This window comes from Anoxybacillus sp. TBDG-1 (assembly GCF_054815885.1).
On sequence record NZ_JBTZSY010000002.1, the window covers coordinates 57,106 to 114,776 of the forward strand.

58 protein-coding genes, 1 pseudogene and 1 riboswitch (2 of these 60 only partly in view) are annotated in these 57,671 nt (G+C 40.3%); of the genes and pseudogenes, 9 read left to right on the plus strand and 50 right to left on the minus strand.

Annotated elements, in window-relative coordinates; genetic code table 11:
- From ACYQY7_RS01210 to thiM, 3 genes are all read right to left on the minus strand, one after another.
- Positions 1-540, minus strand: the 5' portion of a protein-coding gene (locus tag ACYQY7_RS01210) for an enoyl-CoA hydratase (protein ID WP_461200334.1). 222 nt of this gene lie to the left of the window's left edge; only the first 540 of its 762 coding nucleotides appear in the window; the start codon lies at positions 538-540; its stop codon lies off the left edge, out of view.
- An 86-nt stretch (positions 541-626) separates the two neighbouring features.
- Positions 627-1,280 carry a thiamine phosphate synthase gene (gene thiE, locus ACYQY7_RS01215; protein ID WP_461200335.1) on the minus strand — a complete coding sequence of 218 codons (654 nt, stop codon included), beginning with the start codon at positions 1,278-1,280 and terminating at the stop codon, positions 627-629.
- 1 nt (position 1,281) lies between these two features.
- On the minus strand, positions 1,282-2,076 hold the full coding sequence (gene thiM / locus ACYQY7_RS01220; protein ID WP_461200336.1) for a hydroxyethylthiazole kinase: 795 nt from the start codon (positions 2,074-2,076) through the stop codon (positions 1,282-1,284).
- 57 nt (positions 2,077-2,133) lie between these two features.
- Positions 2,134-2,249: riboswitch (TPP riboswitch) on the minus strand.
- A gap of 163 nt (positions 2,250-2,412) precedes the next feature.
- On the opposite strand from thiM, the gene hcp reads away from it, so the two are divergent.
- A complete protein-coding gene (gene hcp / locus ACYQY7_RS01225; protein ID WP_461200337.1) occupies positions 2,413-3,702 on the plus strand; it encodes a hydroxylamine reductase in 1,290 nt (429 codons plus the stop codon).
- A gap of 29 nt (positions 3,703-3,731) precedes the next feature.
- Here the strand turns inward: hcp and ACYQY7_RS01230 are convergent, their stop codons facing one another.
- From ACYQY7_RS01230 to ACYQY7_RS01300, 15 genes are all read right to left on the minus strand, one after another.
- Positions 3,732-4,259, minus strand: coding sequence for a thermonuclease family protein (locus tag ACYQY7_RS01230; protein WP_461200338.1), 528 nt, complete (start codon positions 4,257-4,259; stop codon positions 3,732-3,734).
- Entirely contained in the window at positions 4,256-4,882 is a 627-nt protein-coding gene (locus ACYQY7_RS01235) for a histidine phosphatase family protein (RefSeq protein WP_461200339.1), read from the minus strand. The genes ACYQY7_RS01230 and ACYQY7_RS01235 overlap by 4 nt, the downstream gene beginning before the upstream one ends.
- A 50-nt stretch (positions 4,883-4,932) precedes the next feature.
- Complete coding sequence (locus tag ACYQY7_RS01240; protein ID WP_461200340.1) at positions 4,933-5,634, minus strand: ABC transporter ATP-binding protein; 702 nt, start codon at positions 5,632-5,634, stop codon at positions 4,933-4,935.
- Positions 5,627-6,436 (minus strand): ABC transporter permease, encoded by an 810-nt coding sequence (locus ACYQY7_RS01245; protein ID WP_461200341.1) that lies wholly within the window; start codon positions 6,434-6,436, stop codon positions 5,627-5,629. The genes ACYQY7_RS01240 and ACYQY7_RS01245 overlap by 8 nt, the downstream gene beginning before the upstream one ends.
- Positions 6,433-6,882 carry a nitrous oxide reductase accessory protein NosL gene (locus tag ACYQY7_RS01250; protein ID WP_461200342.1) on the minus strand — a complete coding sequence of 150 codons (450 nt, stop codon included), beginning with the start codon at positions 6,880-6,882 and terminating at the stop codon, positions 6,433-6,435. Before ACYQY7_RS01250 ends, ACYQY7_RS01245 begins: the two co-directional genes overlap by 4 nt.
- Positions 6,866-8,197 (minus strand): right-handed parallel beta-helix repeat-containing protein, encoded by a 1,332-nt coding sequence (locus ACYQY7_RS01255; RefSeq protein WP_461200343.1) that lies wholly within the window; start codon positions 8,195-8,197, stop codon positions 6,866-6,868. Before ACYQY7_RS01255 ends, ACYQY7_RS01250 begins: the two co-directional genes overlap by 17 nt.
- A 98-nt stretch (positions 8,198-8,295) precedes the next feature.
- Positions 8,296-10,224 carry a putative bifunctional diguanylate cyclase/phosphodiesterase gene (locus ACYQY7_RS01260; RefSeq protein WP_461200344.1) on the minus strand — a complete coding sequence of 643 codons (1,929 nt, stop codon included), beginning with the start codon at positions 10,222-10,224 and terminating at the stop codon, positions 8,296-8,298.
- A gap of 108 nt (positions 10,225-10,332) precedes the next feature.
- Complete coding sequence (locus ACYQY7_RS01265; RefSeq protein ID WP_461200345.1) at positions 10,333-12,396, minus strand: heavy metal translocating P-type ATPase; 2,064 nt, start codon at positions 12,394-12,396, stop codon at positions 10,333-10,335.
- A gap of 11 nt (positions 12,397-12,407) precedes the next feature.
- Positions 12,408-12,713 carry an ArsR/SmtB family transcription factor gene (locus ACYQY7_RS01270; RefSeq protein WP_461200346.1) on the minus strand — a complete coding sequence of 102 codons (306 nt, stop codon included), beginning with the start codon at positions 12,711-12,713 and terminating at the stop codon, positions 12,408-12,410.
- An 86-nt stretch (positions 12,714-12,799) separates the two neighbouring features.
- Positions 12,800-13,519 (minus strand): exonuclease domain-containing protein, encoded by a 720-nt coding sequence (locus tag ACYQY7_RS01275; protein WP_461200347.1) that lies wholly within the window; start codon positions 13,517-13,519, stop codon positions 12,800-12,802.
- Between the two features lie 3 nt (positions 13,520-13,522).
- Positions 13,523-14,551: a DUF294 nucleotidyltransferase-like domain-containing protein gene (locus ACYQY7_RS01280; RefSeq protein WP_461200348.1), complete on the minus strand. Its 1,029-nt coding sequence runs from the start codon at positions 14,549-14,551 to the stop codon at positions 13,523-13,525.
- 13 nt (positions 14,552-14,564) lie between these two features.
- Positions 14,565-15,878 carry an ammonium transporter gene (locus tag ACYQY7_RS01285; RefSeq protein WP_461200349.1) on the minus strand — a complete coding sequence of 438 codons (1,314 nt, stop codon included), beginning with the start codon at positions 15,876-15,878 and terminating at the stop codon, positions 14,565-14,567.
- Between the two features lie 453 nt (positions 15,879-16,331).
- Positions 16,332-17,276, minus strand: a complete 945-nt coding sequence (locus tag ACYQY7_RS01290; RefSeq protein WP_461200350.1) for an endonuclease I family protein — start codon at positions 17,274-17,276, stop codon at positions 16,332-16,334.
- Between the two features lie 145 nt (positions 17,277-17,421).
- Complete coding sequence (locus tag ACYQY7_RS01295) at positions 17,422-19,677, minus strand: thiamine pyrophosphate-dependent enzyme (RefSeq protein ID WP_461200351.1); 2,256 nt, start codon at positions 19,675-19,677, stop codon at positions 17,422-17,424.
- Positions 19,678-19,693: 16 nt separating this feature from the next.
- The gene (locus ACYQY7_RS01300; RefSeq protein WP_461200352.1) at positions 19,694-20,686 is read right to left on the minus strand and encodes a 2-oxoacid:acceptor oxidoreductase family protein; all 993 of its coding nucleotides are present in this window, start codon (positions 20,684-20,686) and stop codon (positions 19,694-19,696) included.
- Between the two features lie 197 nt (positions 20,687-20,883).
- Here ACYQY7_RS01300 and ACYQY7_RS01305 point away from each other — a divergent pair, with 197 nt between their 5' ends.
- The gene (locus ACYQY7_RS01305; protein ID WP_461200354.1) at positions 20,884-21,819 is read left to right on the plus strand and encodes an MBL fold metallo-hydrolase; all 936 of its coding nucleotides are present in this window, start codon (positions 20,884-20,886) and stop codon (positions 21,817-21,819) included.
- A 29-nt stretch (positions 21,820-21,848) separates the two neighbouring features.
- On the opposite strand, the gene ACYQY7_RS01310 is transcribed toward ACYQY7_RS01305, so the two are convergent.
- Positions 21,849-23,603, minus strand: a complete 1,755-nt coding sequence (locus ACYQY7_RS01310; RefSeq protein WP_461200355.1) for an ABC transporter ATP-binding protein — start codon at positions 23,601-23,603, stop codon at positions 21,849-21,851.
- Positions 23,600-25,354: an ABC transporter transmembrane domain-containing protein gene (locus tag ACYQY7_RS01315; RefSeq protein WP_461200356.1), complete on the minus strand. Its 1,755-nt coding sequence runs from the start codon at positions 25,352-25,354 to the stop codon at positions 23,600-23,602. The genes ACYQY7_RS01310 and ACYQY7_RS01315 overlap by 4 nt, the downstream gene beginning before the upstream one ends.
- A 179-nt stretch (positions 25,355-25,533) precedes the next feature.
- On the opposite strand from ACYQY7_RS01315, the gene ACYQY7_RS01320 reads away from it, so the two are divergent.
- Positions 25,534-26,754 carry an NAD(P)/FAD-dependent oxidoreductase gene (locus ACYQY7_RS01320; RefSeq protein ID WP_461200357.1) on the plus strand — a complete coding sequence of 407 codons (1,221 nt, stop codon included), beginning with the start codon at positions 25,534-25,536 and terminating at the stop codon, positions 26,752-26,754.
- A gap of 9 nt (positions 26,755-26,763) precedes the next feature.
- Here the strand turns inward: ACYQY7_RS01320 and ACYQY7_RS01325 are convergent, their stop codons facing one another.
- The 3 genes from ACYQY7_RS01325 to ACYQY7_RS01335 form a co-directional block, all read right to left on the minus strand.
- On the minus strand, positions 26,764-28,074 hold the full coding sequence (locus ACYQY7_RS01325) for a glycosyltransferase family 4 protein (RefSeq protein ID WP_461200358.1): 1,311 nt from the start codon (positions 28,072-28,074) through the stop codon (positions 26,764-26,766).
- On the minus strand, positions 28,074-29,162 hold the full coding sequence (locus tag ACYQY7_RS01330; RefSeq protein WP_461200359.1) for a CotS family spore coat protein: 1,089 nt from the start codon (positions 29,160-29,162) through the stop codon (positions 28,074-28,076). The genes ACYQY7_RS01325 and ACYQY7_RS01330 overlap by 1 nt, the downstream gene beginning before the upstream one ends.
- A gap of 103 nt (positions 29,163-29,265) precedes the next feature.
- Positions 29,266-29,760 carry a glutathione peroxidase gene (locus ACYQY7_RS01335; protein ID WP_461200360.1) on the minus strand — a complete coding sequence of 165 codons (495 nt, stop codon included), beginning with the start codon at positions 29,758-29,760 and terminating at the stop codon, positions 29,266-29,268.
- A 129-nt stretch (positions 29,761-29,889) separates the two neighbouring features.
- On the opposite strand from ACYQY7_RS01335, the pseudogene ACYQY7_RS01340 reads away from it, so the two are divergent.
- Positions 29,890-30,012 (plus strand): annotated as a pseudogene (locus ACYQY7_RS01340) (carbon-nitrogen hydrolase family protein); the annotation flags it as partial.
- Between the two features lie 98 nt (positions 30,013-30,110).
- Entirely contained in the window at positions 30,111-30,647 is a 537-nt protein-coding gene (locus ACYQY7_RS01345; protein ID WP_461200361.1) for a hypothetical protein, read from the plus strand.
- Between the two features lie 30 nt (positions 30,648-30,677).
- On the opposite strand, the gene ACYQY7_RS01350 is transcribed toward ACYQY7_RS01345, so the two are convergent.
- A complete protein-coding gene (locus ACYQY7_RS01350; protein ID WP_461200362.1) occupies positions 30,678-31,379 on the minus strand; it encodes a BMQ_0737 family morphogenetic spore coat protein in 702 nt (233 codons plus the stop codon).
- Positions 31,380-31,742: 363 nt separating this feature from the next.
- Here ACYQY7_RS01350 and ACYQY7_RS01355 point away from each other — a divergent pair, with 363 nt between their 5' ends.
- Positions 31,743-32,078, plus strand: a complete 336-nt coding sequence (locus ACYQY7_RS01355) for a DUF3992 domain-containing protein (protein ID WP_461200363.1) — start codon at positions 31,743-31,745, stop codon at positions 32,076-32,078.
- A gap of 35 nt (positions 32,079-32,113) precedes the next feature.
- Here ACYQY7_RS01355 and ACYQY7_RS01360 read toward each other — a convergent pair whose 3' ends face one another.
- From ACYQY7_RS01360 to ACYQY7_RS01395, 8 genes are all read right to left on the minus strand, one after another.
- Positions 32,114-32,548 carry a DnaA N-terminal domain-containing protein gene (locus tag ACYQY7_RS01360; RefSeq protein WP_461200364.1) on the minus strand — a complete coding sequence of 145 codons (435 nt, stop codon included), beginning with the start codon at positions 32,546-32,548 and terminating at the stop codon, positions 32,114-32,116.
- A 52-nt stretch (positions 32,549-32,600) separates the two neighbouring features.
- A complete protein-coding gene (locus ACYQY7_RS01365; RefSeq protein ID WP_461200365.1) occupies positions 32,601-32,846 on the minus strand; it encodes a YuzB family protein in 246 nt (81 codons plus the stop codon).
- A 73-nt stretch (positions 32,847-32,919) separates the two neighbouring features.
- On the minus strand, positions 32,920-33,438 hold the full coding sequence (locus tag ACYQY7_RS01370) for a hypothetical protein (RefSeq protein ID WP_461200366.1): 519 nt from the start codon (positions 33,436-33,438) through the stop codon (positions 32,920-32,922).
- A 4-nt stretch (positions 33,439-33,442) separates the two neighbouring features.
- The gene (gene menC, locus ACYQY7_RS01375) at positions 33,443-34,564 is read right to left on the minus strand and encodes an o-succinylbenzoate synthase (protein ID WP_461200399.1); all 1,122 of its coding nucleotides are present in this window, start codon (positions 34,562-34,564) and stop codon (positions 33,443-33,445) included.
- Positions 34,565-34,661: 97 nt separating this feature from the next.
- Positions 34,662-35,831, minus strand: coding sequence for a sugar ABC transporter permease (locus tag ACYQY7_RS01380; protein WP_461200367.1), 1,170 nt, complete (start codon positions 35,829-35,831; stop codon positions 34,662-34,664).
- Between the two features lie 3 nt (positions 35,832-35,834).
- Complete coding sequence (locus ACYQY7_RS01385; RefSeq protein WP_461200368.1) at positions 35,835-37,343, minus strand: xylose ABC transporter ATP-binding protein; 1,509 nt, start codon at positions 37,341-37,343, stop codon at positions 35,835-35,837.
- A 244-nt stretch (positions 37,344-37,587) separates the two neighbouring features.
- Positions 37,588-39,270, minus strand: a complete 1,683-nt coding sequence (locus ACYQY7_RS01390) for a methyl-accepting chemotaxis protein (protein ID WP_461200370.1) — start codon at positions 39,268-39,270, stop codon at positions 37,588-37,590.
- A 74-nt stretch (positions 39,271-39,344) separates the two neighbouring features.
- Complete coding sequence (locus ACYQY7_RS01395; protein ID WP_461200371.1) at positions 39,345-40,244, minus strand: DMT family transporter; 900 nt, start codon at positions 40,242-40,244, stop codon at positions 39,345-39,347.
- A 161-nt stretch (positions 40,245-40,405) separates the two neighbouring features.
- On the opposite strand from ACYQY7_RS01395, the gene ACYQY7_RS01400 reads away from it, so the two are divergent.
- Positions 40,406-41,749, plus strand: a complete 1,344-nt coding sequence (locus ACYQY7_RS01400; protein WP_461200372.1) for a TrkH family potassium uptake protein — start codon at positions 40,406-40,408, stop codon at positions 41,747-41,749.
- A 12-nt stretch (positions 41,750-41,761) separates the two neighbouring features.
- Here ACYQY7_RS01400 and ACYQY7_RS01405 read toward each other — a convergent pair whose 3' ends face one another.
- The 6 genes from ACYQY7_RS01405 to ACYQY7_RS01430 form a co-directional block, all read right to left on the minus strand.
- Positions 41,762-41,926, minus strand: a complete 165-nt coding sequence (locus ACYQY7_RS01405) for a hypothetical protein (protein ID WP_461200373.1) — start codon at positions 41,924-41,926, stop codon at positions 41,762-41,764.
- A gap of 81 nt (positions 41,927-42,007) precedes the next feature.
- Positions 42,008-43,279: a TRAP transporter large permease gene (locus ACYQY7_RS01410; protein WP_461200374.1), complete on the minus strand. Its 1,272-nt coding sequence runs from the start codon at positions 43,277-43,279 to the stop codon at positions 42,008-42,010.
- On the minus strand, positions 43,276-43,797 hold the full coding sequence (locus ACYQY7_RS01415) for a TRAP transporter small permease (RefSeq protein ID WP_461200375.1): 522 nt from the start codon (positions 43,795-43,797) through the stop codon (positions 43,276-43,278). The genes ACYQY7_RS01410 and ACYQY7_RS01415 overlap by 4 nt, the downstream gene beginning before the upstream one ends.
- Positions 43,798-43,852: 55 nt before the next feature.
- Complete coding sequence (locus tag ACYQY7_RS01420) at positions 43,853-44,896, minus strand: TRAP transporter substrate-binding protein (protein ID WP_461200376.1); 1,044 nt, start codon at positions 44,894-44,896, stop codon at positions 43,853-43,855.
- An 80-nt stretch (positions 44,897-44,976) separates the two neighbouring features.
- A complete protein-coding gene (locus ACYQY7_RS01425; RefSeq protein WP_183248100.1) occupies positions 44,977-45,654 on the minus strand; it encodes a response regulator in 678 nt (225 codons plus the stop codon).
- A gap of 3 nt (positions 45,655-45,657) precedes the next feature.
- Complete coding sequence (locus ACYQY7_RS01430) at positions 45,658-47,244, minus strand: ATP-binding protein (RefSeq protein ID WP_461200377.1); 1,587 nt, start codon at positions 47,242-47,244, stop codon at positions 45,658-45,660.
- A 73-nt stretch (positions 47,245-47,317) separates the two neighbouring features.
- Here ACYQY7_RS01430 and ACYQY7_RS01435 point away from each other — a divergent pair, with 73 nt between their 5' ends.
- The gene (locus ACYQY7_RS01435; protein WP_461200378.1) at positions 47,318-48,373 is read left to right on the plus strand and encodes a DctP family TRAP transporter solute-binding subunit; all 1,056 of its coding nucleotides are present in this window, start codon (positions 47,318-47,320) and stop codon (positions 48,371-48,373) included.
- Positions 48,374-48,398: 25 nt separating this feature from the next.
- On the opposite strand, the gene ACYQY7_RS01440 is transcribed toward ACYQY7_RS01435, so the two are convergent.
- From ACYQY7_RS01440 to ACYQY7_RS01475, 8 genes are all read right to left on the minus strand, one after another.
- Positions 48,399-48,695, minus strand: coding sequence for a rhodanese-like domain-containing protein (locus tag ACYQY7_RS01440; protein WP_461200379.1), 297 nt, complete (start codon positions 48,693-48,695; stop codon positions 48,399-48,401).
- A gap of 11 nt (positions 48,696-48,706) precedes the next feature.
- Complete coding sequence (cdr, locus tag ACYQY7_RS01445; protein WP_461200380.1) at positions 48,707-50,347, minus strand: CoA-disulfide reductase; 1,641 nt, start codon at positions 50,345-50,347, stop codon at positions 48,707-48,709.
- Between the two features lie 72 nt (positions 50,348-50,419).
- The gene (locus ACYQY7_RS01450) at positions 50,420-50,773 is read right to left on the minus strand and encodes a sulfurtransferase (RefSeq protein ID WP_461200381.1); all 354 of its coding nucleotides are present in this window, start codon (positions 50,771-50,773) and stop codon (positions 50,420-50,422) included.
- Positions 50,774-50,839: 66 nt separating this feature from the next.
- Positions 50,840-51,991, minus strand: a complete 1,152-nt coding sequence (locus ACYQY7_RS01455; RefSeq protein ID WP_461200382.1) for a toxic anion resistance protein — start codon at positions 51,989-51,991, stop codon at positions 50,840-50,842.
- The gene (locus tag ACYQY7_RS01460) at positions 51,975-52,616 is read right to left on the minus strand and encodes a 5-bromo-4-chloroindolyl phosphate hydrolysis family protein (protein WP_461200383.1); all 642 of its coding nucleotides are present in this window, start codon (positions 52,614-52,616) and stop codon (positions 51,975-51,977) included. The genes ACYQY7_RS01455 and ACYQY7_RS01460 overlap by 17 nt, the downstream gene beginning before the upstream one ends.
- A 134-nt stretch (positions 52,617-52,750) precedes the next feature.
- On the minus strand, positions 52,751-53,380 hold the full coding sequence (locus ACYQY7_RS01465) for a PEGA domain-containing protein (protein WP_461200384.1): 630 nt from the start codon (positions 53,378-53,380) through the stop codon (positions 52,751-52,753).
- A 79-nt stretch (positions 53,381-53,459) separates the two neighbouring features.
- Entirely contained in the window at positions 53,460-53,597 is a 138-nt protein-coding gene (locus ACYQY7_RS01470) for a hypothetical protein (RefSeq protein WP_461200385.1), read from the minus strand.
- Entirely contained in the window at positions 53,594-54,835 is a 1,242-nt protein-coding gene (locus ACYQY7_RS01475) for an MDR family MFS transporter (protein WP_461200386.1), read from the minus strand. Before ACYQY7_RS01475 ends, ACYQY7_RS01470 begins: the two co-directional genes overlap by 4 nt.
- A gap of 125 nt (positions 54,836-54,960) precedes the next feature.
- On the opposite strand from ACYQY7_RS01475, the gene ACYQY7_RS01480 reads away from it, so the two are divergent.
- A complete protein-coding gene (locus ACYQY7_RS01480) occupies positions 54,961-55,089 on the plus strand; it encodes a hypothetical protein (RefSeq protein WP_006323191.1) in 129 nt (42 codons plus the stop codon).
- Between the two features lie 9 nt (positions 55,090-55,098).
- Here ACYQY7_RS01480 and ACYQY7_RS01485 read toward each other — a convergent pair whose 3' ends face one another.
- The 4 genes in view from ACYQY7_RS01485 to ACYQY7_RS01500 are tightly spaced (at most 7 nt apart) and all read right to left on the minus strand, a layout consistent with a single transcriptional unit that may run on beyond the window.
- Positions 55,099-55,968 carry a metal ABC transporter permease gene (locus ACYQY7_RS01485; RefSeq protein WP_461200387.1) on the minus strand — a complete coding sequence of 290 codons (870 nt, stop codon included), beginning with the start codon at positions 55,966-55,968 and terminating at the stop codon, positions 55,099-55,101.
- Positions 55,965-56,864, minus strand: a complete 900-nt coding sequence (locus ACYQY7_RS01490; protein ID WP_461200388.1) for a metal ABC transporter permease — start codon at positions 56,862-56,864, stop codon at positions 55,965-55,967. Before ACYQY7_RS01490 ends, ACYQY7_RS01485 begins: the two co-directional genes overlap by 4 nt.
- A 7-nt stretch (positions 56,865-56,871) precedes the next feature.
- Positions 56,872-57,612 (minus strand): metal ABC transporter ATP-binding protein, encoded by a 741-nt coding sequence (locus ACYQY7_RS01495; RefSeq protein WP_461200389.1) that lies wholly within the window; start codon positions 57,610-57,612, stop codon positions 56,872-56,874.
- A gap of 2 nt (positions 57,613-57,614) precedes the next feature.
- Positions 57,615-57,671: the 3' end of a metal ABC transporter solute-binding protein, Zn/Mn family gene (locus ACYQY7_RS01500; RefSeq protein WP_461200390.1), read on the minus strand. The gene runs 849 nt beyond the window's last position; 57 of the gene's 906 nt are visible here — the last part of the coding sequence; its start codon lies beyond the right edge, outside the window; it ends in the stop codon at positions 57,615-57,617.

Genomic DNA, 57,671 nt, shown 5'->3' on the forward strand with positions numbered 1-57,671 from the left:
ACCGATTTCATCAATAAGTCCCACTTCATATGCCTCTTGTGCACCCATTACTTTTCCTTCCCATATGATTTGCTTCGATTTGATATCACCAATTTTTCGTTTTAAAAAGAAATGCCCCCCACCATCTGGAACTAAGCCAATACCGATAAAATTCATTGCAACGCGCGCTTGTTCGTTTGCGATCACATAGTCACAAGCAAGCGCTAAACTAAATCCTAACCCTGCAGCTGCACCGTGCACGTAACTGATCGTTAGTTTCGGCAATTGATGTAACATTATTGCAATTTGTTTAATCGTTTCCATCACTTCTATGAATGAATGTTCATTCGTTGACTGCAACATCGTTTTAATGTCTCCCCCTGCACTAAATCCTTTTCCACGCCCACGAATGACGACAATATCCGCCTCGCTTTTTTCCACTTCTTTTAACGCTTGTAACAGCTCCGCTAACATTTTCTCGTTTAAAGCGTTCAGCGCATCTGGACGATTCAACTCAATTGTTGCAACTCGATCTTCATATGACAATACGATATGTTCCATCTTTCCCATCTCCTTCTTTCGTATGTTCGCTGTTTTTTTCGACATATGTGGGTAAAATCCTGCACAAAAAATAGAAAAAGACGACACTATCTGTCGCCTTTTCGTTTTGCACACATAACAATCTCATACAGTCTTTTTGTTTGTTCACGAATTTGTTCGGCACGACAAATGGCGGAAATGACGGCAATTCCGTCTGCCCCCGCTTCAATCACTTGTTTTGCTGTTTGGTGTGTAATTCCTCCAATCGCAACGAGTGGAATATGTTTTTCGTGCGCACGAATATGTTCAATCATCGTCAGTCCACATGCTTGTTTGGCATCTTCTTTTGAAACAGTTGGGAAAATGGGACCTAATCCAACATAATCGGCGTGAGCAGCAAGCGCTTTTTTTACTTCAGTCAAGTTGTGAACAGATACCCCTAAATATTTATTCCCTATGCGATTGCGAACGCGTTCAGCTGCTTCGTCCTCTTGTCCGACATGAATACCGTCTGCCTGTAAGGCAAGTGCTAAATCAACATCATCATTTACAATAAAAGGAATGTTGTGAGCACGGCATCGCTCAAGCAACTTCTCGGCTAAACGATATTTTTCAACTCCTGTCAGTGCCCCTTTTCCTTTTTCACGAAACTGAAACATCGTAATGCCGCCTTCGATCGCTTCATCCAGCACAGCAAGCGGATCTTTCGTACAATCGACGCTTCCCATCACAAAGTATAAAGATAGTTTTTGTTTCATCATTTTATTCCCCTCGAATGTGTGCGTATTCATTCACTTCTTCTGCGCTCGTTTCGTATAAAGCATTAAGAAATGCAAGCTGAAAAGAACCAGGCGCTTTGGCGTGTTTCGCTGCTTTTTCAGCCGCTACACCGTAATAAGCAAGCGCAGCGACAGATGATATGATCACATTTTCTCCTACGCCAGCAAATGCGCCTAATATTGCACTTAATAAGCAACCTGTTCCGGTTACTTTCGTCAACATCACATCACCGTTTGAGACGATCATTACTTTTTCACCATCTGTCACCACATCATCTTTCCCGGTCACAACAACTGTACAACGAAACATACGCGCTGCTTTTTTCGCTACATGCACGAGATCCCCTTGCACATCCCCTGCATCGACTCCTTTTGTGCGTGCTTGTTCTCCAGTAATGCTTGCAATTTCTGATGCATTTCCACGTAAAATCGAAATGTTCACTTCGTGTAATATACGTTTTGCTGTTTCGGTGCGATACACCGTCGCACCTGCCCCAACAGGATCGAAAATAACAGGGATGTTTGCTTCGTTTGCTGCTTTCCCGGCAACAACCATCGCTTCTACGTCTGTTTCGTTTAATGTACCGATGTTTAACACTAAAGCACGAGCTAAACGAACCATATCCGCTACTTCTTCTTTTGCATACGCCATAACAGGAGATGCACCTAGAGCAAGTAAACCATTCGCAACAAAATTGGTCACCACGACATTTGTTATATTGTGTACAAGCGGCGATTCCTCTCTCACACGTGTTAACCATTGTCCTACATTCATCATTCATTCCCCCCTTAAAAAATAAAAAACTAGTCGGACAGAATCGACTAGTTTGCATACCGAAAACATAGCCTACTTCCCTCCGCTGGTACAAACCAGATCAGGTTCAAAGGGTTGGAAAACTGATTGCGCGTTTCCCTCTCAGCCATCGCCATCCGGCACCCCTAGTAGTTTAGTTGATTCAATTTTCTTTCATTTTAATACATTCTTTCTCGTCATTCAATATGGAATATTGTCAAATGTTGTTCACATTTTTATATGAAAGTGTGATATGCATCACTTACGACGTACGTATTTTTCCCTATTGTTAAAGTGTTAATAAGAAAAGGAGGGGTTATGATGTTTTGTCACCAATGTGAACAAACACCAATAGGGGGATGTACAGTTGTCGGTGTTTGCGGCAAAGATGAAACCATTGCAAGTTTACAAGATACGATTGTGTTTGCGCTAAAAGGAATTGCAGCATATCGCACGCATGCTCATCAACTTGGATATACCGATCCATTTGTAGATACAACGACACATGAAGCGTTGTATATGACACTAACAAACTCTAACTTTAACGTGCAAGAACATATGGACATGGCGATGAAAGTCGGAAAAGCTGCTATTCGTGTCATGGAATTGCTCGACCGAGCACATACAGAGCGACTCGGCATTCCTCAACCTGTTCGCGTAACGCAAAATAAAATTGAAGGAAAATGTATTCTCGTTACAGGACATAACTTATTTGCCCTTGAACAACTACTAAAACAAACAGAAGGAAAAGGAATTAACATTTACACGCATTCTGAAATGTTGCCTGCGCACGGCTATCCACAATTAAAAAAATATAAACATTTAAAAGGGAATGTCGGAAAAGCATGGTACGACCAACGTCGTCTATTTGAAAAATTCCCTGGCGCCATTTTAGCGACAACAAACTGTGTCATGCCGATTAAAGGCTCGTATGCTGATCGCATGTTTTCATACGATGTAGCTGGATTAGAACATGTACAAAAAATCGAGAATGACGATTTCACGCCGTTAATTGAGAAAGCGTTACAACTTCCAGAAGCAAATATCGAATCAGACGAAACATTAGTTACTGGTTTCCATCACGAAACGGTCATTCAAATTGCGCCAGAAATTATTCAAGCTGTAAAGGAAGGAAAAATTGAACGCTTTTTCGTCATCGCAGGCTGTGACGCGCCTGGAAAAGGCGGCGAATATTATCGTTCATTAGCGACGTCTTTACCGAAAAACACAGTTATTTTAACGACATCTTGTGGAAAATTCCGCTTTAACGACGTAGATTATGGTGTCGTTCCTGGTACAAACATTCCGCGATATATTGATTTAGGACAATGCAACAACTCGATTTCGACAGTAAAAATTGCGATGGCGCTTGCAGAAGCGTTTGGCTGTGAAGTGAATGAACTGCCTGTCAGCATCGTCCTTTCATGGTTTGAACAAAAAGCGGTTGCCATCTTACTCGGATTGTTTAGTTTAGGCATTCAAGACATTCGAATTGGACCGAAAGCACCGCACTTTATTTCTGAAGGCGTACTACATGTACTACAAGATATGTTTGGTCTCAAACTCATCGGCGATGTGGAAGAAGATATGGAAGCGATGCTCGCACATTAAAAGGGCTGTTTCATTCAGCCCTTTTATATTCATGAAGCTTTGTCGGGCCATACGCTCATATTAAATCCTTTTTCTGTTACGTATCCATCCACACTCCAAATACGCTTTTTCGCTTTTTTTGCTTGTTCTTGCGCCTTATATAATCGCTTAGCATATTTCGTATCCGGCTCAAATACGTATGCAACACGTGCCAGCCCTTCCTGTACAATTTTTTCTTGATACAAAGTTCCATCCTCCAACCATATGTACGCAAGCAATCGACCGTAGCGATCATACGGTTGTTCTTTCGCACTTAATTCGACCGTCACTTTTTTGTGAAGAAGGACATCTTTAGCAAATTGCTTTGCTTCTTCACCATACGCCTGTTTTTCACGATACGTTTCTGGCGTGTCAATGTTTAATAGACGAACGGTTACAATCTCCCCATCTTTTTTTATTTTGATTGTATCCCCATCAACAACATATTGTACTGTCGTAACAAACGTCGTTCCTTTATTTTGCTGTACACAACCGCTAATCAAAAAGATGATTGTAAATAAAATAAGCCATTTTCTCATAAATGTGTCATCTCACTTTCAAGATGTGAAATATCTGACTCACATTCTATATTCCACTTTCCTCCTTCAAACGAAACGATGGTCACACTCGTACCGTATACACGGCTATTTTTCCATAACTGTGCGAGCGTTTGCTGTTTCCAATATACAAGAAGCGTACGAATCACCATACCGTGTGTAACGACAAGAATATGACCTTCTGAATGAGTATCGGCAATATGCTGAATGGCAGCGACAGCTCGACGTTGCACATCAAGAAACGTCTCGCCAATGATCGGCTTGTATGCATCTGGGTTATAATAAAAATGATAATGATTTTGCTCGTCTACTTGGGCAATTTCTGCAATTGTTTTTCCTTCCCAATGACCTAAGTAAATTTCACGTAGTCGTTCATCAAAATATATTGGCACATGACGTTGCCCTAACACAATTTGCGCCGTTTCTTTTGTTCGATCGCTCGGGCTACAATACAGAGCCGTAAACGGGACAGTACGTAAACGTTCCTGTAAAAGTGTCGCATGTTTTCTTCCTGTTTCAGTTAAAGATGAATCTTTCCATCCTTGCATGCGTTGTTGTGCATTCCACTCGGTTTCTGCATGGCGAATGACGTATAACTTTAACATCTCTCAATCCTCCTCGAAATGAAAAAAGCAAGCTATATTCGCTTACTTTTTCAGTATGACATATGTTGTGAAATTTGTGCAAAAAATATCGATTCTAACGACTTTCCGTCTTGACAAAGTGTAGAAACCGAATCGTATATGAGCATTTGTCCTTGATGAATAAACGCGACAGTATCTGCAATTTCTTCAACCATTGACAACATATGCGTTGAAAAAAGAATAGCTTTCCCTTTTTCTTTTTCAGAACGAATAAGCCGTTTAAATTCCCATACCCAATACGGATCTAAACCGTTTGTTGGCTCATCCAAAATAAGCAATGGGGCGTCCGCTAAAAGCGCTTGCGCAAACGCAAGCCGTTGTTGCATTCCTTTTGAATACGTCTTTACTTGTTTATGTCGATCATTTGTTAATCCGACAGCATCCAAACATTGTTTGACCCGCTCGTCTGTTGCTCCTTGCCATCGTCCGAATAAAGATAATACTTCATAACCTGTGAACAGGGGGGGGAATTGCAAATGGTCAGGCATAAACGAAAACCATTGCTTGTCGTTGTTTTGAATCGGTTGTCCGTTTACATGTATGTCCCCTTTCGTTGGGGTGAGCTGTCCGATTAACATTTTAATAATAGTGCTTTTTCCTGCGCCGTTACCACCGCATAACGCTAAACATTGTCCCTTCTGAACAGAAAAAGAAATGTTTTCGACTTTATTTTGCTCGTTATATATTTTCGTCAATTGTTTCACTTCAAGCATGTCGTTTCCCTCGTTTCAACCATACATTCACGAAAAACAATGGCACAATAACCCATATGCACGCGATCGCAAGAAATGTAAGTTGTCCACTTGCACTTTCTGCCCATTTTGACCATTCATATAGCTGCGGTCCAAATAGTGCGCTACTTTTCAAAGCGGTGACAGTCCAAACACGCATAAGTTCAACCGGATTCAATATAATGGATAAAGTAAATAAGAAAATGGTCCATTGCTTTGGAACGATTGATAACAAAAATAATACGATAAATTCATAAAATAAAACGAAAAACGCCCAAATAAATAAACTGACACCGAGAGCTTGTAAACGATTAGAGGAAACAAGTCCAACGAATAAAGCGATTGCTAAAAAAATACTCGCTAGTACAATGGTTAGTACAAACGAAAGAAAAACAAACGCCGACCACGTTCCTCCTGTTGCAAAAAGAGCGACACTTGCACTTCCATACCCGAGTGCAACTACTGTCCATAATGATATACAGCTTCCCACATATAAACCAACTGTTAAAGAACGAGTAGAGATCGGATATGTTAATATAAGCGATAAGCGACCATCTTCTTTTTCCCCTGAGATAAATAGGCTCCCTGCTAATAAGGAAACAAGTGGAACGAGTAACAGAGATAAATTTAATAAAGACGCTGTCGAACGTGTGAATACTCCTGCTGTTTCGTGTCCGCTACTGGCGATCACAGTTGATGATAGAACGGCAAACAAAACAGCAAAAGTTATGAGCCATTTGCTACGAATCATCATCATCCATTGGTACTTTATCGCTGTATTCATTGTTCAAATCCCCACCGATGTTGTTTTAGTTGCTCATATGTCCATAATTGCCCTTCCCCTTCTTGTTCCATGTACTCTTTGGCGTTTTTTTCATTTGCAAATGAAACGACTCCATAGTTCATCGGCGTCCAATAATTTGGATTGTATACGTAAACAGCTTGCTCAAACTCAATCCACTCGCCGTTTGTCACATCGCGAACGTACAACTTTGCAATGTCATCTTTGTTTTGTTTATTCGTCCACTCAATCATACAGCCTATATCATCAAATTTATGCACCGTTCCATCTTTTAAAATCGCTTCCGTTGCATACTGCTCCGCTACGATACTCATATTGCAAACAACGCACACATCAATATCTGGATTAATCTCTTCTGGCTCATACGTTTTCGTTCCACTACATGCGACAAGAAAACATGTAAATAAAACACTAACTATTTTTTTCATGTATCGCTCTCCTCCCATATCCAATCATAAACAAGCTACTCATAAATAAAGTGCTTCCAAACAACAACAGTTTCCACGATCTTTCGTTTGTTTCGTTTTTATTGCGATCGACTTCCATAAGTGGAAAGCGATCTTCCCCTTGCGCTTGTGCTTGCGTAAAAAATGATTCTGTTGTATCGAGAAGTGCTAACGCCGGACTTTGAAAATAAAATTGCACACTTGGCCATTTCCGCAACAGTCGACTATACATGGAACGAATGCGATGTGGGGTATCACCAATCCCATCGTCGTTAAAATCATAAAATTGATAAGAATCCCAATAATTCCCTTTATGTCCATCATCAAATGCAATAGGCGTACCTTGAATAATTGCGTCTTCCATATTTCCTAAAAATTTATTTTTGAAAACAATTGTGTCGGGGTTTTCATATAAACTATGCAATGCACGATAGTTACCGATAAACTCATTGCCTTTTATATGACAATGACGTGCGTTTTGTAAAGATAAAGCTGTGCTATTATAAAGTAATGTATTGTTGTGCATTACGACATGTTCGCTATCGTAAATGAGTGCTCCATATCCACGATAATCCAGCTGTTTTGTAATCGTATTATGTTCAATCGTAAACTGCTTTGACATCATCATCATCAGTCCATTAATGTTTTCTGTCAGCACATTTTCTTTTGCCACTCCACCTTCAGAGTACATAAAATGAATCGCATAGCGGGCATCTGTTACTTTATTTTTTTCCATCACGGTTTGCTTAGCCCAATCTAAATAAATGCCATCTTGCACACGTGAAATATGATTTTCCCGCACAACAGCATGGTTTGTCTTCAATAGGTGAATACCGTTTCCTCGTTGCGCAAAGTGAATATCCCGTCCACGAATTGCATTGTTTAAGAGATTGATATGTGTTCCCTTTTCTACATAAATACCGTAATGCACATCTTCTATGCTCACATGTTTTAACGTAACATGTGAACTTTCTTGAATGAGCACACCAGCCCCTTTTCCATACGCGCTGTTACGAACCGTTAACCCTTCGACATGAACCCGAGGGGCACGAATGGCAACAACATATTCGCTTCCTCCTCCATCAACTACCGCGCCAGGCTCAGCAGCAAGATGAAGCGGCTTGCGAATAATAATTGGACCTTTGTATATCCCTTTTTTCACGATTAGCACGTCGCCAGCATGCGCCTCATCAATAGCTTGTTGCAACTGTTCATGTACTTCAATCTTTTCTCCATATACTGTTTTTGTAAACAAAAGTGTAACTATGGATATGAGCAAAAAAAATAAGCTACGCATGTTCACTCAGTCCTCGTGTTTGTCTTTTATACGTCCACATTAATGTAAATTTGTGAAGAAAAAAGAAAATATATGTGAACAAAACGTGAAAAGAGACGCTAATGAAGCGCCCCTCTCGTTTCGTTATGCTGTTCGAGCCATTGCAACAACTTTTCTGCTTCTAGCGACTGACTAAAATAAAACCCTTGCGCGAAATCACAATCCATTTTTTGTAACAACAATACTTGATCGTCGCGTTCTACTCCTTCGGCGAGTACTTGTAAATCTAAACTTTTTGCTAAGTGGATAATTGTATCGACGATCGTTGCATCTTTCGAATTATCTGTGATGTCACGAATAAATGAGCGGTCGATTTTCAATAATGAAACAGGCAAATTTCGAATATATGCAAGCGATGAAAAACCAGTACCAAAATCATCAATCGCTACTTGAATGCCAAGCTGTTTTAACTCTGTTAAAATATGCTTTCCTGTTTCTATATTTTCCATTAGTCCACTTTCGGTTATCTCTAAAATTAAATAGTTCGGTGGAAACTGTGTTTCTTGCAAAATATTTTTCACATGCGTCACAAATTCTTTTCGATTGAGTAGAAATGGTGATAAGTTCACTGCGAGTTTTAGGGTCGGAAAGTGAGTTTGCCATTGTTTTACTTGTCGACACGCTTCGTTTAATACCCACGTTGTAATTTCAAAAATAAATCCATTTTTCTCTACAATCGGAATAAACTCTAATGGCGAAATCGCACCAAGCGTTGGATGCGTCCAACGCATAAGCGCCTCGACTCCCATAATAGCTTTGTTATCTAACGATACTTTCGGTTGATAACATAAATAAAACTGATTGTTCAATAACGCAAGGGGCAACTCTTGTTCAATCATCGTTTTTCGATTTTGCTGTGGATGATAAAAATGATACCCTTTCCCTCTTTCCTTCGCATAGCAAAGCGCTTGGTCAGCTTGTTTCAACAACGTATCTAAGTCTGTACCGTCTTGCGGAAAGAACGTCACTCCAATAGAAAGGGCTGATTGAATGACATGCTTTTTATATCGAAATGGCTGTACAAACGATTGAAGCAAATGCTCCATGCGCTCCACAATCATTTCTTTGTTCACGTCATGTAGCACGATGACAAACTCATCGCCACCGATGCGAGCAAAAAAGTCTTCTTGTTGCAAATGTTGCTGAATGCGGCGAACAGCTTCTTGTAAAAAAAAATCCCCTGCTTGATACGAAAAACGATCGTTAATCCACTTAATTTTGTCAAAATCAATGTAACATAAGGCAAATGGTTTTTTTTGTTGAATCATATGTTCAACATACACTTCAAAATAAAAGCGATTTGGAATGCCGGTTAACGAATCGAAATGTTTTAATTTTGCAAGTGCTTCCTCGCAACATTTCCACTTTGTAATATCTTTTGCCACAACAATGACATGTTCAATTTCGTTTTGCTCATTGAACAACGGTTGAGCATGCATGTGAATCCATATAAAATGCCCTTCGTTTGTGCGCCAACGGCATTCCACAGTTGTTTCTTTTTCTTTTGTCGCATAAATTGTATGTAATTTTTCCATTAGAAGCGGTATGTCATCATGGTGAACAAAAGAAAATAATTCTTGGCTACAAACTTCTTTTTCGTATTTCAACACATATTGGGCAGTTGGCGAAACGTACGTAATCTCTCCTTCTGCTGATAAAATAAAGGTAAATTCGGATGAAAGCGAAGCTATCGAAGAAGTAAGACGCATGTCGATAAACGGCTCGTATTGATAAGTAAGCCCCAGAGCCCGCAATGTTCCTTCTTTGTTATACAAAGCTGTTGCTTGTACATATACATCGTGTTGCTCATTTGCTTTTTTTACAATGGCATACGAAGTCATACGACCGTTTTTCGCTTCTTGAATAAACTTTCTTAATAAATCGTCATCCATAACACGATGATAAAAATGTTGAAAAAAATGTTCATCTGCTCCTAAAATTTTTCCATTTGGGGCAATGACAGCGATTGCTTGCATCATCTTATTCATCCTCTTTGTTGTTAAAGTTCTACCTTCATTTTCACTAAAAACGGTGAAAAAATCAACAACGTTTCTAATATTTCTGAACAATATCCTTTTTTAGGAAAGCGCACAACTTTAGATCGTGCGCTTTTCCCATAAAATCAATAAGCTAAGCAGACTAACAAAAATCGTTGCACCCATGTCGGATAAAATAGCAATCCATAATGTTAACCAACCTGGAATGGTTAATAGTAGCGCTGTTGCTTTTAACGAAAGAGCAATCGCGATGTTTAAACGAATGGTACGATTTACTCGCCGAGCGATCGCGATAGCCTCCGGCAATTTTCCAAGATGATCTTGCATAAGCACAATATCAGCTGTTTCAATTGCACTATCTGTCCCTTTCCCCATAGCGATGCCAAGATGCGCATGAGCAAGCGCAGGGGCATCATTCATTCCGTCTCCTACCATCGCTACCGTATCATTTTTCATTAACTCTTTTATTTTTTCTACTTTTTGTTCTGGAAGAAGTTGCGCGAATATATGTGTCACTCCAACTTGTTTAGCAACTTGTTGTGCCGTTTTTTCGTGATCTCCTGTTAACATGACCGTGCGCTGAATACCAATACGGTGTAGTTGTTGAATGACCTTTTTGCTCTCTTCACGTATTTCATCAGCGATGCCGAATAAACCAAGTATACGTTGTTCATCTGCTACAAAAACAATCGAACGTCCTTCACATTTTAACTTTTCGGCATCTTTTTGAATTTGTTCGGTGAACAGTTGGTGATCAAACATTCTTTCATTTCCGATACGATACCATTTTCCATCGACTTTCCCTTCCATACCACTCCCAGTTCGCGTTGCCATTTGCTCTGGTTGTTTATATGCTATGTGATGTTGCTTTGCTTTTTTTACAATCGCTTGCGCAAGCGGATGAGAAGAAACACTTTCTAAAGATGCAGCGATGCGAAGTAACTCATTTTCATCGATATATGCGATCACGTCTTTTACATGAGGCTTTCCTTTTGTAATCGTTCCTGTTTTATCAAAAGCAATCGTGCGTACGCGTCCAAGTGTCTCTAAGTGAACGCCACCTTTCACTAACACCCCTTTTTTCGCGTTCCGCGTCATACCTGCTAACAAAGCAATCGGTGAAGATAAAATAAGTGCACAAGGGCATCCAACAATTAACACAGCTAAACCTTGATATAATGAATCGTGCCAAGATCCCCCGAACCATAAAGGCGGAATCGTCATCACTAATAACGAAACAATCATAATGAAAGGAGTATAATATTTCGCAAAACGATGAATGAATAATTCAAGCGGTATTTTTGTCTCTTGTGCTTCTTGGACGAGATGTAAAATTTTTGACAAAGAGCTGTCTTTATATTGTTTTGTAATTTGAACATGTAACATCCCCTCATTATTCACACTTCCACCATACACACTCATTCCTTTTTCCTTTTCAATAGGCATTGCTTCGCCTGTGATCGCCGCCTCATTGACGGAGCTTTTCCCTTCAATGACAACACCATCTGATGGAATTTTTTCACCAGGGCGAACAAGCACCACATCGCCAACTTGTAACGACCCAATGGGGACGACATGCATTTGTCCGTTCGAGATAAGAAGTGCTTCTTTTGGCGCTTGTTTCAGTAGCATGTCAAGCGAGCGACGTGCTCGTTCCATACCTAGTCCTTCTAAATATTCGTTAATGCCGAATAAAATGGCAACGACAGCCGCTTCCTTCCACTCACCGATTCCAAACGCCCCGATCAAAGCAATCGTCATTAACGTATCCATATTGAAACGAAAACGAATGATATTTTTCAACCCTTTAATAAATGTTTTATATCCGCTAAGTGCTATCGCAGTCATATAAATAACAACGTTCGCACCACCCATGTCCAAACGCTCAAGCGCGAGCGCCATGAAAAAAAGAAAAATAGATGCACCTACAAAGTAGAGGAGCGGATTTTGTTTTTTTGGCGCCTCCTCATCATCTACTATATATGCTCCATCTGTCGCTAAAATCGTCCGTACTTTTTCTAAATCGATGCGTTCATGCACACGTAATTTTCCGCTATTGTAGCTTAACGTTGCTCCTTCGCCATACGGAAGTGACTGAATTTGTTCTTCTAATGCTCGTGCGCAATTTGCGCATGTCAACCCTTTCACTTGATACTCCTTCACTTGACTCCCCCCTAATGATCACGCGCATGACGTATCGTTTGTTCAAGAATGTGCAACACATGCTCATCGTCATGCGAATAATATAACGTCGTGCCCTCTCTTCGATATTTCACAAGGCGTAAATTTTTTAAAAAACGGAGCTGATGAGATACGGTCGATTGTAAAAGTGATAAACGATTCGCAATCTCTGTTACTGAAAACTCACCAGATGAAAGTAAATGTAAAATACGAATACGCGTTGGGTCGCTTAACGCTTTAAACGTTTGCGATACGATAAAAAGCGTTTCTTCATCTAACGGTTCATATTGCTGTCCCATGCAATCCCCCTCTTTCAATATATGAATATATGTTCATATAAGTTAATGAAATTGTATAATTTTTCGTAAAAAAAGTCAACATTCGTTTAGGAACGTTGACTAAGTAACGCATATAAATCATGTAGCGTGTCGATTTTCAACCGCTGCAAGTCCGCAAAAACCCGCTTCCAAATCCCAAATAAACTCATGACATCTCCTTTCGCTGTATGACGATCAACAGGGGATAAATGGTAAAATGATAATGCATCATCGAGTGTTGGAAATGAATCGTGATATACGCATTCCATAATGTTTCTCATTTCTATTGCTGTTTGTTGTAAAACTGTACGATAGTTGCGCGATAAAAATTCATTTAAAAACGCAACATCGTGCTGAATATGATAACCAAGTAAAATGCTGTGGTTCAAAAAAGAAAGGATATGATGAATTTCCTCCTCTAGTAACGGAGCGCATGCGACATCGTCATTTGTTATCCCTGTAAGCGCAACAACATGTTCTGGAATAAGGCGTTTTGGTCGGAAATTGGAACAATATAAATCAAGTGATTCGCCCTTTTTTGTTTTTAAAGCAGCAAGCGAAAAAATTTCATCTCCCCTTTGCGGAGAAAAGCCTGTCGTCTCTGTATCTAATAAAATAAACATCACGTCAGAAAGTGGCGTTTCGAGCGAATACGTATGTTTTTTTGCTTCTTTCATCATTTTTCGAATCCACGACTCTTGTTGAAAAGTTGGACCGACCGCTGTTGCTTGATCATATCGAAGACCAAGCGATAATATGCGACTGATCCATTGAAACGGCCGCTCCATTAATCACACCCACTTCCTCGCATAACGTTGCACTTTTTTTGCTACTGTCAGAGCTCTTTTTAATCGTTGTTTTTCTTCTTTGGACAAATGACAAATGATCAAATTGTTTCCTTCTAACGAACAACGTAAACGAAAATACAAAAACGTCTCAAACGCTTCTTCTATCCGTTCAAACAACCGTTGTGAACAACCATTTTCATTATACCAACGTGTCAATCGCTCAAATGTTGAATGCGCATCAATAAATTGTTTTTGAACAGCAACCCATTTGAACATATGATTGAGCTGAACATATCCTCCTTGTTTTATATCAATCATTCCACTCTTTTCTCCCCAACGTTCTACGTATACGCGACCAAAAGGACCGATAGGCACAAAAGGAATACGAATGCTATCAATCATTCGGTTACGCAAAGAAAAAGTTGTTGCTATTTTTTTATACAACGTTTCTTTCAATTGAGTAACTAATGAATACTCGCCATAAATCGGACGCATATCAACCAACATAGACAAATAGCGAATATCATCTATATGCTCATTTTGTACATACTTGTCGATTTGCTCTTCCCAATCGTCTGCTTCCTTTAGCCATCTTTTATTTGTTGCCATCACATGCCCCGTACAATATGGATAACCGATTTCGTTTAAAAAAAGAACCCCCATACGTGCATACTCACGCATATATGCATAACAATCGTCTTTTTCGCTATGCAAGCATGAAAAAATCACTCCGTTATCTTGATCCGTCCAGACGGTCGGCTCCTTTCGTCCGCTGCTTCCCATCACAAACCAACAAAAAGAAGAAGGTTTTTTGCCCATTCCCCTTCGATCAACTTCTCGTTCAGCTAACAACAACGCTTGTTTCATGAGTGTATCGTGGCACATACAAAGCGCATCGTATACATCAAATATATCGTAAAAAGAAAATGAAAAAGAAGAGAGGAGAAAAGCAACTTCATCATGAAGTTGCTTTAATTGTGCTGTATCGATGCATTGTTCCGCCCGAGCGACAATTGAGTCCAAAGCATTCATATGATCACCATTTTCATAACGAACGAGATGAAACAACGGTTGGTGGTTGTTGATAAGTCGGGTCTAAATACTCTGGATATCCGTATGAACCATGCTCGCTAATATCAAGTCCAGAAATTTCTTGATCAGGTGTCACTCGCAAACCGATCGTTTTTTTCAAAGCATATAAGATTATAAACGAAACAACCGCTACATACACTGCTGCACCTAAAACACCAATCGTTTGAACAAAGAGCTGATCTACTCCCCCACCATAAACCAATCCTGGTTTTCCAATTCCTGTTTTTTCTACAAGGCGTGGCGAAGCGAAAAAGCCAGTTGAAATCGTTCCAACAATGCCGGCTATACCATGAACAGAAAATGCATAAATCGGGTCATCAATGCCTTTTCGCTCAAAATATACAGACGTCCAAAATGTAAATGATCCCGCAACAGCACCAATGACTGCTGCCGCCCACGGCTCGACGAACGCGCATGCTGCTGTAATCGCAACAAGCGCCGCTAATACACCGTTAACCATCGCAGGAATATCCGCTTTTCCAACGAGCCATTTTGCTGTCAAAATGGAAGCAATTGCTCCAGCAGCTGCTGCAATATTTGTTGTTAACGCGACATAACCAAAAAATCCATCTGCGGTTCCCATTGTACTTCCTGCATTAAATCCAAACCAGCCAACCCATAAGACGAAGCCACCAATAACGGTATATACTTGGTTATGACCTGGAATGTAGTTAGGTGTCCCATCTTTGTTAAATTTTCCAATTCGTGATCCTAGTAGCAACGTTGCGACTAATGCGGCAATCGCGCCTTGTAAATGAACAACTGTTGAACCCGCAAAATCTTGCATTCCCATTTCTCCAAGCCAGCCACCTCCCCATACCCAATGACCGATGACAGGGTAAATAGCGACGGTAAAAATCGTTCCAAAAATAAAGTAAACGGATAATTTCGCTCGTTCAGCGAATCCTCCCCACGCAATCGCTAAAGATACCCCAACAAAAGCAAGCTGGAATAAAAATTTTAACTCGAGCGGTACATTCGCCCATGAAAGCGAGGCGAACGTTTCTGTTCCTTCCTTTAAAAACCATCCTTCTGTACCAATGAATCCATTCCCCTTTCCAAATGTAATGGCGAAACCAGCTGCCCAAAATGCAAGTGAGGCAATGGCAAAGCTTAATATTTGTTTTCCGGCGACATGGCCAGCATTTTTCATTCGCGTCGAACCTGCTTCTAACAAAGCAAATCCGACTTGCATTCCAATGACTAAAATCGCTCCTAACATAACCCAAAGTGAATCAAGCGCCAAACTCAACTGTGCCTCATTCATTCTCATCTCTCCCTTATGTTATTTTTTATAACATTAATGGTTATAATATATTACATAAACAAAAAGAAATGCAACAGTTTTTTGAAAATTTTTTATTTAAATGTTATTTCTCATCACACAAAAAAGAGTGCCTCGTTGGAGACACTCCTACAATTAAATTAGAAACATGGCGACAATTGTCGTTACAATTAATCGTGTAATAACTGGCATAACATGATAAAATAAAACTTTTAAAAATGATGCTAATAGAGATCGACAACGATCCTGTTGCTGTAATCGCTAACAAAAAGATGCCTACCATACAAACTAAAGATGTATCTTTGTGCCAAACCATCCATGCGATAATGGTACAAATAAACGAGACGTAAATCCAATGTAACACTGTTAGCTTTACTCCCCCTTTTCACAAACTGTAATACAGCATATGAAAAAGAGGATGATGGATGCGAACGCCTATCTGCTTTTACGACCAATCAAAAAATAAAGTTGATCAACAAGGTTTGGTTTATCGATAAATGGGTTGCGATTTCCTTGAATTCGAAAAATTGCCGCGTTTCGATGTTTCTCATATGTTGTAACAGGAAATTGTTCATGCCATTGAACAAGTAGCGGAATATAGACCTGATCAATAAACGGCGGTTTAATTGCTCGCGGATAACGAACAAGAAAATATAGCATCGCTCGCGCCACCGCTCCTTTTCCGTGTTCAGGTTCAAAATGCTCCTCATATGCCACACCGCAATCATTTTGAATGACTTCATCAGGAGACTCTGGTTCATAAAACGGAAAATCTGCATACGGAAAATTCGAGCGGATGGAATTGCATCGCGGTTCACAAACAAATAAGTGATGCAAGTCACCTTTCATCGGTTCCTTTGCCCCAAACCAAGATTGCGGAACAACATGCTCTGCATTAAATTTGAACTGTCGATCAACCATTTTCATTTTTTGCTCAAAATCGAGCTCACCTTTTTTTGCTTTTTTTACAAGCTGAACAAATTGTTCATACCGCTTTTGAATTGTTTCATAGTCTTGTAAAATAATTGTACGTGGATCTTTCTTTTTTCCCGAATAAATGCTTTTTACTGTTCCATCTGGCTGCAAATCAACCCACGTGTATAAATAGTAATCTTTGCTTAAAAAATACGGGATGCGGCGTATATGCGTCCGCTTCATTAAATCGTGATATGCTTGAAATAACAACTTTCCGTCCACTTGATCATTGATATGTTCGTAATATCGCTCAATAATGCGCATTTCCTCATTTTCGTTATAATATAAAGCATTATGGTACTGAATCTTTTGTTGATTCTCAATTAATTCTCGGAAAATCTCTTTTTGTGTTTCTTCCCACCGCTTCAACTGCTCCGCGTGTTGAAGGATAACATCTTCCACCATTCTTCTCTCCAATCATTTTTTACTATAATGTATTCATGTATTGTCCACTATGCTTTCGCCCTTCTATTTCATACGCCTATTATAATATGTGAACAATAAAAAATAGAACTGAACGTTATGTCCAGTTCCATTTTTCATCAAGCCTTTATAAATACGGATGTTCATGCATCGCTTTTAAACGCCGCCATCTTCGCTCTACCTCTTGTTCAAAAGCAATGAGCAACTCACGATTTTCTTCTTTTAATAGATGTTTCGCTTTGCCCATATATTTTAACCATTCTTGCAACGGAATACGCTTATTTTTTTCTTCTGGATCGTACGTAATTGTCGTTTTCCCACGCTCTACTTCATATAACGGAAAGAAACATGAATCTACTGCTGCTTTCATGATTTTTTCCCCATATCTTTCTTCAGATTTCCAATTTAATGGACATGTAATCAATAGCTTACCATATGCTGTTCCTTCATGTTGGGCATACCACTGAGCTTTTGCCGCTTTTTTAATTAAATCTTGCGGAAATGCTTCTGTTGCTGTAAACACGTATGGAATATTTGTAGACGCCATAATTTGCGGCGTATCTTTATGATGGAACGCTTTTCCTTTCTGTGTTTTTCCTACACCCGTTGTACTTGTCATATGTCCGATCGGCGTTGAATACGACATTTGCGATCCTGTATTCATATATCCTTCGTTATCGTATTCTAACATAATGAGTTTATGATTACGAAGTGCTGTGCCAATTGCCGATCCCATGCCAATATCCATGCCACCGTCGCCTGTCACCATAACAAATGTGATATCGTCAGAAATTTGAATATCTCCACGGCGTTTCATCTCAAAAAACGCTTCTACCGCCCCAGATAATGTGGCTGGACCATTTTGGAACAAGTTATGAATCATTGTTTGCTTATGCGAGCTATACGGATAAGCTGTTGTCACCACGTAAGCACAGCCTGTTTGAAATAAAACGACAACATCCCCTTCAATCCCTTTAAAAAACAGCTCAAGAGCTGGGAAAATCCCACATCCCGGACATGCTCCATGACCAGGGGCTAATCGTTTCGGCTTAGCTGTTAACGCTCGGAGCGGAGGAAGTTTCACTTTTAATCTTTTTGTCTCTTTATCTTCAGTCACTTGAATAAGTCCGCTTTTAAATGCGTCGCCATACATAGGCTCGATGGCTTGTTCCCATTTATGTTTTGGATCTCCTGGCACATGCCCAAAATAATCAAATGGCTTTTCTGCAAATCCCTTGTCTAATGTTCGTAAAGCGATGTTAAAAAATTCCTTCGCATCATCTGGATAAAAATCTTTTCCACCAAGTCCAAAAATGCGCGTTAAAACAATCGTTTGATTATGTGGATCTTCTTTTAACGCCGACTTGATTTCATGCGTCATATTTCCTCCATGCGCCCCATATGAATCGGCACGCTCCCCTACAAGAAGAACTTTTACATGTTTACATGCTTGACGAATCTCCTCACTCGGAAATGGACGAATGATATTCGGACTAATGACACCTACTTTTACTCCTTTAGCTCGCAATTGATCGACAACATCTTTTGCCGTTTCAGCTGCTGAGTTAATTAAAAATAACGCCACTTCAGCATCTTCCATTTTATATACATCAAGGAGAGGATATTCTCGTCCTGACAATTGTGCATATTGTCGCGCTACCTGTTGAAATACATCAGCTGCTCGGTATAATGCTTCTGATTGTTGATAATGATTGTTAATTAAGTCGTCGCCGTTCATATGCGCACCAATCGTTATCGGTTTACGCGGATCAGATGCGTTTGGAAAATGAGTCGGACGTTCACCGATAAAAGCCTGAACAACTTGACGATCTTTAAAATATTGAACTTTTCGTTTTTGATGCGACGTGAAAAATCCGTCGTATGCCACGATGACTGGCAAACGTACATCTTCATGCTCGGCAATTTTTAAAGCCATAATATTCATATCATATACCGCTTGTGGTGTACGTGCCGTTAAAATGACCCATCCTGTATTTAAAGCAAAATATAAGTCGGAATGGTCCCCACGAATATCTAACGGCCCGCTAATCGAACGCGTCACTAAATTCATAACCATCGGAAAACGTGTACCCGATTGAACAGGTAGCTGTTCGAGCATATACATAAGTCCATTTGCACTCGTTGCATTAAACACACGAGCACCCATCACGGCTGCCCCATAGCAAATCCCTGCGGATCCGTGCTCTCCATCGGCAGGAATAAGTACAATATTATGTTCCCCGCGCGCTTTCATTTGATCTAATAGCTGAGCAATTTCTGTTGACGGTGTAATTGGAAAATACCCCATCAGATGATAATTAATTTGCGCAGCAGCAAGAGCAGCCATTTCATTTCCAGATTCAAATGTGATCGCTTGTTCCATATCTACTCTCCTCCTTTCAAACTGTCATTCGTTTTACTGTATGAGCTTCGGCAAAACCAACTTGTTCACGATATGACGTTAATGCACTCGTTGGACATGCTTCTACACATTTCAAACAACCTTTGCAATATTGATAATCTATCCCTTTCAAAAACATTTGTTTTCTGCCTTTCCGATCTTCTTCTTCTTTCCAAACGAAACAAAAATCTGGACAAACGGTGTCGCATGCGGCACAGTGAATACAGTCTTTCTCCTCCCATTTCGGCAAAAATCCTTGCCGTGAGCCACTCAAATCTTTCAATACGCTATTTCCGTTCGTTACAATGACGCCACCGATCGTTTGTGTCTCATAACCAAACAAAATATACGGACGAGAAAACGGCTCTCCTGTTTCTAATGAAACGGATTCACTCTCGTGAAAACGAACTTCTTCATATCCACGTTCAAATGTACGAATGTTTGCCTCAACGAGATGCGGATATTTTTTTTCAAACGTTTTGCGAATCACTTGCTTCATTTTCTCAGGGTCAAGAAAGTGACAAATACGAAATAATGCCCCGAGCATAGCTGTATTCACTTTTGTTTTTTCCTCTACTGCAATTCCAAGCGCATCGACAACAGCAAGCGTTCCGTATGACAACCGTAAATCGCGGCGAATATGTTCGGCACTTCGCATGGAATTGACGAGCACAACACCATTCGGCTGCAATCCGCTCACAACATCAACCATTTTATAAAGCGCTTCATGAAAAACTCCAATAACATGCGGTTGTTCAATCGGACTATGATCGCGAATATGTACATGCTCATCACAAAAACGAATGTAACTTTTCACCGGTGATCCTTTCTTTTCAGACCCGTATGTTGAAAAGTTGGTAGCGTTTAAGTCGTGTCCGAGCGCCCCAACTTCGGCAAGCATTTTTCCTGCCAAATTCGCCCCCAATCCCCCGATGGATTCCAAACGTATTTCAAAAAACCCTAACTCATTTGTTTTTGGTAAAATAGACATCATATCCCCCCTCATCCATTAGTCGTTTTTTATTTTATAAAAAATTTCAAAAAAGGGATGTGACAAAAATCAAACATAAACACATTTTTTATTTATACAAGCAAAAAAATGAGTGAAATCATGTTATATAACAACGATTTTTTATGTATAACAGATTCGTATAATCGAATGAAACACCCATATTGGAGGAGAAGAACATGGGAAAACGATATGAAAATTTAGATGGGGTCTCGACAACCAAAACATTTGCTGATTTACGGCGTTGGTATGCGGAAAGAAAACGAAAAAAGAAAGATTGGTCATATACTTTGCCCCGTGAATATATTGACGCTTCTTTGCTGCATACAAATAAAAAGCAAACGTTGCTCACATGGGTAGGGCACGCTACATTCATTATTCAAATAAACGGGTTGACGATTGTTACAGATCCTGTTTGGGCAAAACGGTTAGGGACAATACGAAGACTAGCGGATCCCGCCCTTCCGATTCATGATGCCCCTTCTGTCGATGTCATATTAATTTCCCATAGTCACTATGACCATTTACATTTTTCAAGCATTAAACAGTTAAAAGGAAACCCTCGCATTTTAGTGCCAAGCGGTTTGGAGGGATCATTTTATAAAAGAGGAATAGGTCATGTCACCGAATGCTCTTGGTGGGAAACCGTTATCGAACAAGATGTTTCATTTACGTTCGTTCCTGCGCAACATTGGTCGAAACGAACGTTATTTGATACAAATACATCCCATTGGGGTGGATGGATCATTGAAGCAAAAGACAAACCGACGTTTTATTTTGCAGGAGATAGCGGGTATTTCCGTGGATTTCGTGATATTGGAGGACGTTTTCGGATCGATTATGCTTTATTGCCGATTGGTGCATACGAGCCAGAGTGGTTTATGGGTCCTCAACATGTGACACCAGAAGAAGCAATACAAGCATTTATCGATTGCCAAGCAAAAACATTTATTCCGATGCATTATGGCACATTTCCACTCGCTGACGATACACCGAAAGAGGCGTTAGACCGCCTTTACGCTGAATGGGAGCGCCGCAACCTCCCGAACGAACAACTACGCGTGCTAAAATTAGGTGAAATCGTGCATTGCGAAAACGAAACCGCCACATCATAAAACGTGGCGGTTTCAACGAATACGTTCATTTACATACATATGTCTTCCTTTAGCCCATTTTGCAAGACGTACATGCGATAATACAATCCTCGTTTTGCAAGTAGCTGCTGATGAGTGCCGCGCTCGACAATTTCCCCTTGATGTAAGACAAGAATTTGATCCGCATCTTGAATCGTTGATAAGCGATGGGCAATCGCAATCGTTGTGCGCCCTTTTCTCATTTTTTCAAGCGCGTGTTGAATCGCTTCCTCCGTTTCTGTATCGATATTTGCTGTTGCTTCATCAAGCACTAATATTTTCGGATTCATCGCAATCGTTCGGGCAAACGCAATAAGTTGACGTTGGCCACTCGAAAACGTCGTACCCCTCTCTGTCACCGGATGATCATACCCCTTTGGCAACTTTTCAATAAACGAATGGGCTTGAACAAATTTCGCAGCTTGTTCAATATGTTCATCCGTCAAATGTTGATGATGAAGCCGAATATTATCGCGCACCGTCCCATAAAACAAAAACGGGTCTTGAAGCACAAGGCCAATATTTTTTCGTAATTCCTTTTTCGGATACGCTTTAATAGACTGTCCGTCAATGAAAATATCCCCGCGTTCAAATTCGTAAAAGCGCATGAGCAATTGAACAATCGAGCTTTTCCCGCTCCCTGTATGCCCGACGAGCGCAACGGTCTCCCCTGGTCGCGCAATAAACGAAATATTTTTTAGCACATCGCGTTTTCCATCGTAACTAAACGATACATTACGAAATTCAACCGTTCCTTTTTCAATAACAAGCGGTTGCTCCTGTTGTTTCGGTTCTTCTTCTTGTTCATCTAACAAGTGAAAGACTCGCGAAGAAGCAACAAGCGCTTGCTGAAACATTGATAGGCGCATCATCATTTGATTAATCGGTTCAAAAAAACGCTCTAAATAGTTGACGAAGGCGTATAACACACCTATTTCAACCGGACTTTGAAAAGAAGAAATACCAAAGTAACTTAAGACGATAATAAGCGAAAATACATAAACGACATCTGTCGCTGGACGAAGCAATAAACTATCTAATTTAATATTTTTCATCGCCGCCGTATAATGTTTTTCGTTAATCGTTCCAAATTGTTCTCTCATCCGCTTTTGTTGACGGAACGCTTGAATAATCGCCATCCCTTGAAGCGATTCATTTAACTTCGCATTCAGTTGGCTTAAGCGCTCACGCAAATCGCTATAAAACACCGAGCTATACTTTCGATAGGTACGAATAATAAAATAAATGATCGGTAAAATAACTAAGCAAAAAGCAGCCAAACGAACATTGAGAAAAAACATCGCAACGAATACGCCAACTAAGAAGAAAGCGCTTTGGATAAACGTGACGAGCACTTCAACAAACATTTCTTTAATCGCTTCCGTATCATTTGTCACTCGCGATACGATACTTCCTGCTGGTGTACGATCAAAGTAGCGCATTCCTAATGATTGCACTTTTGCAAATACATCTATGCGCAACTGTTGAATAATTTTTAATGCGATTTCTTGAAATTTTAATAATTGAAAATAAGAAAGAACGACTTTTCCGATATGTATCGTGATGTAAGCGACTGCTAATCCGATCATCGCTTGAAGTGGAAATGTCATTTGTGCTAAATAATCATCAATAAAAATTTTGACAATAATCGGACCGATTACTTCTCCTGCTGTCGTTAACGCCAAGAGAAAAAAAGCAAACAATAACGATTTTCGGTGCGGTATAGCATAGCTCATTAGCCGCACAAACACTTGCCGTTGATTCATTGTATACCTCCATGTTCCACAAATTGTTCGAGCTGTTGGCGAACGTACATTTCACGATACCAACCATCTTCTGCAACGAGCTCGTCATGCGTGCCACGTTGAACAATTTTTCCATCTTCAAGCACTAAAATCAAATGCGCATGTTGAATGGCACTTAACCGATGCGTCGTAATGATCGTTGTCTTGCCTGTGCGATTTTCTTTTAACGCCCGTAAAATACGCTCTTCTGTTTGAGCATCGACAGCAGATAGTGAGTCGTCTAAAACGAGTACTTCTGGATCGAGCAACAACGCGCGCGCAATCGACAACCGTTGCTTTTGTCCTCCTGATAAAGACACACCTCTTTCACCAACAACCGTTTCGTACCCATCTGGAAACTGCAAAATATCCTCATGCACTTGAGCGAGTTTCGCGACATGCTCCACTTCTTCTTGGCTTGCATTCGGGCGTGCAAAGGCAATATTATCGCGAATGGAGGCAGAAAAAAGAAAATGATCTTGCGGTACATAACCAATCGCTTCGCGCAATCGTTCGATTCGATATTGTGTAATCGAACGTCCACCAAAATAAACATCCCCATCCATGCCAACAAACTCGCGCAATAACACTTTTAAAAGCGTTGTCTTTCCAGCCCCTGTTTTTCCAACAATCCCTAACGTTTCTCCTTTTTTTAGCGTGAACTGGATGTTTTGCAACGTTGGCTTCGTTTCATTTGGATATGTAAAGGAACGAATGTCGTACGTGATGTCGCCTGTCGGTACTTCATCAAGCAATCCGTCATTTTCTTGTATATCTGGTGTTTCACTTAGCAACGATGACACACGGTCATACGAAGCACGACCGCGCTCGACGATATTAAATAACCAGCCAAATGCTAGCATCGGCCAAATGAGAAGCCCTAAATACATTGTAAAAGAAACGAGTTGTCCGATCGTTAACTCTCCTTGAACGACAAAACGAGCACCAAACACGATCGCTAAAAAAAACGACACGCCGACAATGAGCGAAATCGTTGGATCAAACAATGAATCAATGCGCGCAACCGCCATATTTTTCCGAACAACATCATCTGACTGTGCACGAAATGATTCAATTTCCTCTTTTTCTTGACCGAACGTTTTTATCACTTTTATGCCTGCGATGCTCTCTTGTACTTTATCGTTTAAAGAAGAAAACGCCTCCTGCGCACGGTGGAATCGTTGATGAAGTAGAGAACCATAATAGCTCGTTAAATACGCCATGAGCGGCATCGGCAATAAACAAATGAGCGTTAGTTTCCAACTAATTGTAAATGCCATCGTCGCAATGACAAAGCCTCCAATGCATAATGAATCAACAAGCGTCAAAACGCCGACGCCAGCAGTTTGTTGAATCGCTTGCAAATCATTTGTCGCATGTGCCATTAAATCTCCAATGCGGTGATTTTGATAAAATGATGGAGGCATCGTTGTAAAGTGACTGTACAGCCGATCACGCAACAAGCGCGCAAGCTTTGCCGCTGATCCAAAAATCATCGTCCGCCAAACGTAACGACAAACATACATACAAAGCGCAACACCTGCAAGCAAGCTAAGCCACATAACGAGCTTTTCTTTCGTTAGCTCGCCTGCTTTTACAGCATCCACAACATGCCCAATCACTTTTGGCGGAACAAGTTCAAGCAATGAAACAATCGCAAGTAATATAATTCCGATCATATATGCTCTTTTTTCTTGCTTAAAAAACCACATTAAGTCCAAAAATACTTTCACATTCCATCCCTACTTTCTGACATGCCCATTGTCGTTTCGTCCTATTTTATCAAATATTCCAAAAATAAGAAAGCTTTTTGCTATGTCAATATATAAATCCCATTGTTGTTGTCGCATACTTTTACATATGCAGGTCAATCTAAAAAAGACGAAAACAAACAAGAAAGGTGGTTGTAGCTATGAATTTGCAAGCAGGAAAGTTATACTGGCCAACGACGTTTCCCGATGCCCCTTCGTATCCGCCACTAGACGAAGATATTCAATGTGACGTATTAATTGTGGGTGCGGGCGGATCAGGGGCGTTGTGTGCCTATTATTTAAGTGAAACCGACTTAGACGTTGTCGTCATCGACAAACGAAAAGCGGGATACGGAAGTACGATGACAAACACGGCACTGATTCAATGTCTCGGGGATAAAATGTTTTTTGAACTCGTTAACAGCTTTGGCGAAACGTATGCCGCACGTCATTTAACCCTTTGTCAACAAGCCGTCGATGAACTTGAACGAGCAGCAAATTGCTTACATATCGATGTGGAATTTCAAAGAAGGGATAGTTTGTATTATGCAAGCGTTGCGGAAGATGTCCAAAAACTCGAAAAAGAATATACGGCGTTAAAAAAACAAGGCTATCCTGTTGTCTGGTTGAATGAACAACAAATTCGTAGCCATTATCCGTTTGCAAAACATGCCGCTTTATATACAACTGGGGATGGAGAATTAAACCCATATAAATTGACAATTGGTTTATTAGAATATGCGAAACAACGAGGGGTACGTATTTTTGAAGAAACGGAAATGAACGGAAAAAAACTTGAACAACATATGGCAACATGTTATACGAAAAACGGATATACCATTCGAGCACGAAAAGTCATTTTCGCCGCAGGCTATGAAACGTTAGAAGTGAAGCAAGAAAAAAAGGCGTTGCTCGTTAGCTCATATGCTGTCATTACAAATCGTGTTGAAGATTTTTCAAGTTGGTATAAGCGAACGCTTATTTGGGAGACGGCGCGCCCGTACGTATATATGCGCACAACGGCTGATAATCGCATTATTATCGGCGGGCTGGATGAAAATACCGCTTATGCAGATGACCGTGACGCGAAGCTCATGCATAAAAAAGAGCGACTGATCGAAGAATTTCATCGGCTATTTCCCGATATTCACGTCGTTCCTGAATTTTATTTAGCTGCTTTTTACGGCGGGACGCACGATGGTCTTCCGATGATTGGTGTATATGATTCCTTCCCGAATTGTTATTTCGTCTATGCTTACGGGGACAACGGAACCGTATATAGCACTGTACTCGCTCAAATTTTACGCGATGTCATCACAGAAAAACAAAACGATGACTTTTATTTGTATATGCAAACAAGACCAAAACTCCCACAAACGTAAGTGGGAGTTTTATGTCGTAATCGCCCATACAAATGATTTTTTTCTTTTTTTGTTTAACACTATTTCTTCTTCAATTGGCTGTAAAGATGGTAAAACTGGCTCGGTCGACTGTTCTGCAACGACTTGCCCAAAAGTTTCCTTAACAGAAACAATGGCTTCTGTCGTAGAAAGATCGATTTGTTCGACATGTTGCCATACATGAAGCAAATCTGATGCCACGCGCTCCCAACGATAAAGCGACGTAGCTAATTTACGCCCGTTTTCTCCCATTTTTTTCATTAGTGTACGATTTGATAAGATGTGTGTCATTTTTTCCACAAAATCTTGCGGATCCTCTGGTCTTTCGACAACGACACCATTTTCATTTGGAAAGATAACTTCAGGATTGCCACCACGAGCAGTAGTCACAATCGGAAGCCCTGCCGCCATCGCTTCGTAATGGACACGAGCAAGCGGCTCTTGCCATTGCGATGTACAAACGAATAAATCAGCGGCGGCAAACCAGTTTTGAATTTCATTTGGCGGTACGAACCCTGTCGCTACAACGGGGACGGGCAATCTTTTAGCTAACGAACGAACGTAAGCGATATAATCGGTTGTCCCTTCTTCGCTAAACCATTTGCTTCCGACAATAACGAGCGCTAAATCATTAAATCGCTTCGCAAGTTCCGGCAACGCTTGAATGAGTTTGTCAACCCCTTTATTCGGCGACAACCGACCGGCAAATAAAATAACTGTTTTTTGATCTATTCCGTGCGCTTGGCGTAGTTGTTTGCGAATCGATGTCATATGAGGATGATTCCCTGGCAAAAACCGCTCGGAGTCAACGCCGGAGTAAATCGTCCGTAGTTTTCCTTCTGCTTCTGGATATAGCTCGCGAATGACTTGACCGATGTAGTTGCTGATCGTCACAATCGCTGATACTTGTCGCACCACTTGTTCTGCTTGTTCACGGTTGATTTTCGCTAGTTGAAACATGTCGTTATGCATGCTGAGCGTAATTTTTGCATGAGGAGCAACTTGGCGGATCGGTAAAACAAGGCGTGGTCTATTGAAAATGTGGATCAGATCAAACGGATGCGCTTGCACGTATTGAATGACATGGTTGCAATACGTATCAAATATCCCCCCAGGGACACGCACATAATGAATGCCGTCAATCGTTTCTTCGGTTGGCAATGTTTCGTGTTGTACTCCTAGCACAGTAATGCGATGGGCGTAGCGAAGATGAGGGAGAATGCCAGAAATATATGTTTGAATCGCACCTCCAAGCACAGGAGGAACAGGTAACTTTTCTGTACAAATCATTAAAATATTCATCAATTTCCGTTCTCCTTCCAATCGTTTTCAATTTCAGCGAGCACTGGCCATTTCGTCGCATCTGTTGCAACAATCGTCTCGATCAGTTGCACCGTTTGTTCGTTTAAAAACAGCTCTGGACCATACACTACTTCTTTTAAGTTTTTGTAAAATTCATTTGGAAGCGACAAATCGATCATGAATACTTCATATAATGAAGCGTCGATCGGATTCGCTTCATGATACGCTCGAATCATTTCACGTACCCAATGAACGTCCCAACGATATAAATCGGCCATTGTGCCGGAAATAAGTTTTCGTAAATCGCGAATCGGTAAATCAAATGCGACACCGTCTAAATCAATAATCCACATGCCGTTCGCACCCATTTGTCCATTCGACCAGCCATAATCTTGATGTACTAGCCCCCACTCGCTATGTCCACGCTCGACTAATTGATCATATGGGGATTGTTGCAGTCTTGCAAAACTTTCGCGCGCCTGAGCTTGAAAGTGATCGACAACTTGCAATAACATGGCGCTTGCTGGCATTTCTTTATATACGTTAGCTATTTGGCGAAACCAGTCCATTTTGTTTATTGTTTTTTCGTACGTTTTCGGCCATTTATACAGCCGGGAAGCAATTTCTGCTCCTTTTGGAGGAACGTATCCTTTACTTAAACGATGAAATTCACCAAGCGCATAACAAAGCTGCTTTGCTCCTTCTAAATCTTTCGCTACTGGAAATAGCGGTTCAATCCACTCCGCTACAAACCATAGTTTTCCGCCCGCTTCCACATAATCCATTCCGTCTTTCGTTTGTACGATCGGCGGGACATTTGCTTTTTGCACATCGACTAAATATCGCTGAGCGCCAAGGCTAAACAAACTGCGTGTGGGACGACGATGAAGCAATTTCAAACTTTTTGGCCCTTTGTTCGTTTCTAATTTCCAAATGGCTCCTCCTTTATCTGGTTTCGTCGTGACGACTTGCCTACTTTGAACAGATAAATCGTAATGGCGCAAAACATCTTCTGCCATTTGTTCAATATAATCCGGTACGAAAAACTCGGGCATCGTTTCATCTACAATCCACGGTTCAATGAACATATAACCCCTCCTATTTGGCGTCAATCTCTACTATCTCAGCATATGCACCATACAAAAATCCGTATAGACAAATCCATTACGCCCACCAAAAAACCGTCTCTTTTCATTCAGAGACGGTTTCACTAAGCAATTGTTCAATATGCCGTTCGAGTTCCAATGGCTTTGTCGTTGGGGCAAACCGCGCAATCACTTGACCATTGCGATCGACTAAAAACTTTGTAAAGTTCCATTTCACCGCTTTCGTTCCTAACATACCTGGCGCTTGTTCCGTTAAGTAAATGAAGAGCGGATGAGCGTTTGGACCGTTGACGTCTAATTTCGCAAACATCGGAAACGTTACACGATAATTCAATTGGCAAAATTGTGAAATTTCTTCTTCCGATCCCGGCTCTTGATTTCCAAACTGATTGCACGGAAAACCAAGCACAACAAAACCACGATCTTTATATTTGTCATATAGCTGTTGCAATTGTTCGTATTGCGACGTCAATCCACATTTACTTGCTGTATTAACGATGAGTAATACTTTCCCTTTATAATGCGCTAACGGTTGTTCTTCACCTTGAATGGTGCGTACGTGAAAATCGTAAATGTTCATTCCCACATTCCTCCTTTAGTGCTATTGTAACATACGAAGCATTTTTTCTACACAAATAATGCTCTAATTCAGACAAACGAAAAAATGTTCGCTGTAATGATGAAAAAAGACAAAAAGAAGGTGCTTTCATTGAAAATACGCGTTAGTGCAGTTCAATATTATTTACATACGATTCAATCGTTTGAACAGTTCGTAAAACAAGTTGAACATTACGCAAAAACAGCGCAAGAATTTGGGGCTGAATTTGTCCTATAGCTACTTATCGAATGGCGCAACCCGTTTTTATAACGACCCGTCCACACCTTCTTCCTCTTTCGTTCATACAATAAAGTAGAGGGGCGGAAGAAGCGATGAAAAAATGTTGTTGTGCACCAACGCGTCATAAACCGACACCACCACAGCGCGATGAATGCCCATGCTGTGTCGAAGGAATGAAAGATGTATTAGCACAGCTAAACGGAAAAAAAGTCGATATTGCAACACTAGATCAAACAGGACTAGGGCAAGGAAATAATAATTTTATAGTCAGTGCGATCGAAAACGACTTGATCGTCACGGGTACGATTCCTGGAAGTGGACAAAATAGACGTTCTGCCGCTTTTCCGATTCGTAATATCGTTGGGGTGAGAGGAGATGTGCTAAAAACGATCTCCCTTCCCGCCATTGACGAAATGTGCGATTGTTGCGAACGTTCAATTACAAGCTTTTTACAACGTATTCAAGGTCAGACGGTAGATGTCGACACACTAGCTACTGGACAGTTTAACAATGTACAAAACGTCAACGTTGATGCAGTTGGGAAAGGAACAGTACGTCTAACAAAAGGAAACGACACATGGATCGTAAACAGTTGTTTTATTTCGGGCATATTTGGCTTTTCGCTATAAGAGAGCTTCGCTTCACGCGTCGCTCTCTTTTTATATCGGGCAACTTGGTATATGAACATGTTGTGGACATATGTTTACTTGTTGTTCGACACGCGGTAGACATATCGTTCCTTCTAATTCCATTTTCACACGCCCAAGCGCTTGAACATGTTGACAAAGATGAACAGAAATAAATATTTGTGGACACGTTGTTGAAAGAAGCACCGCTTTACAGTCAGCTACAACCGTTTCACAAACGACGGCGGTCTCTGATGGGGCACATAATAACACGTCTTCGACCGTTGCTAATGAAATCGGTTTTGTCTTCCATACCGTTCCGTCTTTTCGGATGCATTGCACCACAACAAACGCCTCGATGAGAACATATACTCGCTGTAAATTCACATGTTTTTCATTCGGCAACGTGACATGCACCGTCTGACGTTCATCAAGTATGCGACAAGTCATCTGTTCTGGTTCAATCGGCTGTCCGCATGCATCAGTCAATATGCAACAAATATGTTCACAATCGTTCATACGATGGAGCTGTTGATGAAGTTGAATACATACACGTCCGACGCACGTCGTGCCATCTCCTTCACACTCAACTTGAACGTCATGTAAATGTGACATTGTCACTGAGCGTGATTCTCCTTCTTGCAACGAGAAAACAAATTCTCCATTTATAAAGACGTCCATTTTTTGTCCGCACCCTTGCTCATATACGACGGTCACCGTTCCAAACGCTTGCACGCTTTCTTCCGCTGACCATACGATCGTTTTTTTTTTCTACAAGGTATACAAATGTCAACACAAATATCGTTCTTCACAATAGGTTCTGTCAACGTTTCCTTTTTTGTCAATTTTACCGATCGCGCAACCCAGTCAAACACTTTTTCTACATGAATACAATGCTTCTCCACGTGCCACTCCCTCCTTTTCATTCGATATATCATACTATGTGTCGATGTATATTCGTGCATAGGCGTACGGTGAAAAAATGTAACAAAAATAGGTGCAAAACAAAGGACAAAATCCTATACACGTTTTCGTTTTTTTGCATTGTATATAAAGGAAGATGATTCTTCTAATAAAAGACGAGAAGGAGCGGATACAATGAGCTGTGGAGGATGTTGTCCAGACCGTCCAATTGTGACGGATGAAGTTTGTCAAAATTGGGAGTTTTCATGTGATAGTACAGATCATACGATTTGGGAAGCAGATGGGGATGTTATTAAACCGTTTGGAACAGTAACTGTATTAGTTGAAAATAGTTGTGATGGTGTCGAAGTACGCGTTAATCAAACATTAATTGCTACATTAAAGGAAGGGCAATCATTTTCAAAGACATTTAATAGTTTACGTAAAGTATCGATTCGCTGTTTAGGAGGATCTGGCGGTTCTATTTGTTGTGGAAAATTATGTATGACTGTACATTATAAAAAATGTTAATGAATTAAGGTGTTCCGCTCGCTGGAACACCTTTTTTAATGAATATACGTCTTCGACACGGGTTGTTCATCGGTTGCGAGTAGTCGTTCAAGAAAGTCGGTACGTTCACGCAGTTGTGCCACCTCTTTTTCTATTTCTTCCATTTGCCGTTCCACTTTTGTGACGCGCGCTTCGAGGTTCCACGTTTGTTTTTCGAGGGTAATCATGTAGTTCCACATACGCATAAATTGCTCGTTAGAGAGTTCATGGGGTGCCTCTAACTTGACAACCACCCGTTTTCCGCAAACTTTTTCGATCGCTTGTTCAATGTAAGGCATATACAACGTTTCAATCCAACTTTTTTGCATTGGGTTTGTGCAATGAATAGTGACTGTATGTTCTTCCATCGTTGCTGTCGTTCCTTCAATCCATGTTTCAAAAGCAAGTGAGGACATCATGCGAGATAAAACGTTTTTCACTTCTGACCACATCGTTCTCTCCCCTTTCACACATGAAATTAAACAAAAACAAAAAAATTCCTGCTTATTTTTCCCGAAACGTCCACCATTGTTTTGTCATTTCATAAGAAATACGATCATACAGTTCGTCCGTTGTCGCCGCTTTTACAGCTTCTCCGTCAATTAAAACGAACGGACAATGTTTGCACATTTTGCATTTGCCGATGCAATCTTTCCGCTTCACTTTCACATGTTTGAACGTTTGTTTTAAAAATTGATACAACGTTTTCGTTGCGAATTTATTCTTTTTACAAAAATATACTTTTTTCATTCAGCAACACTCCAAGTATGATAAATATAATCATTTTCACTTCTATCATACTTGGAATATCACATTCCTTCAATTATTTTTGTTCAGCATACAAAAGCAACTGTTCCAGCGAACGAATGATATATGGAATCATCTGTAATAAATCATCAACATGGCTTTCGTTAATCGTACGTTCGAAATCAATCGTCACTTGATGAGTATATCGTTCATGTTTTGGGTATGTATACGTTAACGTTTGTATAACTGTGCGCTGTTCCCCCCAAATGTGCTTTAGCGCCTGTTCTACGTCTCGGCAATCGACATGTGTAGCTGAAAAAGAAAACGAAACCGTCACGGTGCAACCTGCGTTCGTGACATCTTCGTGTAACAACTCGTTTGCAATATGTTGAAGCGTCATTTCAAGCGAAATGGTGCACGTCACTTCATGCGCATGACGCAATTGAAAAGAAAGCGCATATGCGCGCGTAAATTTCGCTAAGTCGACAACATCAGAACGATCTACGACTGTAATAAGCCCATCGCTTACATCTAAATCATATATCGCTCCTTCTACCACCGTTTTTAAATTATCAAAAATCGTCGGGTCAAACATATCCTCATCCTTTCACACGGTTATATACTTTTGAACGAACGACACGCCTTTCGACTTCCTTCATATTCACTTCATAGCCTATACCGAACTGTTTCGAAACGAAAATGCGTCCATGATGAACGGTAACTTCTGGATCAATGAAATCACGGTCCCAATAATTTGCGGACGCAGCGGTATCACTTGGCAAAGAAAAATGCGGAAGTGTTGCTAAAGCGATGCTATGTGCTCGTCCGACTCCACCTTCTAACATGCCGCCGCACCATACAGGAATATGATGTTTTTGGCATAAATCATGAATGCGTTTCGCTTCCGTTAATCCACCTACTCGGCCAATTTTTATATTGATGATTCGGCAACTTTGCAATTCAATTGCTCTTTTGGCATCTTCGTATGAACATATGCTTTCATCTAAACAAATCGGTGTGTTTAGCTTTGCTTGTAATTTCGCATGATCAACGATGTCATCTACAGCAAGCGGCTGTTCAATCATAAGCAACTCATAGTCATCGAGCGCTTGTAAGCGATCGATGTCGTGTAACGAGTAAGCAGAGTTTGCATCTACCATTAGCGGAACATGCGGAAAATGGTGACGAATCTCTCGAACAACATCTACATCCCATCCTGGCTTAATTTTTATTTTCACACGCCAATACCCTTCCGCAAGCGCCTGTTCGATCCGTTTTAATGTATTTGTTATGGACTGAATGCCAATGCTGACACCCACGTCCACTTCTTGTTTTTCACCGCCTAACGCAACGTGTAATGGCATGTGATGCCGTTTCGCAAATGCATCCCAAACGGCTCCTTCAAGTGCTGCTTTTGCCATATAATTGCGGCGAATCATCGAAAATCGGGCGTGCAGCTCATTCGGATGATAAACAGGTGCTTGAAAAAGAAGCGGAATTAAAAATGCTTCAAGCATATGCCACGTCGTCTCGATCGTTTCTTCTGTATACCACGGAGCAGAAAACGCAACGCCTTCTCCCCAGCCGCGCACACCATCTTGATCTATGACTTCAACTAATAAAATCGGGCGCATTTTCATCGTCCCAAAGCTTGTTGTAAACGGCGATTTTAATTCCATTTCTAAGTATCGTAAAATAACTGTATGTATTTGCACAAAAATCCCTCCAAGCTCATTATACAAAAAGGAGCTGGTATTGAATATTTTTAGCAATAAAAAACTGATCGTCGGTGAAGTGACGATCAGCTTTTTTATTTTTTTAATTTGTTTTCCGCTTTCGGCTAGCAATATCGATCCAAACGGCTAAAATTAAAATACTTCCTTTTACAATGTATTGCCAAAATGTTTCCATACCTAGCAATGACATCCCATTATCAAGCGATGTCATGACCATGGCACCGATGATCGCACCGATAATTGTACCAGATCCGCCCATTAAGGATGTTCCACCGATGACGCAGGCAGCAATGGCATCTAGCTCGTACATTTGTCCCGCTGAAATCGTTGCCGATGATAAACGCGCTGTTAAAACGAGTGCAGCGATAGCAGAAAGCAATCCCGTAAAAACAAACAACATCATCGTATGACGTTGGATGTTAATTCCAGATAACCGAGCGGCTTCCACGTTTCCTCCGATGGCGTATACGTGACGACCAAACGTTGTTTTTGTCGCAATGAATGAGAAAATAAGCGCCAAGGCAATGACAAAAATAATCGGAAACGGAATTCCTTTATAACTGTTCATTGTAACAACAAATACTAAAATAAGTGCACTAATAACGAATAATTTTGTTAGTTCAAAAGGTAATGGCGAAACAGTGAAGCCGTATTGTTGGCGCGATTTTCGCTTGCGAAACGTTGAAACAAATAGCGCAACGACGGCCATCGCCGCAAGTATAATACCAAAAACATCTGTAAAATATGCGCTTCCTAAAGCAATAAACTGCGCATCAAAAATTGGAATGGTTGTTGACTTTGTGATTCCCATTAATGCTCCGCGGAAAATCATCATTCCACCTAACGTAACGATAAACGCAGGAATGGCTCGATAAGCAACTAACCAACCTTGCACAAGTCCGACAAGTGCACCTGCAAGCAACGTACATAAAATGACGACAGATGTCGGCATCCCCATCCAGTTGCTTAAAATGGCTGCAACACCACCTGTAAGACCGACAATCGAACCGACGGAAAGATCAATATGTCCTGCAACAATGACAAGCACCATACCAATGGCTAAAATAGCTGTAACCGACATTTGTGTAAATAAGTTCGATAAATTGCGGGCACTCAAAAATGTCTCATTTAACATACCAAAGAAAATCCAAATAGCAATGAGTGCACCGATCATCGTATAAGCACGAATATCTATTTTGCCAAATACATTTTTCTTTTTCGGTTGCTGCTCGATGACTGCCTTTATTTCCATAACTCATTCCCCTCCTGTCGCTGCCATCATAATATTTTCTTGTGTTGCTTCATCGTGCGACAATTGTTTCACGATTCTCCCTTCACGCATAACATAAATGCGGTCGCTCATTCCTAAAATTTCTGGAAGTTCAGAAGAAATCATCATGATAGCAACGCCTTCTTTTGCTAATTTATTCATTAAGTGATAAATTTCATATTTTGCTCCAACATCAATACCGCGCGTCGGCTCGTCTAATATTAAAAGTTTTGGTTTCGCCATTAACCATTTCGCCAATACAACTTTTTGCTGATTCCCTCCAGATAACGTACCGACAGCTGTTTCTAAAGATGCTGTCTTCGTTTTTAGTTCATCGACATATTTTTGGCTCCACTTTAATTCTTCATTTTGATTGATCACTTGTAAGCGGCTAATATTTTTTAAGCTAGCTAATGTCGTATTTGTTTTCACATCCATTCCAAGTACAAGCCCCAACCTTTTGCGGTCTTCTGTGACGAGTGCAATACCTGATCGAATCGCATCTTGCACCGAACGAATGTGCACTTGTTTCCCTTCCAACCACACTTGCCCTTCTGCTTTTCCTTCGTATGCACCGAATAAACTCATCGCGAGTTCCGTTCGTCCTGCCCCCATCAATCCTGCAATGCCAACAATTTCCCCAGCGCGAACAGTTATATGGATACTGTCGTTGATTTTCATCGGCTTTTCTTTATGCCAAACAGAGTAGTTTTTCACTTCTAATACGACATGACCTAGCGTTTTTTTGACGTACGGATAACGCTCTTTCAACTCACGCCCAACCATGAGCGCGACAACTTCATCCTCGTTCGTTTCTGCACGTGAAAGCGTCGCAATTGACTTTCCATCGCGCAGTACGGTAATCGAATCAGCAAGTCGAAATACTTCTGGCATTTTATGAGAAATATAAATACATGCAACCCCTTGTGCTCGTAGCTGTTCTAAAATGCCCATTAAAATTTCAACTTCACTTTCTGTTAACGCTGCGGTAGGTTCATCTAAAATTAAAATATTTGCTTGTTTGGCTAGCGCTTTAGCAATTTCAACTAACTGCTGTTGTCCAATACCAAGTGAGTGGATTTTTGTTTGTGGAGAAATCGTTAGTCCCACTTTCTTTAACCATGTTTCTGCCTCATAATATAATTGATCCCATTGAATGACGCCAAATTTTCTCGGTTCACGACCGAGAAAAATATTTTCACCAATTGTCATCTCTTTAACGAGTGCAAGTTCTTGGTGGATAATCGCAATTCCTGCTTTCTCGGCATCGACAATGTTGTGAAACTCCATCGGTTGTCCGTCAATGCGAATTTCACCTGAATACGTTCCGACTGGATAAAGTCCGCTTAACACTTTCATCAACGTTGATTTTCCCGCGCCATTTTCACCACAAAGCGCATGAATTTCTCCTTTTTTCACTTTGAAACTGACACGATCAAGTGCTTTCACACCGAGAAACTCTTTTGTAATATTGATCATTTCTAACGCATACATTCGTTTCACTCCCGTTGTATCATGTTGAAAAACGATTTTGTCAAGGGCAAAACCGTTTTTCAATTGTATATTTTAGGTAGCTCACATCGGTAAGAGGTTGCATATTTGTGAGTTTATCTTCCTTAAGTTAAGGTATTTTAAAAATTCGACAATCTAAAGAAAGAAAAAGCCCACGTCTTTCGTGAACTTTTTTCTTGACACTCCACTTTTTCAACACTTTGAAGCGACAGGTTGCCTGTCGCTTTTATACAATAAATCGATTAGTCGTTTCTTTCATTTTTTCTGCAATATCATACAGCCGTTGAGCCGTTGCGGCTACTTCTTGGGCTGATGCAGTTAATTCTTCAGATGAAGCGGTGACTTCTTCTGTTGCCGCTGAATTTTCTTCAGCTACTGCACTAATTTGTTCAATGCGAACGATAACCTTATCCTTTTCTTTCACGATTTCATCCATCGCTTGTTCAGTTGAAACAATAAGAGGTGCAATATGGCTAATGGATGTTAAAATATCAGCAAATGAACGTACTGTTTTTTCAACAGCATTCGCTTGGTCTTTAATAAAGAGGTGCACTTCACTTGATGTATAAATGACATCATCTGTATTTTTGCTAATTGATGTAATGAGTTGAACAATGTCTTCTGTAAATGATTTCGACTGTTCAGCTAATTTACGCACTTCATCCGCAACAACCGCAAATCCTTTCCCTGCTTCTCCAGCACGTGCTGCCTCAATGGCAGCATTTAAAGCTAATAAGTTAGTTTGATCCGAAATCGTCGAAATCATTTCGGTAATGCCACTTATTTTTTGCACGGATGCCGTTAATGTTTGAACATGGTTTGTTACCGTTTCAAACGCGCGTTTAATTTGATCAATAGAGGCTATTAATACATCCATTTCTTTTTTTCCGATATCTGCTCGTTCAGACGTACGAAGTGCTTCTTGCTTTACATTTGCAAGCTCTACATATACACGTTCAACTTTTTCGGTTAAATAAGAAAGTGAATGCGTCATATCAGCCAAATCGTTCGCTTGTGCTGCTGCTCCTTGTGATACTTGCTCCATCGTTGCCGCCACTTCTTCAGTAGAGGCAGACATTTGTTGTGAAGTAGCAGATAGGGCACTCGATTGTTGATCAATCGCATCTGCTTGCATTTGAATATGAATAGCCATATCCCGAAGCGCTTGTTTTGTTTTAGAAAGCGCGCGTGCCATTTCACCAAACTCATCTTTTGCTTCAAGAAGTTTTTCAGGCAATGGCTTACTAAAGTCACCGCTAGCTATTTGTTCAAGATGTTGTTTTGCAATATGTAACGGTTTCATGATTCGCATCGAAATAAATAAGTGATAGGCAATAATCCCTACAATGACAAACAACACAGAAATGGCAATCACTTTGACAATGACGCTATTAATCTCTTGATTGACGATTTGTTTTGGCATGCCGATAAAAAACATGCCAATCACTTCGCCACGCTCGTTCTTCATTGGCAAATAACTTGTTACATACGGTTCCCCAAGCACGTCCGCTTCACCGATATAGCGATTTTGTTTTTTTATAACTTCCTGTACAACTTTCGGATCAGCTTTCGTCCCTATTTGTCTTTGATCGTCTTTCATTACCGTTGTTGCCACACGTTCATCGTTCAGAAAAATAGTACTGTCGGCACCAACGACTTCCTTTATGTAGTCAATAATCTCTTCATTATCGTTAATTTTTACATCCCCTTTATATAGCGAACCGTCTTTGTTTTGCCACGCCCCTGCAAATTTGGCATCAATTAGTTGCAAAGCAAGTTGAGCGTTCGTCGTCATTACTTTGTTCGCAATCAATGATTGAAATTGAACATAAATGATACCGTTAATAAGTCCAACTAATAAAAAAACAGTAAGAATGTATACAGCTACAATTTTTCCACGCGTTTTCACGATTGTCCCCTCCATTTTGTGAATCGATGAGCAACACTATTTTATCAAATGAAGAACAAACAAACATCTATTTTTTACGAAGAGGATGCTATTTTTTGTTTTCCTAAAAGAATCACTGTCACAATAATGAATAAGCTTCCAAGTGTTTGAAAAAAGCCGAACGATACGTGTAAAAACAAAACGGACGCAGCAATGGCTGACAAAGGCTCTACACTAGATAAAATACTTGATTCTGTCGGAGATAAATGCCGAATACTTTCAATAAACAGCAAAAAAGCAAGCAACGTTCCACATACGACAATAAATAAAATCAAAACAATCGTTGGAAAATCTAGCGTGCCAAATGGTTCGGAAAACGAATGTACGATCGGTATCATAACAACTCCTCCAATTACCATCGCCCAACCGACGATAATAAGTGAGTTCCATTTTTTTAGTAGTTTTGCTGAACAAATCGTATAAAAAGCTAAAAGTATGCCCGATACAACTCCCCACAAAAATGCAGGAAAAGAAATGCTTAGTGTCCCTATTTTTCCATTTGTTAACAACAAAAATGTACCACAAATAGCTAAAATGAGTGCACCCCAAGTAGAAACAGACGGATGTTTTCGTTCACGTATCAAAAAATATAAGATGATGTAAATAGGAGCTAAATATTGTAATAACGTTGCAGCTGCAGCGTTGCCATGTGCAATAGACAAAAAATACGTATATTGCACTCCAAGCATGCCAACGAAACTAAATAAAATGAGCAACAACCGACTATTTCGCTCACGCCAAATGTGAAATAAAGGAATACCGCAAAACGATGCAAAAACTAACAAACAAAAACCCGAAACAATCATCCGAACAAAAACAAGCCATTCTGTTGTTATATGTTTTTGTTGAAACACCCATTGTGCAGCTGTACCAGAAAGCCCCCACATTGTCGCTGCAATGACAACCATCCATAATCCTTTTATACGCGTTGACATATATCCCAACCTTTCTTATCATCGGTTAGTTATCATTATAAAAAAACAAAAAGTTTTGTAAATACAAATATTTCTTGATCAAAAAACATACTTGCATTCCTTTTCACCATTTGCCAAAATCAAAATATGTTCAAAACGAAAACATGTGAGGGAGTAAAGCTGTGAAGTCTCGAAAATTATCCCGTCTATCTACCGTTCAGCTTATTGTTTTGTTTTACTTTGTAGCTGTTTGCGTATCCACACTGTTACTATGGCTGCCTTTTTTCCATCAACCCGGTGTGAAACTGAGCTTTGTTGATGCATTATTTACTGCTGTAAGTGCTATTAGTGTAACCGGGCTAACTGTCGTATCAACAGCGCATACTTTTAATACACCCGGTATATTTGTATTAGCTTTTATTCTCCAATTTGGCGGCATTGGCATTATGGCACTTGGTACATTTATTTGGCTGATGTTTGGAAAAAAAATCGGGTTTCGCGAACGTCAACTTATTATGACGGATCAAAATCAATCAACATTTGCTGGTTTAGTGAAGTTAATGAAAGAAATTTTAACGCTCATTATCGCTATTGAACTGATTGGCGCGATCATTTTGGGCATATATTTTCTTCGCTACTTTTCATCATGGCAAGAGGCGTTTTTTCAAGGCTTCTTCGCATCTGTGAGCGCAACAACAAACGCTGGATTTGATATTACAGGACAATCGCTTATCCCATTTGCTGACGATTATTTTGTCCAAACAATACATATGATTTTGCTTGTGTTAGGAGCCATTGGTTTTCCTGTGCTCATCGAAATAAAGGAATTTTTATTTTATCGTCAAAAGCAACAATATCGCTTTTCACTTTTCACAAAATTGACGACCGTCACATTTTTTCTACTCGTTTTATTTGGAGCATGGGCGATTTTATTGATCGAATGGAATCAATTTTTTGCTAATAAAACATGGCATGAATCACTTTTTTATGCGTTATTTCAATCGATTTCTTCTCGCAATGGTGGACTAGCAACGATGAATGTCGCCGACTTTTCTGAACCGACGTTACTTGTTTTAAGTGCACTCATGTTTATCGGTGCCTCTCCAAGTAGTGTAGGGGGAGGGATTCGAACAACAACATTTGCCATTATGATATTAACCATTTTCTTTTATGCAAAAGGGAAAAACTCGATTAAAGTGTTTCAACGAGAAATTCATCATGAAGATATATTAAAATCGTTTATCGTGTTCGGAACAGCTTCCATTCTTTGCTTTTTAGCTGTTGTATTTCTTTCTTTTTCAGAGCCTTTTACAATGACGGAAATTGTCTTTGAAGTATGCTCTGCCTTTGGAACAACAGGTTTATCCATGGGCATCACGTCACAACTAAGTACATTTGGGAAGCTAGTTATTACCGTCTTAATGTTTATCGGACGAATTGGTATTTTATCATTTTTGTTTCTTATCCGTGGTAACAAACAAAAAGAATCGTATCATTATCCAAAAGAACGCATTATTATTGGTTAAAAGCGAAGGTATTTATGCTCCTTCGCTTTTTAACTCTTCTTTTTTACGAAACATCGTGTACATCATTAACAAAAGTGATAAAAATCCAAACAAAACGACCATATTTTCTAATCCAATGGTATCTAATAAAAACCCAGAAGCTAACAATACAATTTGGAACGTCACGTGATCAAACATATTTTTAAATGAAAAAACATGTATTTTATCGTACAATAAACAATTAAAAAAGAAAAACCTCTCTATCGTTTGAAGAGAGGTTTAACGGATAAGGAACGTTGATAAGTCTTCCCAAATGATAATTAAAACGAGTTGAATAAGCATAATGAGTAAAAACGGTACAATGGCGCGAATGACTTTTTCAAGAGGCTCTTTTGTAATACCGCTCACGACAAACAAGTTTAAACCGACAGGCGGTGTAATCATGGCAATTTCTAAATTGACGGTCATAATGATAGCAAAGTGATACGCGTTAATACCTAGGCTATCAAGTACTGGTAAGAAAATCGGTAGCGTAATTAAAATGATCGCAATCGCCTCTAAAAACGTACCGAGCACAAAGAAAAGTAAGTTTACAAGTAAAATAAACATCCATTTGTTAAATTCATGATCAATAATCCACTGTGCGATCGCTTGTGGTACTTGAGCCAACGTTAAATATTGTTTGAATAAAATGGCAGATGCAATGATCATAAAAATCATCGAACTAATATGAACCGTTTCTCGTAAAATCGGACGCCAATCTCCCCACTTTAACTCACGATAAATAAGGAGCGACACGATTACCGCGTACGCGCTCGCGATCACAGAAGATTCCGTCGGTGTCGCCATTCCTGTGTAAATCGAACCGAGAATTAAAATCGGCATGAGTCCACCTGGAATTGCCTTCCACGTTAATACCCACCTTTCCGACCATGTTGCCTTTTGTCCGTACCCGAATCCGTTCCTTTTTGCATATACGATCGCAGAAATGATAATAATTGCCGTTAAACAAAGACCTGGAATGATCCCAGCCATAAATAATTTATTAATCGTTGCCTTATTTTCTGCAACATACCCATACATGATGAGAGGGATGCTAGGTGGTATTAGAATTCCAAGTGTCCCGGCAGCAGCAACAAGTCCCATTGCATACTTTTTACTATATCCAGCTTGTACCATAGCAGGAATCATAATCGAACCGATCGCAGCAGCAGTAGCCGGGCTCGAACCAGAAATGGCGGCAAAAATGGCGCAAGCTAGCACGGTCACAACCGCCATTCCACCCGGTAAATGACCAACCCACGCACGCAATCCATCAATTAAATATTTTGAAATTCCTCCTCGTGCTAAAATAATACCTGCAAACACAAACCCCGGAATAGCCATTAACGACGTATGGTTAAGTGCAGAGAAAATTTCAACAACTGCACTCTCATAATGGAAATTAAGAAAAGGTAAAAATAAAAGGGCGGATAAAGCTAATGCAAACGCAACAGGAACTCGGAGTAACATTAACAATATAAATACGACAAACAATCCAATAGTCATCATACTTGTTCCACACCTTTATGTTCATAATCAGATTCTGGTAACCCTTTCGATACACGAACGAGACGAACGATAAAACGAAATAACATCCATACTCCCATCAGCGGCATGACCATATACACTTTCCACAACTCTACTCCTTCACCAATTGAAACAATGCCCATTTGATAAGCGCTGAACTCATCTAAAAAAATACCTTTTACGCCATAAACAACGAGAAATAATGCGAAGATGAGCCCAACAACGTTAGCAAATATGTCAACAGCTTTTTTTACTCGCTCTGGAAGTAAACGATAAAACATATCGATACGAATGTGATGGTTATCTCGTAATGCGACGACCGCGCCGATCATCGTTCCCCACACGACCATATATCCTGCATATTCTTCTACAAAACTTAAAGGCGAATTAAACACGTAACGCATAACGACACCTAACAAAATAAGAAACAGTCCACCAACAATAAATAAACCGGCAATCCAATCTTCTAGCGCTTCAACAACATGCTTCAATTTTTGCACGTTCGCCCCTCCTCTTATAGAAACAACCTGGAAAACTCCAGGTTGTGCCAATTCGTTATTCATTTGCTTTTTTCGCTAATTCGATCAAGTCTTGACCGATGCTATCTGCAAATTTATCGTACACTGGCTGCATAGCTTTTTGGAATGCTTCAATATCTTCTTTTGTTAACTCGTACACTTCCATTCCGCTTGCTTTCAATTTTTCATACGACTCTCTGTTTAACTCTTCAGACCATTTTCTTTGTTGCTCAGTCACTTCTGCGATGACTTCTTCTAACGTTTTACGAACGTCTTCTGGAAGGCTATCCCAAAACTTCGTATTCGTCAATAAAAGGTAGTCTAAACGACCGTGTCCTGATACCGTTAAATATTTTTGTACTTCTGCATATCCTTGCGTATCAATGTTGTTAAACGTGTTTTCTTGTCCGTCTACTGTACCTTGCTGCAATGCAACATACACTTCAGAAAATCCCATTGGCACCGCAGATGCACCTAACGCGGCAAATTGTTCATCAAGCACTTTTCCTGTTTGTGTGCGGAACTTTAATCCTTTAAAGTCTTCTGGTTTTTTCAACGGACGTTTAGAGTTAGTAAAATGCTTTTCTCCATTCGCCCACATTGCCAACACTTTAATGTTATATTTTTCTAGCTTTTGCGATAAAATTTGTCCACCTTCACCGTCCCAAAATTTATACACAGCTTCATCGCTCGTGAACAAAAACGGCATATCAACGATTTGGAAAGCTGGATCGTAGCTGACGAGCTTTGTCGTCGACGGCGCGATTAACTGCACGGTGTTGCGTGGCAACTCTTGAATTGCTTTGTCATCGTCGAACAATTGGCTCGATGGGTACACTTCTACTTTCACTTTTCCGTTTGTTCTCTCTTCAACAAGCTGCTTGAACAAGTCTGCCGCTTTTCCTTTCGGACTATCTGGAGCAGTAACATGTGAAAATTTAATAACGATCGGCTCACTCGCAGCTTCCTCTTTCTTTTCTTCTGTCTTGTTTGTACTTGTACTCGTCGATTGCGAGTTACTACAAGCGAACAACCCCCCAACTAGCAAAACAAGCACAAGCAAAAAGCTCATTTTCCTCATGAAAAATTCCCCCCTATCACTAATTACGATTTTAATGATATCGCTTTCAATGAAAGGAAGGAATATTTTGAACATATTGATCATTTTGTTCTTTTTGGTCTTCGATAGCGGTGAATCGGGCGACCGATCGTCCCGTACTGTACTTCTTTCTCTACTTCACCGATACTATCTAAATATTCTAAGTAACGCCTCGCTGTGACTCGTGCGATACCGATCGCTTCCGCCACTTCATCAGCCGACTGAGCAACCGTTGTTTTAGACATATATTGTTCAATTTGTCGAAGCGTTGTCTCATTTAATCCTTTTGGCAAACTCACTTGTTGTACTTGCGTCGGCTTATACATCCACTCGTCAATTTGTTGTTGCGTCACATGTTTATCTTTTAACGTTTTCCGTAACGATTGGTATCGCTCAATTGCTTGTTTTAACCTCTCGAACTGAAACGGTTTAATAATATAGTCAACTGCCCCGTTGCGCAACATCGTTTGAATCGTTTCTGCATCGCTAGCTGCTGACACGATAATGACATCGACTTCGTAACCGCACTCGCGAAATAAACGAATCGTCTGTACACCATCTAATTTCGGCATATATACATCAAGCAAAATTAAATCTGGGCGCAACTTCTCTAACTTTTCTAACGCATCTTCGCCGTTGACAGCCGTCCCGACGACCGAAACTCCATCCACTTGAGCCACAAATTGCTTATTAATTTGTTGAACCATCGGATCATCCTCTACTAACAGCACGCGAATCATGCATCATCCCCCCTTATATCTTGAAAATAAAACGGTAATCGTCGTCCCTATTTGCCAACTTGATTCAATATTTATGTCGCCGTGACTTTTTCTCAAAATGTTATAAATAAGATGCATCCCGATACCTTGATGATTCCCTTTTTTTGTTGTATACCCGTAATCAAATAGACGCGCTTTTTCTTCTTCCTTTATCCCGATTCCGTTATCTTCTATTACGATCGTCCAGCTATCTTCCTGTTCTCCGATCCATAACTCGACAAATTTTTCTTCTCGCTCCGTCGCCAAGCATGCATCAAAAGCATTTTCAATCAAATTGCCAAGTAAAACGACAAAATCATGGCGATCTAATCGCGGTGGGAAGGAAAATAACGCACTGGAGCGATCGATCATGAATGTAATCCCGATTTCTTTTGCCCGCGACACTTTGCTTAAAAGTAAACCCGCAACGCTTTCATCATGAATACGCGTGCGCAAAAAATGCATAAAAGCTTCCTGCTCTTCTCTTTCTTCAAATACGTAAGCGAGTGCTTCTCGCGTCTTACCGAGTTGAATGAGCCCAGCAATTGTATGTAATTTATTCATATACTCGTGGTTTTGAACTCTGAGCGCCTCAATAAAAGCTCTCACCCCTGTTAACTCTTCGGCCATTTTGGCGACTTCTGTTCGATCTTGGAAAATTGCGACCGCTCCTACAATTTCACCACCGACTTCGATCGGAATACGATTGCTGACGATCAACTGATTACCGACGATAATTTCTTGTTGATATACTGCTTTTTTCGTATATAAAACTTCCGGCAGACGCGTATCAGGGATGACGTCGCGAATATACTCGCCGATAACTTCCCCGCTTACTCCCATCATTTGCTTTGCACGTTCGTTAAAAATCGTAATCCGTTCTTTTTTATCGATTGCGATGACACCTTCATACATCGCATGAAACGTCGCTGTTCGCTCAACGAGCAATCGCGCTAGCTCATGCGGTTCAAGCTGAAACATCTCTTCTTTTAAATGATTCGCTAACAAGAGCGAGCCAACGACGCCACAGCTAATCGTAATCACCAACGTCCAAGCAATTTCTCTCTGAAAATCTTTCAATATTTCTTTTATAGATGGCAATACATTCCCAACAACAACGACTCCTACTTGTTGGTGTTCTTCACTCATGATCGGAGTGAACGCCCGTACGGAAACGCCTAATTCTCCTTTTGCTTTCGAAATGTACGTATGCTCCGTAAATGCTTCAATTTCATCTTCACCGTAAGAAACTGTACCGAGTTTATCGTAAGACGGATGAGCGTAACGAACACGCTCCATGTTCATGACAACAATATAATTTGCATGATAAATTGTTCGGATGTTTTCGACAATCGGTTGAATGATAGTCCATCCTTCTTTTTGTTGTACATGTTTTTTTACTTCTGGTATTTGCGCTACTGTTCGAGCGATCAAGAGGGATCGTTCACTAAGTGACTGTTCTTTTAATTGAATGACGTGACTAATGACGATGGCACTTCCGACTCCGATACTCACAAGGACGATGACTGTACATAACATTAAAATTTTCCATCTAATCGACAACTTTTTCATTTATTGTTCATCCATTCAGCATTTTCTTGTATAATGTATAATTAATTATACAACACAACGAGCGGTGATAAAGATGAAGAATGTAAAATGGGGTGTTTTCTCGATTGCCATAATCATTTTTTGGCTGTATTGGCTCGTTCCTTCGTTTTCATCAACATCTTCTCTCCCGTACGACGACGAGCAAGAAGGACTTGAAGATCAACTAACTATTCGGTTCAGTCATGTTGTCGCCGAACATACACCGAAAGGATTAGCAGCGCAAAAATTTGCGTCGCTCGTAACAGAAAAGTCAAATGGGAAAATAAAAGTCGAGATATATGCGAATGCAACACTGTTTACAGATGAAGAAGAATTGAACGCATTAAAGCAGGGCAAGGTAGAAATGATCGCCCCTGCCTATTCAAAGCTAACGTCGCTAATCCCAGAATGGCAAGTGCTCGATTTACCGTTTGCCCTTCCAAATGACCAAGCCGTTGAAGAAGCGCTTCAAGGACAAATCGGTCAAATTTTATTCTCAAAGTTACAGTCCTTCCATGTCAAAGGACTAGCGTTTTGGGAAAACGGTTTCAAACAAGTGACAAATAGCGTCCGCCCGCTCATACATCCGACTGATTTTCATGGATTACGATTTCGAACGATGCCAAGCGAAGTGATCCAAGAACAGTTTCGTTTGCTTGGCGCTATCCCGAAAGTCACCCCTTTTCATGATACATTTCGTGAATTGTACTACAAACAAGTCGATGGTCAAGAAAATACGATTTCTAACATTTACTCAAAAAAGTTTTATGAAGTGCAACCGTACATGACCATTAGCAATCACGGATATCTCGGATATGTTGTGTTAATGAACGAAGCATTTTGGGAACGATTAACACCATTTCAACAACAAATTATTGTCGAAGCGCTCGATGAAACGACAACATGGATGAAAACACATGCAAAAATTATTAACGAAAAGCAGCTACATGAAATCATTCAAACGAAACGAGTAAATATTCATGAATTGACCGATGAACAAAAAAAAGAGTGGTTAAGTCATCTTTATCCTTTGTATGAGCGCGTTCGTCACCAAATCGGAGAGCAGCTGATGAGCGAAGTGTTGCGCATTCAACAAAAATATTTACAATAAAAATAAGACTGGCGACGTGCCAGTCTTATTCCACTTCCCCTTCCCAACTCATCATGCCACCTACCATGTTTTTCACATGAAAGCCTCGTTCCGATAGCCATTCGCACGCTAATGCACTTCGACCACCGGAATGGCAAACGACAATATACGTTTTGTTTGGATCGAGTTCGTTTAGTCGGGCAAATAGTTGACCGAGCGGAATATGGCGTGCGTTTGGAATTTTTCCTGTCGCCACTTCATGCGCTTCCCGAACGTCTAACACTTCGACATTTGCTTTATGACGCAAGGCATCTGCTTGTGTCGGTAAAATATTTTCAAACATATTTATTCCTCCTACTTTACACTCGAATACAATTTATATCCACCGTCTAAATTTTTTGCTTCAAAGCCATGTTCTTTCAAAATGCGAGTAGCTAAATATCCACGCAAACCGACTTGACATGTAACATAAATCGTTTGATTTTTCGGCAATTCATGAAGGCGATCGCGCAAATCATCAAGCGGAATGTTGATGCTTCCTGGAATCGCCCCTCTTGTTTCTAATTCTTTTGGTGTACGAACATCAATGAGCAACCCGCCGTTAGCGACGATGTCATCAATTTCATGCCATTGCACCGTTTCTACTATACCATCTAACACGTTTGATGCTACATATCCAGCCATATTGACTGGATCTTTTGCTGATGAAAACGGCGGAGCGTATGCTAATTCTAAATCCGGTAAATCGTATACTGTTAATCCACCTTTTATCGCCGTCGCAATCACATCAATGCGCTTGTCGACTCCATCTTTTCCAACAGCTTGTGCTCCGTAAATGCGACCTTGACGACCAAAAATTAATTTTAACGTCATTTGAGTCGCTCCTGGATAATAGCTCGCATGGCTCATTGGATGAACGTGAACAACTTCATAATCGATGCCGTGGTGCTTTAATATTTTTTCGTTCAATCCTGTGGCTGCTACGGTCATATCGAAAATTTTAGCAATCGACGTGCCGAGCGTTCCGTTGTATTTCACGTCGCGACCGTTAATGTAGTCCGCGACAAGGCGACCTTGACGGTTTGCCGGCCATGCAAGTGGAACAAATGTTTCAAACCCATGAATAAAGCTTTTTACTTCAATCGCGTCACCGATTGCAAAAATGTTCGGATCAGACGTTTGTAAATGCTCATTCACTTTAATCGCACCACGAAAACCGAGCTCTAGTCCTGCCTCTTTTGCCAATTGGCTTTCTGGCTGAACACCAATTGCTAAAATAATCATGTCTGTATCAATTGTGCGACCACTTTTTAACACGACGCGCCGTCCTTCGTTTTCAAACGATTGCACACCGTCTTCTAAAATTAAATCGACACCGTATTCTTTCATATGCGTATGCACGATTGCTGCCATCTCGTAATCAATCGGTGCCATGACTTGATTCGCCATTTCTACAAGCGTCACATGCACACCACGCTCGGTTAAGTTCTCAGCCATTTCTACACCGATAAAACCACCACCAATAACGACAGCACGTTTCGGCTTTTCGTTATCGACAAATGAACGAATACGATCCGTATCTGGCACATTACGCAACGTAAAAAGTGCTTTCGCTTCATCAATGCCAAGAATTGGTGGTACAATTGGTTTTGCCCCAGGAGACAAAATAAGAACGTCATAAGGTTGTTCATATTGTTCATTTGTTCGTAAATTTTTTACTGTTACCGTTTTTCGTTCTCGGTTAATGCTTGTGACTTCGCTTAAATTGCGCACATCAATGCGAAATCGTTTGGACATGCCATCAACCGTCTGTACAAGTAGCTTGCTTCGCTCTTGAATCACATCCCCAATGTAATAAGGAAGCCCACAGTTTGCAAATGAAATATATTCACCGCGTTCAAACATAACAATTTCATCTTTTTCGCTTAACCGACGTAATCGTGCTGCGGCGGAAGCTCCACCGGCTACACCACCAACAATGACGATTTTTCTCATCATATATCCCCTCCATATACAAATACGTGTAACCGTATTATAACAAACAATTGTTTCATAAAGTTTGAACAGTTAGTGACATTTTGCCATATTTAACTCATGTACATGTTCGTGTTCCTTTATATAATATCCTTGTACTGAAAAATGATAACGTCTAAGTAACCGAATGGCGACATTTTTCTCTAGTTCATTGTGGGCAACGACAACAACTTCACGGTGTGGAATTGCTCTGTAGTGACGTTTAAAGTACGCAATTGGAATACGAAGCGCCCCTTCGATCCCATCCTCTTCATTATAATCACGCACATCGAGCAATGTAACTTGTCCATCTGTACGTAAAGATTGAAGCCTTTTTACTCCCCGAACAGGTACGTAACGATAATATAACGCATATAACACAAACATCCCGATGATTGTGTAAATCATGTTATCTGACCTCCCTCACAAATCATACCCTAATAGGTATAAAAAATCAATAAAAAAGAGCTGATTTTATTCAGCCCTTTTTAGTGTAAGTAGCCTCTGTTTTAATTGTTCTTCCATTTCAACAAGCTCGCGTTCCACTTGCTGACGCTTCATTCGTCCTTCTTGTTGAATTTTTAATGTTTCTTCAAGTGTTTCTAACAAATTTTCTTGCGTTTTCTTTAACGTTTCGATGCTGACGAGTCCTTCTTCATTTTCTTTTGCTGCTTCAATTGTATTGATTTTTAACATTTCTGAGTTGCGTAACAACAGCTCATTCGTCGTTTTCGTTACCGCTTTTTGCGCTTCTACTGCTTTCTTTTGTCGAAGCAACGTTAGTGCGATAACAAGTTGATTTTTCCAAAGTGGAATGGCAGTCAAAATCGACGATTGAATGCGCTCAACTAGCGTTTGATTGACGTGTTGGATCAGTCGAATTTGCGGTGCTGTTTGAATCGTAATTTGGCGGCTTAATTTTAAATCATGTATGCGTTTTTCAAGCCGATCAGCAAATTGGATCATATCGTTGACTTCTTGCACGTCCATTTGATTTTGTGACTGTAATGCCTTCTTTTCTAACTCCGGAATTGTTTTTGTTCGCAGTTGTTCTAGTTTCACTTCAGCAGCAGCAATGTAAATGTTTAAGGCATCAAAGTATTCTTTGTTTTTTTCGTATAACGTTTCTAACATCATCATGTCACGAAATAATATTTGACGATGTTTTTCAAGTTGATCAGCAATACGGTCAATTTCGACACCTAACTTTTGGTATTTCGATAAAATTTGTTGCACGGACTGGGTGACGGATTGAAACATGCGCGCAAAAAAGCTTTTTTTATTCGCCGTAAAGTCTTCTACGTTGACTTCTTTCATTTTTGCCATGAGTTCATGAATCACTTCCCCAACAGGTCCTGCATCTTTTTTTTGTACATGATTTAAAATCGAATGAGAAAAGCGCGATAATTCGGCTTGGGCTGCCACACCGTATTGCAAAATGGCTTGATGGTTGCGTGGATCAATTTGCTCAGCAAGCGCTAACGCTTTTTGTCGATGTTCCTCCTTTAATTGATCAATTAATCGCGGAGATAATGGCTTTTCGCTTACTTCTGTCACTTCACCAAATGGGTTAGCAAGCAACGAATCGACAGAACTTGTCCAAAGTACTTCATCGTTTTTGTTCATGCTTTTTCTCCTCCATCATTGTGACTGTATGTTTCGTTGATAAAGAAAGAGGCTCTTCAGTTGTAATCGTATGTTTCACAAGTTTTACTTCGGTTTGTAAATCAAACAAATCTTCTTCAAGCATGTCCAACAGCTGATTTTCTGCTTTCGTCAGCGCGAGATCAAGGGCTTGTTCCGCTTCAATAATCGCTTGCCGAATTTCATCACTTTTCACCGGTTGCCTCATTAAATAAATGTATTTATTAATAACTGTAACAATCGAATCTAATGTCGTATTAAAAAATGGCTGCGCGATAGCGAGTCGATCTGGCTGTTTTTCAACAATTTCAATCATTTTTTGACAAATGGAGTACAGGCGCGAAAGTTTGGAAAACATCGCAACCGAACGAACTCTCCACAAACTTTGTCCAATTGTCCGCACCTTTTTTTTCGCATCTTTCAACCGATCATAATGTTTCTCCTCTTTTTTCTTCATGTAAAGTGAATACATTATGCCTATACTTCCTCCGATCAAAAATGAAATAAGAAATGGCAAGCGAAATGCAAACAATGAAATAAGTGCACTAAATAAGCCGACGTTCCATGATACAAACCATCGCCATATCGTTCGAATGAGTCGTTTCATCGTTTTCCTCCCATCATCTATGCTCCTTTATTTTACTATGATTTTTCGTTAAATGGAAATGATGACTATATTACGTACGAACAAGAAAATATGTTTCAACTCTGAAAAAAGATGCAACATATCGTTGCATCTTTTTAATGGAAATTAAAATGGATCATCCGAATGCGTTCACCGCCGAAAAGCGATATTATTTCCATTCGTTCGTGTTCATCAGTAGCGATCTTCACTTCGTATAAGCCAGGAACATATGTCCCGACTTTCGTTAACGGCACATTCGTTTCTCCGACATAATCGTTGTTAATAAAAATACGCGCTCCTTTCTCATTCGTTTGTACATAGACGTGATATAACGCGGGCTCAAATTTGTACGTTCCTTGCGACAATTTCATTAAAAAAATCGGCGGAGTTGACGTTAATCCTTTTATGTAAACTCGATCATCTTTTTGTCGGTCTAACTCTTTTCGTATTTGATCATAGCCCTCTGGATGTTTACGCAAATACGCTAAAAGCGGTAAAAGCGATGCCTTATTTTCTAATGGAACATCGATGAACTGTTGCAACATATGCATATCTTCTTCACGCAACGCTGCAATGAATTGCTCGATGGCTTTTTGCTCGCTCGTCTCTTGTTTCGCCATTCCCCATATCCCGACGACACATGTGCTGACAACGAACAATAAACATACAAAAACAAATGGTCGTTTTTGCTTTCGGCGTTCGCTTCGTGTCATCGTCTCTTTTTGAAATCCCCCTTGTTCATTCACGTGTATTTCCCCTCTTTTTCTCATATTTACACGATCATATGTATGAAAAGAAAAGGGAAAATATGAGAAAGAGAAGCGACTATACATTAGCATACGATAGAGGCTTGTCATCAACGATCGCCTCATCGTATGCCTTTAAACAGTTGATCAATTGTTCTCTCGTCATCCATCCGCCTCTTTTACAAACAGGCTTTCCGTGCCGAATAAGAATAATCATGCTTGTTTTTCCTCCATCATTTGAAACATGACAGAATACAACCACGCACTGCATACCGCAAGTAACATTAAAATAAAAAACGTCCAATGATACGCAAATGGCAACGTCAAAACAAGCGGAGCCATCATACGTCCAAGCGTAAATCGCAAACTCGCCGCAGCAAAATATTGTCCACGCATATGCTCAGGTGCCAATTTGGCGACAAATGTTTGTTGTAAGCCGACTGTCATCAGCTCAGCAAGTGTAAATACAGCAATTAAAATAATCATAATCCATAACGATGTTGTTTGACCAAAAAGAAAAATAGCAATCCCGTAAAAAAGGGAAGAAAAGACAAACACCCACTTTTCTTTATAATTCTCCATCCATTTTGTCACAGCTACCGTAAATAAAACAACAAGCAATCCATTTTCCGCAATAAGGACACTAAACGCTTTCTCTCCACTCAACGAAAACGACCATTGTCCTATAGAAAATAATGTTTGTTGTAACACAACGTCTTTCACATATACAGGGATTAAAATATCCAATTGCATAAACGTTTGTGCTACAAGAATACCGGAAACAATAAACAAAAGAAATGTACGATCTTTTGCAATGAGACGATAATTGTTTAACTGCTCAACAAAAAACATATACCATGTTCCTGTTGTTTTTCTCCATATCGGTGCAGTTTCGTCTAAATAAATAGAGAGAACAATGGCAACGATCCCACAAAATGTTCCTGCAATTAGGAATAAGAAGAAACGATATTCTGGATAAAAGATTCCGCCAAGTAGTGGACCGATGACAACCATGACATTATTCATTGTATAAAACACAGCAAACACGCGACTTTGATCTTTTTCAGCAACGACATCAGCGACCATCGCTTGACTAGCGGGCCAATAAAGCGAGCCGCATACGCCTACGAGGGCAAAACAAATAAAACTCATCAACGGTGATGAGAATAACGGTGAATTAAATAGTGCAAATAAGAAAAAAGCAAGCGCTTGTCCATACGCTGCAAACACCATCATTTTTTTTCTTCCAAATCGATCAGCAAAATACCCGCCAAGCAAATTCGCAATAACAGAAAATAATTGCGAAATAACAAGCAATACGCCCGCTTTTTGTCTACCAAACATGTCAGAAAAATAAATCGCAATAAAAGGAAATATCATCCAAAATGTCACTCCAACGAGTGACTCCCCAATTAAACGAATGCGTAAATTTCGATCCCAATCTCGTATTCGCATCGTGTCCCCCCTTTTTAAGACAACTATTTTGTTATTATACCATTTTCGTACAAAAATTTCGCTAATAAAAAGATTGACAAAATGACAGAAAAATAAGAAAATAAATTCAAAAGGAAGTGAGCACGATGAAAATAGTGAAAAATGTTATCGTTTCATACGCGACGGTCGTGACCATTATAGCGTTACTTCCTGCTTTTTTAGTTACAAATGATGTAAGTATTATCGATTCATTTCTTTCCGCAATAAAAGACTAAATCTCCTGCCTAGGCAGGAGATTTTTTTAGCCATTTCCGCAATAACCCATGTTTTGGTGCAATCCATAAAGAGATAAAAAAGAGGACACCTGTCGCCACTGCAATCGCTCCTGAAATGGACACATTGAATGCTGCTGCCCCCATGTAACCGATCATCGATGCCAACACACCAATCATTGCACTACATATAAGCATTACGCTTAGCCGATCTGTCCATAAGTATGCCGTTGCACTTGGTACAATAAGCATAGCTACTACTAAAATGGCACCAACACTATCAAATGATGCAACGGTCGTTAATGACAACATTCCCATCAATACATAATGAATCAATACAATCGGAATGCCGAGCGTGACTGCCATTTCATGATCAAATGAGCTCATTTTTAATTCTTTGTAAGCAAAAATAATGACAAATATATTGATCACTAAAACAAATCCAAGCAACCAAACCGCCTTTGGTCCAATACTCCGTCCGCCAACTTCCAGCACATCCCACGGCACAAATGCAATTTCGCCCATTAAAGCGTGTTCGACGTCTAAATGGATGCGATCTGCAAATAAGGAAATAAGAACAACCCCAACGGCGAACAAACATGTAAACACAACACCGATAGCAGCATCGCTTTGTACCCCTTTTTGATGCAACAATTGAACGAGAAATGTCGTTAGCAATCCAACAAGTAAGGCACCGATGGGCATAGACACCCCTTGCAGCTGATGGCTCACCATATACGCTCCCACAATCCCTAACAACACACTATGGCTGATCGCATCAGACAGCATCGACATTTTTCGCAACACAAGAAATGTACCAACTAATCCACAGTTAATCCCGACAAGAGCTGCAGTAAGCAAAATCCACATCGTATAACTCATAGTTGTTCCCCTCGCTTATACATTAGCTGTTTCGACCACAATTTTTTTCTTTCTATATGGCGACGAATCATTTTGCTGCATAAGCCTCGTTTCGGGGCAAATAAAAACGAACAAATAAACAACATTGTCGCAAAAATAATGACAAGCGGACCAGTAGGAACATATGCAATCAAACTAATATATGCTCCGGCAACACCTGATAAAGCACCAAATCCTCCTGCTAACCACATCATCCACTCGAGCTTTTCTGTCCAGTATCTTGCAGCGAGCGCGGGCGTAATTAATAGTGCAGACATTAACACAACCCCAACCGCTTGTAAACCAATCACAACAACCGAAACGATTAAAAACATAAGCACACCGTTCAACAGTGACACCGGCACACCGATCCCTTGAGCAAACGCCCGATCAAATGTAATAATTTTAAACTCTTTGAAAAAAACGAAGATCGTCATAATCATTGTTATAGCCGTTACGGTTAGCACATTCACATCGTTACCGTTCAACGACGCCGCTTTGCCGAACAAAAAGTCATGAATCCCACTTTGATTCCCGCCTTCATGTTGATTAATCCATGTCAATAACACAATACCTAATCCAAAAAATACAGACAATACAATGCCGATGGCAGCATCTTCTTTCACACGCGTATGTTTTACAATAAACTGAATACATACTGTTGCGATATACCCTGAGCAAGCAGCACCAACGAGAAAGACGAGAAGCGATTTTTGTCCGTAGAAAAGAAACGCGATACAAATGCCTGGAAGCGCAGCATGCGCCATCGCATCACCTATTAAACTTTGTTTCTTGAGCAATGCAAACGTACCAATCATTCCGCTCGCCAATCCGAGCAAAGCCATGCTTGTAAACACCCATTGAACATTGATGTCCATACACGATTCACCCCACGATATGTGCCGCAGAGAGGAAAGTGACCTTTCCCCCATACGTTTTTTGAATATGATCGTACGTGAATACACTTTCCGTCTCACCAAATGCAATGACACGTTTATTTAACAATAAAACGTAATCAAAGTAATCTCGCACCGTTTGCAAATCATGATGAACGACTAATACTGTTTTTCCACGCATTTTTAATTCATTTAACAGTTGGACAATCGCTTTTTCTGTTGCGGCATCGACCCCAACAAACGGTTCATCCATAAAATAAACGGATGCATCTTGCGCAAGCGCGCGCGCCAAAAATACACGCTGTTGCTGTCCACCAGATAGTTGGCTAATTTGTCGTTTCGCATATGGTAACATGCCGACTTTATCTAAACATTGCGCAGCAATATCCACATCTTCTTTTCGTGGTCGTTTCCACAATCCAACATGACCGTATCGCCCCATCAATACAACATCAAGGGCATTCGTCGGAAAGTCCCAATCGACAGAATTTCGTTGTGGAACATATCCGACAAGATGACGTTGCTTTTCATACGGCTTACCGTATATAAAAACATTTCCATGCATACGCGGAATAAAATTTAACATCGTTTTCATTAACGTTGATTTTCCTGCGCCGTTTGGACCGATAATTCCGACTAACTTCCCTTCTGGAACAGAAAATGATACATCTTCTAATACAAGTTGTCGATCATATGCAACTGTTACCTGTTCAACAACTAGTGGATTCATCGTCATTCCCCCTTCAATGCTTGTGCAATCGTTTTGACGTTATAACGATACATGCCAAT

Excerpts from the sequence above, each read along its gene's own strand:
- ACYQY7_RS01470 (WP_461200385.1), bottom strand. The coding sequence starts at position 53,597 with ATGATTATTCTTATTCGGCACGGAAAGCCTGTTTGTAAAAGAGGCGGA.
- ACYQY7_RS01440 (WP_461200379.1), bottom strand. The coding sequence starts at position 48,695 with ATGTTTGAAAATATTTTACCGACACAAGCAGATGCCTTGCGTCATAAA.
- hcp (WP_461200337.1), top strand. The coding sequence starts at position 2,413 with ATGTTTTGTCACCAATGTGAACAAACACCAATAGGGGGATGTACAGTT.
- ACYQY7_RS01300 (WP_461200352.1), bottom strand. The coding sequence starts at position 20,686 with ATGTCTATTTTACCAAAAACAAATGAGTTAGGGTTTTTTGAAATACGT.
- ACYQY7_RS01275 (WP_461200347.1), bottom strand. The coding sequence starts at position 13,519 with ATGGAGCGGCCGTTTCAATGGATCAGTCGCATATTATCGCTTGGTCTT.
- ACYQY7_RS01495 (WP_461200389.1), bottom strand. The coding sequence starts at position 57,612 with ATGAATCCACTAGTTGTTGAACAGGTAACAGTTGCATATGATCGACAA.
- thiM (WP_461200336.1), bottom strand. The coding sequence starts at position 2,076 with ATGATGAATGTAGGACAATGGTTAACACGTGTGAGAGAGGAATCGCCG.
- cdr (WP_461200380.1), bottom strand. The coding sequence starts at position 50,347 with ATGAGAAAAATCGTCATTGTTGGTGGTGTAGCCGGTGGAGCTTCCGCC.
- ACYQY7_RS01260 (WP_461200344.1), bottom strand. The coding sequence starts at position 10,224 with ATGAATAAGATGATGCAAGCAATCGCTGTCATTGCCCCAAATGGAAAA.
- ACYQY7_RS01475 (WP_461200386.1), bottom strand. The coding sequence starts at position 54,835 with ATGCGAATACGAGATTGGGATCGAAATTTACGCATTCGTTTAATTGGG.
- ACYQY7_RS01405 (WP_461200373.1), bottom strand. The coding sequence starts at position 41,926 with ATGTTTGATCACGTGACGTTCCAAATTGTATTGTTAGCTTCTGGGTTT.
- ACYQY7_RS01395 (WP_461200371.1), bottom strand. The coding sequence starts at position 40,244 with ATGTCAACGCGTATAAAAGGATTATGGATGGTTGTCATTGCAGCGACA.
- ACYQY7_RS01255 (WP_461200343.1), bottom strand. The coding sequence starts at position 8,197 with ATGCGTAGCTTATTTTTTTTGCTCATATCCATAGTTACACTTTTGTTT.
- ACYQY7_RS01240 (WP_461200340.1), bottom strand. The coding sequence starts at position 5,634 with ATGCTTGAAGTGAAACAATTGACGAAAATATATAACGAGCAAAATAAA.
- ACYQY7_RS01295 (WP_461200351.1), bottom strand. The coding sequence starts at position 19,677 with ATGGAACAAGCGATCACATTTGAATCTGGAAATGAAATGGCTGCTCTT.
- ACYQY7_RS01280 (WP_461200348.1), bottom strand. The coding sequence starts at position 14,551 with ATGAATGCTTTGGACTCAATTGTCGCTCGGGCGGAACAATGCATCGAT.
- ACYQY7_RS01335 (WP_461200360.1), bottom strand. The coding sequence starts at position 29,760 with ATGAACATTTACGATTTTCACGTACGCACCATTCAAGGTGAAGAACAA.
- ACYQY7_RS01370 (WP_461200366.1), bottom strand. The coding sequence starts at position 33,438 with ATGTTTGACCCGACGATTTTTGATAATTTAAAAACGGTGGTAGAAGGA.
- ACYQY7_RS01325 (WP_461200358.1), bottom strand. The coding sequence starts at position 28,074 with ATGAATATTTTAATGATTTGTACAGAAAAGTTACCTGTTCCTCCTGTG.
- ACYQY7_RS01485 (WP_461200387.1), bottom strand. The coding sequence starts at position 55,968 with ATGAGTTATACGATGTGGATTTTGCTTACTGCAGCTCTTGTCGGGATT.
- ACYQY7_RS01365 (WP_461200365.1), bottom strand. The coding sequence starts at position 32,846 with ATGAAAAAAGTATATTTTTGTAAAAAGAATAAATTCGCAACGAAAACG.
- ACYQY7_RS01355 (WP_461200363.1), top strand. The coding sequence starts at position 31,743 with ATGAGCTGTGGAGGATGTTGTCCAGACCGTCCAATTGTGACGGATGAA.
- ACYQY7_RS01460 (WP_461200383.1), bottom strand. The coding sequence starts at position 52,616 with ATGAAACGACTCATTCGAACGATATGGCGATGGTTTGTATCATGGAAC.
- ACYQY7_RS01450 (WP_461200381.1), bottom strand. The coding sequence starts at position 50,773 with ATGATTTACACAATCATCGGGATGTTTGTGTTATATGCGTTATATTAT.
- ACYQY7_RS01290 (WP_461200350.1), bottom strand. The coding sequence starts at position 17,276 with ATGGTGGAAGATGTTATCCTTCAACACGCGGAGCAGTTGAAGCGGTGG.
- ACYQY7_RS01360 (WP_461200364.1), bottom strand. The coding sequence starts at position 32,548 with ATGTGGTCAGAAGTGAAAAACGTTTTATCTCGCATGATGTCCTCACTT.
- ACYQY7_RS01385 (WP_461200368.1), bottom strand. The coding sequence starts at position 37,343 with ATGTATGCGTTAGAAATGATCAATATTACAAAAGAGTTTCTCGGTGTG.
- ACYQY7_RS01380 (WP_461200367.1), bottom strand. The coding sequence starts at position 35,831 with ATGGAAATAAAGGCAGTCATCGAGCAGCAACCGAAAAAGAAAAATGTA.
- ACYQY7_RS01330 (WP_461200359.1), bottom strand. The coding sequence starts at position 29,162 with ATGTTCATTGAACCGTGGATTGTAGATGAAACGATGCCCGAGTTTTTC.
- ACYQY7_RS01250 (WP_461200342.1), bottom strand. The coding sequence starts at position 6,882 with ATGAAAAAAATAGTTAGTGTTTTATTTACATGTTTTCTTGTCGCATGT.
- ACYQY7_RS01230 (WP_461200338.1), bottom strand. The coding sequence starts at position 4,259 with ATGAGAAAATGGCTTATTTTATTTACAATCATCTTTTTGATTAGCGGT.
- ACYQY7_RS01480 (WP_006323191.1), top strand. The coding sequence starts at position 54,961 with ATGAAAATAGTGAAAAATGTTATCGTTTCATACGCGACGGTCGTGACC.
- thiE (WP_461200335.1), bottom strand. The coding sequence starts at position 1,280 with ATGATGAAACAAAAACTATCTTTATACTTTGTGATGGGAAGCGTCGAT.
- ACYQY7_RS01235 (WP_461200339.1), bottom strand. The coding sequence starts at position 4,882 with ATGTTAAAGTTATACGTCATTCGCCATGCAGAAACCGAGTGGAATGCA.
- ACYQY7_RS01410 (WP_461200374.1), bottom strand. The coding sequence starts at position 43,279 with ATGATGACTATTGGATTGTTTGTCGTATTTATATTGTTAATGTTACTC.
- ACYQY7_RS01455 (WP_461200382.1), bottom strand. The coding sequence starts at position 51,991 with ATGAACAAAAACGATGAAGTACTTTGGACAAGTTCTGTCGATTCGTTG.
- ACYQY7_RS01345 (WP_461200361.1), top strand. The coding sequence starts at position 30,111 with ATGAAAAAATGTTGTTGTGCACCAACGCGTCATAAACCGACACCACCA.
- ACYQY7_RS01320 (WP_461200357.1), top strand. The coding sequence starts at position 25,534 with ATGAATTTGCAAGCAGGAAAGTTATACTGGCCAACGACGTTTCCCGAT.
- ACYQY7_RS01305 (WP_461200354.1), top strand. The coding sequence starts at position 20,884 with ATGGGAAAACGATATGAAAATTTAGATGGGGTCTCGACAACCAAAACA.
- ACYQY7_RS01425 (WP_183248100.1), bottom strand. The coding sequence starts at position 45,654 with ATGATTCGCGTGCTGTTAGTAGAGGATGATCCGATGGTTCAACAAATT.
- ACYQY7_RS01490 (WP_461200388.1), bottom strand. The coding sequence starts at position 56,864 with ATGGACATCAATGTTCAATGGGTGTTTACAAGCATGGCTTTGCTCGGA.
- ACYQY7_RS01435 (WP_461200378.1), top strand. The coding sequence starts at position 47,318 with ATGAAGAATGTAAAATGGGGTGTTTTCTCGATTGCCATAATCATTTTT.
- ACYQY7_RS01310 (WP_461200355.1), bottom strand. The coding sequence starts at position 23,603 with ATGAATCAACGGCAAGTGTTTGTGCGGCTAATGAGCTATGCTATACCG.
- ACYQY7_RS01245 (WP_461200341.1), bottom strand. The coding sequence starts at position 6,436 with ATGAATACAGCGATAAAGTACCAATGGATGATGATGATTCGTAGCAAA.
- ACYQY7_RS01430 (WP_461200377.1), bottom strand. The coding sequence starts at position 47,244 with ATGAAAAAGTTGTCGATTAGATGGAAAATTTTAATGTTATGTACAGTC.
- ACYQY7_RS01285 (WP_461200349.1), bottom strand. The coding sequence starts at position 15,878 with ATGAATGAGGCACAGTTGAGTTTGGCGCTTGATTCACTTTGGGTTATG.
- ACYQY7_RS01420 (WP_461200376.1), bottom strand. The coding sequence starts at position 44,896 with ATGAGGAAAATGAGCTTTTTGCTTGTGCTTGTTTTGCTAGTTGGGGGG.
- ACYQY7_RS01270 (WP_461200346.1), bottom strand. The coding sequence starts at position 12,713 with ATGGGACAGCAATATGAACCGTTAGATGAAGAAACGCTTTTTATCGTA.